Raw genomic sequence first — 53347 nt, forward strand, 5'->3', positions numbered from 1 at the left:
GAACGCCGAGGGCGTGATCGCGCTGGCGATCGTGTTCGGCATCGAAGGGGCAGGGCGGATCGTCGCACGCACCAACCACAAGGAGTTCGAGACCCTCGTCAAGACGGTGCGCAAGCGCAAACCGGACTTCGAGGCCGGCTGGGCGAAGCTGCTGGAGAACATCCCGGCGCCGCACCACGCGGTCATCGCCGAGCGCATCGCCATCTACCGCAACAGCGACATCCTGCGCGACATCGCCGGCGCCGCGCCGATGAAGCAGCTGTTCGTCGAGCTGGAAAACTTTGCCGGTTCGGAGCTGGACGCGGAATACCCGTAATTGTGAACGTGGGCTCCCCGAGCCCACGCCTGTATGGACAGCCCGTAGCCCATTTACGGCTAAGATAGCCGCATGTCCCACATCCCCATCGCCGCCGGCAGCCCCGAATTCAGGCGCATCAACCGCGCCATGGTCTTCGGCGGTTTCTCCACCTTCGCCCTCCTGTACTGCGTGCAGCCGCTGATGCCGCTGCTGGCCCACGACTTCCAGCTGACCCCCGCGCAAAGCAGCCTGGCTTTGTCCGTCGCCACCGGCACGCTGGCGGTCTCGCTGCTGGCCTCGAGCGTGCTGTCCGAGCGCTACGGCAGGAAGCCGCTGATGGCCGGCTCGATGTTCTGCGGTGGCGTCCTGACCCTGCTGGCGGCTTTCGCCCAGGGTTACGGCCAGCTGCTCCTGCTGCGCGCGCTGCTCGGCCTGCTGCTGGGCGGGATGCCGGCGCTGGCCATGGCCTACCTGAGCGAAGAAATCGCCGGGCCCTCGCTGGGCCACTCGATGGGCCTGTACATCGGCGGCAGCGCCTTCGGCGGCATGACCGGGCGGGTGCTGGCCTCCGTGATCAGCGACTTCTACGACTGGCGCATCGCGGTCGGCGCGATGGGCGCAATGGGCCTGTACGCGGCCTGGGAATTCAACCGCAGCCTGCCTGCCTCGCGCAACTTCCGCGGCGGGCAGGGCGGCTGGCGCGCGCTGTTCACCGGCACCGCAAAACACGTGAGGGATGCCGGGTTGCCCTGGCTGTTCTCGCTGTCCTTCCTGTTGATGGGCGTGTTCGTCAGCATGTACAACTACATCGGCTACCGCCTGCTGGCCCCATCCTTCGGCCTGCGCCAGAGCGCGGTGGGGGCGCTGTCCATCCTCTACCTACTGGGCATCTTCAGCTCGGTCTGGGCCGGCAAGCTGGCCGACCGCCTGGGCCGGCGCAACGTGCTGTGGATGGTGATGCTGGTGATGCTGGGCGGGCTGCTGCTGACCCTGTCCGACATGGTGTTGCTGATCGTCGCCGGCATGGGCCTGTTCACCTTCGGCTTCTTCGCCTCGCACTCGGTGTGCAGCAGCTGGGTCGGCCGGCGTGCGCGGCCGCCCCAGGCGCTGGCGTCGGCCCTGTACCTGTTCTTCTACTACCTGGGTTCCAGCGTGGTGGGCTGGGTGTCGGGCATCGTCTGGGCCTGGGCGGGCTGGGCGGGGGTGGTCAGCATGCTGGGGGCGGTGCTGCTGGCGGCGATGGCGGTGGCGCTGCGCTTGCGTGGGCTGGCGCCGCTGGAGCCGGCCAAGGCTGGGTGAGTATCCCATGACCATGCCGCCTGGCTTTTCAGGCCAGACCGTATTTTCTGAAAATCTTTTCCTGGGTGCCGTCGGCGACCAGCTCCGCCATCGCCGCGCGATAGCGCCGCGCTTCGGCCTCGCCGATATCGAGTGAGCCCGCCAGCCAGGCGCTGGTCGAGCGCACCGGTGGGCCGAGACGGAAGTTCTTTTCTTCGCCGCGCATGCGAAGCGAGCTGTGGATGATGGCGCGCTCGCCGAAGACGGCGTCGGCCATGCCGGCCAGCAGGAAGCGGTGGATTTCATCGACGGACGAACCTTCCACCAGGTGCCGGAAGCCCAGTTCGGCCAGGATGGCGGACTGCGCGGCGCCGCGCAGCAAGGCGATGCGCTTTCCCCTCATTTCCTGCGGGTGCTGCACATCGAAGCCGCCGCCCTGCGGCGCCATGAAAATATAATTTTCTTCATACAGCGGCGCCAGCCAGCGAAACTGCGCTTCCCGCTCCGCCAGCCGGGTCAGGGGGAAAATGGCGGTGTGCTGCATCGTCGTCGCCAGATACAGGGCGCGCCGCCAGGGCATGAAGGCGACGTCCGGCGCCAGATCGAGGCGGTGGCAGAGCGTATCGACGAGTTCGCGCAAGGCGCCTGCGCGCTTGCCGCCGGGCGCCATGACCAGGGGCGGCAGGTGCGTCGTCACGATATGCAGAGGCAGCAGCCTGCTCTCGCGTGCACCGATGCTGCCCCCGCTCATGGCGCCCAGCGCCAGTACCAACATGTCCCGTCGATCGATCAAGCCTGCTCCCGTCCTTTTGTGCGAGAGCTATCGTAGCGCATGTCGCGGCTCGGTCAAAGCGCTGCCGTGCTCGCTGTCGCCAGGACCATCTCCTGCCATGCCTTGACGCTCGGCCGCTCCTGCATCCGCCTGTGCCAGGCGTGCAGCGAAGCGTATTGTGCCGGCACCTCCAGCTTGACGATGGCGGCGAAAATGAACGCGCCAATGACTGTGATGTCGGCCATCGAAAACGCCGTGCCCGCAATATACGGCTGTGTTTTCAGCAGTCCATCGAAATAAGCCATCGCCCGCACGGCCCGGTCGCGCTGGCGCAAACCCCAATCCGCATTCTGGTACAGCTCGACCTTCGGCCCGAGCCCGGGCGTGGCATGGTGAAAATACACGCTGATCGCGTCCAGCAATTCCAGCTCGGCGCGCCGGCTCATCATGTGTATGACGCCTTTTTCAAGCGGCGTCGTGCCGGTGAGTGTCGGCGGGCCGTACATGTTGTCTAGGTACTCGGTGATCGCCGTGCACTCGGCGATCAAGGTTCCGTCCGCAAGTTCGAGCACGGGCAAAGTACCGGAGTAGTTTTTCGCAAGGAAAGCCGGCTCCTTGTGCTCGCCTGTCCAGAGATTGACCGACTCGAAGCGGACTTGCGATTGCAGGTTTTTCTCGGCGATTGCGATCCGCACGCGCGCCGGATACGGCCCGTCGAACCAATCGTAGATCGTCAGGGGCAGGGCAGAATCGTGGCTCATGATGAGGCTCCTTTCGCCTTAGTTGGCCGCACCGGCAAGCTCTTGCACCAGGGTGCCGGCAGCGGCGGCCGACGAAGCCGGATTCTGTCCGGTAATCAGGAGGCCATCGACGACCACATAGGAAGCCCAGTCGTCGCCACGCTTGAAGATGGCGCCCTTCGCTTTGAGCTCGTCCTCCACCAGGAAGGGCACGATGTCGGTCAGTTCGACGGCGGCTTCTTCGGTATTCGTAAAGCCGGTAAGCTGCTTGCCCTTGACCAGCGGCGAGCCATCGCTGGCCTTCACATGGCGCAGCACACCGGGGGCGTGGCACACCAGCGCCACAGGTTTGTTCGCTGCAATGAAGGATTCGATCAAAGCGATCGAGTTGGCATCTTCAGCCAGGTCCCACAGCGGACCGTGGCCACCCGGATAGAACACCGCATCGAAGTCCTCCTGGGTCACGCTGTCGAGACGCAGGGTATTGGCGAGCTGGGCATTCGCAGCGGCGTCGGCTTCGAAGCGCCGCGTCAGTTCGGTCTGGAAAGCCGGCTCATTGCTCTTCGGGTCGAGCGGCGGCTGGCCGCCGGACGGCGAAGCCAGTACGACGGTCGCACCCGCGTCCTTGAAGGCGTAATACGGTGCTGCCAGCTCTTCAAGCCAGAACCCGGTCTTGCGGCCAGTCGTGCCGAGGGTGTCGTGGGAGGTAAGAACGATCAGAATATTCATGGTGCGACTCCTTCGTGTGATTAGTAGACCAGTCGTCTACAAGTAAAGTCAAAAAAAACGCTCCACTTGAAGCGTTTGGAAAGTCCCGCTCAGCGGGACAGGTGCAGCAGTTCCTTCGTTGTACGCATCGCCGCATTGAAGGGCAATGCATCGCGTGTGATCTTTGCCATGACGCTGGCGCCCAGCCAGAGCTGGTACAAGCTTTCTGCAACGGAACCTGGCTGATCGTCCACGCTTAGAGAGCCTTCGGCCGTCCCGCGTTCAATCGCATTTGCCAGGCGAGCCACGATGCCGGCAGTACCTTGCTTGAGCGCCAGGCGCATGGGCTCCGACAGATCCGCCACTTCCGCCCCAAGTTTGACCACCAGACATTTTCCATGGCAATCGGAGGGCAACTGGTTCATGCGCCACCTGTCGAAGTAGCGAACCAGGCCTTCGGCCATCGTCATGTCCGTGTGCTGCAAAGTGGCGTCAAGCTCGGCCAGGTAGTCCGTGAAGTATTTCTCGAGCAGGGCGACGCCAAACGCGTCCTTGGACGCGAAGTAGTAATAGAAAGACCCCTTCGGCACACCGGCTGCCGTCAGGATTTCGTTAAGGCCCACCGCCGAGAATCCCTTGCCCGACATGATGCGTTGTCCCACCGCGAGAATATTGTCGCGGACATCGGAGGACTCGGTTGTCATCGTTTTTTGCATGATTCGATCATAAACACAATTAGACCGGTCGTCTACAAGTTTTTGCAAACGAACTTCGAGATCTGAATGGCAGCATCGAATTCGTTAGATATTCGTTTAAAAACAGGGTTTTGCAGCAGTCTGATGCTCAAATTCGTCATATTCTCGATGCTCATCCGTGCCGTCCGTGCGCCGCGAGGCTGTCAACGGGGCTACCATGCAGCTCCTGTCTTCAATCACTGCAAGGAGCACGTCATGTTGCAAGCAAACGAAATCCAGCAGCGCTTTACCCACATTCAGCAAACCATCAAGGAAGCCGAGCAAGCCTGCCGGTCGGGCGACGCCCCGGATGACCTGAAGGATTGCATCGAAAAAATGGCCCGTGAATCCCAGCAGGTCCAGCAAGTAATGCAGTCGAATGACCAGCAGCGCATGGTCCAGGCCGTCGACAACCTGGAATCGATGGGCGACGAAGCCAAGCGGATCAGCCGCTCGTCGGCCCAGATGTCACCGCAGCTGGAGTCGGCAGTGAGCAAGGTGCACGCCGAGCTGTCCAACCTGAAGCACCAGCTTCACTGATTAAAGAACTTTCTTCTCCTTAAGAGCGGCAATCTCCTCGCCGCTCTTGCCCAGGATCTCGGCCAGCACCTCTTCGGTATGCTGGCCGAGCAGCGGCGGCGCCTTGTCACTGGTGGCAGGCGTCGCCGACATCCGCATCGGGCTGCGCACCAGTTTCACTTCACCGGCGGTCGGATGGGGCAGGGCGATCTCGATGCCGCGCGCCTTCACCTGCTCGTTGGCGAACACCTCGTCCAGGTTGTTGATCGGGCCGCAGGGCACGCCCACCGCCTCCAGCATCGCGATCCACTCGTCGCGTCCACGCTCGCTCACCATCCCGGCCAGCAGCGGCACCAGCACATCGCGGTTCTTGACGCGCTGCGGATTGGTCGCGAAACGCTCGTCGCGCGCCAGCTCGGGCCGGCCGCCGGCTTCCACGAACTTCTGGTACTGGCCGTCGTTGCCGGCGGCGACGATGATGTGGCCGTCCGCGCAGGCGAAGGTCTGATAGGGCACGATGTTGGCGTGGGCATTGCCCCAGCGCTTGGGGCGCTTGCCGCTGTTCAGGTAGTTGCTGCCGACATTCGCCAGCATCGCCACCTGGGTGTCGAGCAGGGACATGTCGATGTACTGGCCTTCGCCGCTGCGGTCGCGGTGGGTCAGCGCGGCCAGCACGGCGATGGTCGCGTACATGCCGGTCATCAGGTCGGTCAGGGCCACGCCGGCCTTTTGCGGACCGCCGCCCGGCAGCTCGTCGCGCTCACCGGTCACGGACATCAGGCCGCCCATGCCCTGGATCAGGAAGTCGTAGCCGGCGCGGTGCGCATACGGGCCGTCCTGGCCGAAGCCGGTGATCGAGCAGTAGACGATGTCCGGCTTGACCGCTTTCAGCGATTCGTAGTCCAGGCCATAGCGCTTCAGCTGGCCGACCTTGAAGTTCTCCAGCACGACGTCGCAATGCTTTGCCAGTTCGCGCAGCAGGGCCTGGCCGTCAGGGCTGGCGATATCGACCGTCACCGAGCGCTTGCCGCGGTTCGCCGACAGATAGTAGGCCGCTTCGCCGGTGGGCTTGCCTTCGGCATCCGGCGCGTAGGGCGGGCCCCAGGCGCGGGTATCGTCGCCGCTGTCCGGGCGCTCGATCTTGATCACGTCGGCGCCGAGGTCGGCCAGGTTCTGCGAGCACCAGGGGCCGGCCAGCACGCGCGAAAGATCCAGCACGCGGATGTGGCTCAATGCGCCCGGCAGGGCGTTCGTCTCAGCTGCCATCTTGTCCTCAATCGGTGTTTGTCGTCGGCGCAGATTATACGTGCGGCTCGCCGCGTTTCGAGCTGTGCGAACCCGGCGCTTCGAGCGCCTGCGCGAACAGGTCGCGCTCGCGGTCGACGATGCCGTCGACCACGCGCTCGTCCAGGCCCATGGCTTCCAGCACGAAGGCCGAAAGCTGCAGGCTGGCTTCGAGCGTCTCCGGCACCACCACGCTGGCGCCGGCCAGCTTCAGCGCGCGCGCATGCGCCTCGTCGCGCGAGCGTGCGAACAGGCGGACTTCGGGGAATTCGCGCCGGATGCCGCGCACCGCGTGCAGCGCCGCAGCCGGGTGGTCCATGGTCAGGACGATCGCCGGCGCCTCCTCGGCGTGGACCTGGCGCAGCAGTTCGGTGCGCGAGGCATTCCCGAAGTAGACCGGCGCGCCGATCGCGTGCATTTTCGACGCCAGCTTGGCGTCGTTTTCGAAGGCGATATACGGTATGCCCTGGGCGTCGAGGAGCTTGGCCAGCTGCTGGCCGACGCGCCCGAAACCGGCAATGATCACGCGTCCGCGTGACGACTCCAGGCCGGCGCCCATTTTCTGCGCCTCGTGTTCGCGCACATGGTTGTCGGCACGCTCGCCGATACCGCGGCCGATGCGCGCCAGCAGCGGCGTCAGGAACAGCGACAGCCCCACCGCCAGCATCACGCGCCCGCCCAGGTTCGGCTCGAGCAGCTTCGAGCTGATGGCATAGCCGATCACGATGAAGGCGAATTCGCCGCCCTGGCCCAGCAGCAGGGCGCCCTCGACGGCGCGGCCCCAGGCCAGGCCGCCGATGCGCATGACGGGCGCGATCACGGCCGCCTTGATCAGCACCAGCAGGGCCACCGCGCAGGCCAGCCACAGCGGCGCCTGGAGGATCTGCAGCGCGTCCATGCCCATCCCGACCGTCATGAAGAACAGGCCCATGAGCAGGCCCTTGAAGGGCTCGACCATCAGCTCGACCTCGTGCTTGAACTCGGTCTCGGCCAGCAGCAGGCCGGCAATCAATGCGCCCAGCGCCATCGACAGCCCGGCCATGGCGGACAGGCCGGCAATGCCGAAGGTGCTCAACAGGATCAGCGCCATGAACACGTCCGGCTGGCGGTGCCGGGCGAAGGCGCGGAACAGCGGGTGGACCACGCGCCCACCGATCAGGTAGATGAGGGCGATGGCCAGTGCCGCCTTGGCCATGGCCAGCAGGGCGATCACCGCCACGTTGTCCTTGCCGCCGCCGCCGCCGAGCGCGCCGATCAGGATCAGGATCGGCACCACCGCCAGGTCCTGCAGCATCAGCAGCGCGAACGCGGCCTGGCCCAGCGGGGTGCCGGTGGTATGGCGTTCGCTCAGCAGCTGCATCACCACGGCAGTGGAGGAGAGCGACAGCACCAGGCCCAGCACCAGCGAGGCTTCCATGGACTGCCCCAGCAGCATCCAGACGGCGCCGCCGAGCAGCAAGGCGCACAGCAGCACCTGCGCGCTGCCGGCCCCGAACACCCAGCGCCGCATGGCCCACAGGCGCGCCGCCGACAGTTCCAGGCCGATCATGAACATCAGGAAGAGCACGCCGAGCTCGGCCAGCATGCCTACGTTCTCGTTGTTCGGGAAGGTGAACCAGGCCAGCCAGGGCTGGTCCTGGGCCAGGCGGCCCAGGCCGAAGGGCCCGAACAGGGCGCCTACAGCCAGAAAGCCAAGCACCTGGTTGATGCGCAGGCGCTGCAGGGTCGGGATCAGGATGCCGGCGAGGCTGAGGAACAGCAGGATTTCCCGCAGAAAGGGGAAGGCGTGTTGCTCTTGCACGGATTACGGCCTTTCAACTAAGACAATGCGCGCCATTGTATATCGCTGGCTAATGGCCGAGATGCAACATGCGGCGTGCAATAGTGCTAACATGGTGAGTTTGCTCATTTTCAGCAGTTTTTGACTGCGTTGCCTTCTTGATAAAAGAAAATTTGATGAAGACACGCACTTATCTTCTCCTGATGCTGGTGGCGATCATTGTCCCGGTCGCCTGCCTGTCCATGCTCGGCCTGTCGATGCTGCTGCGCTTCGAGCGCGAAGCACGCCTGCACAGCATCGCGGAAGTGGCGCATTCGACCTCGCTGTTGATCGACAGCGAAATCGCCATCGCCGAATCGTCCATCAACAATATCGCGAATTCGCAGGACATCGCGACCGATAATTTCGGGCGCCTGCACCGGCTGCTGTCGGCCACCAGGAAATCGCCGCTAAGCTGGACCCTGATTGCCGATTACGAGGGCAACGGGCTGATGAACACCTTCGTGCCCTATGGGACGCCGCTCGCCAGGAAATCCGGAAAATGGGCGGCAGAGATCTACGACAGCCAGAAAACCAAAGTGGGCGGCTACTTCATCGGCGCGAGTTCGAAACGCGGCGTGGTGTCGGTGAACGTGCCGCTGCCTTTGTCGGCCGGGAAGAAATACGTGGTCACCCAGATCTTCGACCCGCAATATTTCAACAAGGTCTTCCAGCGCAGCGCCATCCCGGCAGGCTGGATCGTCGGGGTGTCCGACGCCAATGGCATCACGATTGCGCGCAACTGGAATGCGGAGCGTTTCGTCGGCACGCAGGTGCGCCCGGAACTGCGCGAGGCCTTGCGGCACCAGCAGAGCGGCCTGTTGCGGCACTCGACGCGCGAAGGCATCGAGGTCTACGACGTCTTCGTGCGTTCCGCGCTAACCGGCTGGACGGTGGCGATCGGCGTGCCGGTCGAGGAGATCGAATCGGCATCGCGCTTGACCGCTTGGTCCGCGGCCATGGCGCTGCTGGTGGTGCTCGGCGGCGCGGTCGGCATCGCAGTGTTCTTCGGGCGCCGGATCGACAAGTCGCTCGAGAATGCGACCCTCGCCGCCCATGCGCTTGCGCGGGGCGAGGTGACGCCGGTCACGCGTTCGCAGCTGAAGGAAGCGGACGTGCTGCTGGGCGAGCTGCACCGCACCAGCGTCGCCTTGTCCCGTGAGAGCGCCGCGCGCGAGGCGCTGGAGCACGAGCGCGAACGGCTGCTGGACAGCGAGCGCGCCGCCCGCAGGCAGGCGGAAGCGCAAAGCGAGGCGAAGGACAACTTCCTCTCCATGCTCAGCCACGAGCTGCGCAATCCGCTGGCCGCGATCAGCGGCGCGGTCGCCGTGATCCGCCTGCCGCACATGGCGCCAGCCAGGCGCGACAAGGCGTGGGAAATCGCGCTGCGCCAGTTGCGCCACCTGACGCGGATGGTCGAAGACCTGCTCGACGTGCGGCGGGTGATGTCCGGCAAGGTGACGCTGAACAAGGAGCAGCTCGACATCGGCACGCTGCTGCAATTCTGCTGCGATTCGCGCAGCATGGCCGAGGCCAAGCGCCACCGTTGGGAGGTACAGACCGTGCAGGCCTGGGTGCTGGGCGACCGCACCCGCCTGGAACAGGTGATCGACAACCTGCTGGTGAATGCGATCAAGTACACGCCGGAGGGCGGCGCCATTACCGTGCGTAACACGATCGAGGATGGCATGGCGGTGATCGAAGTGCATGACACCGGCGTCGGCATCGACGCCGAGGTCTTGCCGACGATTTTCGATTCCCTGGTCCAGGGCCCGACCACCATCGACCGTTCCCAGGGCGGCCTCGGGCTGGGCCTGTCCATTGCGAAGGGGCTGGTCGAGATGCATGGCGGCAGCCTCGCCGCCCGCAGCGAAGGCCTGGGCAAGGGCAGCAGCTTCAGCCTGCGCCTGCCCCTGGCGCGCGACGGCGACGCCCGCTAGCCGAGCGGCCTCAGGAACTCCGCGCCTGGAAAGCCTCCGGCGCCGCTTCTTCCATCTGGCGCTGCTCGCCGGCCACGGGCTGGCGGGTTTCCATCGCGCGGATCAGCTCCTCCATCTCCGGATCTTCCTGGTTGCGCAGCTCGAGGTAGCGGGCCAGGGCGTTGTCCAGCGCCGGCAGCAGGATGCCGCGCTCGGACGTCATCGCCGTATAGCCGGGACGCGCGGCGACGAAGCCGCAGTGCGAGGCCGGCTTCGCTTCCAGGCGGCTGGCGTCGATGCCGGCTGCTTCTGCCGCCTTCAAGGCCAGCTCGGCCCAGCTGACGCCGCCGGCATTCGACAGGTGCCAGATGCCGGCCTCGCCGTCGATGGCCAGGTCCAGGCAGGCGTGCACCAGGTCCGGCACATAGGTCGGCGAGACCACCATGTCGCTGGCGGCGGTGAAGGGCTCGCCGCGCTCGAAGGCCTGCAGGGCGAGGGTGACGAAGTTGTGCTTGTCCCAGGGACCGAAGAAGGCCGAGGTGCGCACCACCAGCGCGCCGGGATGCTTGTCCAGCACGCGCTGCTCGGCTTCCACCTTGCTGCGCCCGTACACGTTCAGCGGCGACACGGCGCTGCTCTCGACGTAAGGCGTATCGCGCGCGCCGTCGAACACCAGGTCGCTGGAGAAGGTGGTGAGATGAATACCGTGGCGGGCGCAGGCGGCGGCGAGGATGGCCGGGCCGATCGCGTTTTCGCGCATGCAGCGCTCGACCTCGTTCTCGGCATCGTCCACGCGCACGTAGCCGGCGGTGTTGATCACTGCCCACGGCTGGTGATGGGCCAGCGCGCTCTCGACCGAGTCGGCGTCGGTGATGTCCATGTCCTGGCGCGACAGCAGCCGGTAGGCCAGGTTGCGCTTGCGGCACAGGCGCGCGAAGGCGCGGCCCAGGGTGCCGCTGGCGCCGGTGATCAGGATCGGCCGGCTGCCGGTGCCGACCAGCGTATGGCCGTCGGCGGTAATCGAGGTGAGGGCGGCCGGGGTCGCCACCGGCGGGCACAGGAAGCGGCCCGGACGGCGCCACCAGCCCTGGCCGCGCAGCACCGGGTGCGACAGCGGGGCACCTAGCGACAGCTCGCGCATCATGCGCGCCAGCGCGGTCGGGCGCGGTTCGGGCGAGCGCACGTCGAAGGGGCCGGGTTCGTAGTAGCCGCGGTTCTGCGTGACGAGGCTGTTCCAGTCGAAGGAGCCGAGCAGCGACCACACGGTCACGGCGCGCAGGTCGACGCCGTTGTTGCGCGATTCCTTGGCCGCTTCCCAGATCTCCAGCAGCCAGCGCAGCTGGTCTTCGCGATTGGCGTCGATGTGGGCTTCGGTGATGGCCAGCGGGATGCGGTAGCGGTCCCAGACTTCGGACAGCAGCGGCGCGATGCCGGCGGTGGGCGTGGCCAGCGCGCGCGAGGCTTCGATGTCGGCGCAGGGGATGCCGTCGGCCGTGCCGCGGTGATGCGGCGGGTAGCGGTCCGGGCGATGGTCGAGCCAGCGCTCGCTGGTCACGTAGTAGTTCACGCCGATGAGGTCGGGCGGGCAGGGGTTGTCGCGGAACCACAGGAATTCTTCTTCGGCGATGCCGGTCTTGGTCAGATAGCCCCACAGCGGATGCTCGGGACCAATCATGCCGCACAGCAGGTCCCAGGCCAGCCAGCGGCGTTCATTGTAGAACTCGGCCACGTGGGCCAGTTCCGGCGTGCTGTAGGTCTTGCCGAGGTCGTCCGTCTGCACCAGCTTGGCGTTCGGGTTGACGGCGCGGATCGCGCGCATGGACAGCACCACCGCGCGGCACTGGATCAGCAGGGCTTCGATGAAGGTGCGGTCGTCGCGCCCGTGCGGGTACCAGACGCCGTACAGGCCGGCGAAACGGGCGGTGGTGCAGGGTTCGTTGACCGGGGTGTAGTATTCCAGCCAGGGGTAGCGCGCAGCCACCGCGCCGGCGTATTCCGCCAGCTGTTCGGCGAAGGCCGGGTCGACCAGGCTCGTATGGCGCGGGCCGCTGCCGTGGTGCACCAGGCCGGCGATCGGCGTGACGCCGGCTTCGCGCAGGGCGTTCAGGCGCTCGTCCGGCCAGGACCAGTCGGCTTTGTCGACGCCATCCGGCGCGGTGCGCTCCCAGATGATGGGATAGCGGATCGCGCGGATGCCGAGCGAGGCGAAACGCTCGATGTCGGCCGGGCGGGTGGCGTGGCCGTTGCGGTCGAGCTGGTGGAAGTAGTCGTCGCGGACGCGGTTGACGGTGCATTCGAGACCGCCCCAGAGCTGGAGCGGATGTTGATCGTGGCTGTTCGTGCTCTTCGTAGAATTCATATTTCACCAATCTAGTTAATTTTATTGCAACAAAAAATTCATGGCGGTCCCTGCCAGTCCATATGTCTGGGATCGTCGGCGCGCATTGACGGTTGACAGCGATGCGGCAACCTGCAACCATGCCATCCATGAATTTTTCGAATACACATTCCGTTCTCGTTTCCTGGTGGCGCCGCTGATAGCGCGCGGCCAGAGAGTTGAATGTGAATCACTAAACGCCGCCTCGATTCAAGGTGGCGTTTTTGTTGGCGCGGCAGGATCGGGGCAAGGATAAAAAGGATCCCCGATGAGTCTGCAAACCCCTGTCACTACCGCTTCGGCCAACAACGCCGTCATCCTGACTGGCGACCGTCCTACCGGACCGCTGCACCTCGGCCACTTCGTCGGCAGCCTGCGCAATCGCGTCACTTACCAGGATCAATATCGCCAGTTCATCATGCTCGCGGACGCACAGGCGCTCACGGACAACATGGATGACATAGGTAAGGTACACCGGAACGTGATCGAGGTGGCGCTCGATTACCTTGCCGTAGGGATCGATCCGGTCAAGTCGACCATCCTGATCCAGTCGCAGATCCCGGAACTGGCCGAGCTGACCTTCTATTACCTGAACCTGGTGACCGTCGCGCGCCTCGAGCGCAACCCGACCGTGAAAGCGGAAATCGTCCAGCGCGGCTTCGAGCGCGACATCCCGGCCGGCTTCCTGACCTACCCGGCGAGCCAGGCCGCCGACATCACCGCCTTCAAGGCCGGCATCGTGCCGGTGGGTGAAGACCAGATCCCGATGATCGAGCAGGCTAACGAGATCGTCCGCAAGTTCAACCGCACCTACGGCAACGGCAAGGACATTCTGGTCGAGTGCAAGGCGATCGTGCCCGAAGTGGGCCGCCTGCCGGGCATCGACGGCCGCGCCAAGATGAGCAAGTCGCTGGGCAACACCATCAACCTGGGCGCCAGCGCCGACGAGATCCGCGCCGCCGTCAAGCAGGTCTACACCGACCCGCTGCACCTGAAGGTGTCCGACCCCGGCCACTTGGAAGGCAACGTCGCCTTCCTCTACCTGGACGCCTTCGACACCGACAAGGAAGGCCTGGCCGAAATGAAGGCCCACTACGTGCGCGGCGGCCTGGGCGACTCCATCGTCAAGAAGCGCCTGGAAGGCATCCTGCAGGAGATGCTGGCGCCGATCCGCGCGCGCCGCGAAGAGCTGGCCAAGGACAAGGGCCAGGTCATGCAGATCCTGAAGGAAGGCACGTTCAAGGCGCGCGAAGTGGCGGCGCAGACCATGGATGAGGTGCGCAAGGCGCTGGGGCTCAGTTACTTCTAAGCTGGCTCCTTCCACGGGTAGCACCATTCGCTACCCCGGGTAGCGCGCGGCGGCAGCTGCGGATCCGGGGCTGGCCTTCGTTCTCCTTCAATGGCAATCTGCGACGGTTGCCACTTGACGGAGAACTACCATGAACAAAGGCCTGCGCCTGACCGAAACCTGGATGCATCGCGCGCTGTGGCTGGTCGCCTTCCTGTTTGCCGGCTTCCTGATCGGCCTGGGCGGCAAGGTGATCGAGAACATGGACGGGCTCGACCCTGTCCCCACCGCCCAGGCCCTGATCGACCCCGACGCCGCCGCGCAATACAAGGCCGAGATCAAGCGCGCGGCCCAGGCGAAGGACGAAGCCGAGCGCGCCCTCGAACAGGCTCAGCAAAAGCATCAGGCCGCGCAGGCCAACACGCGCAGCGCCCGCGCCACCTTCGAGAACTGGATCGCGACCCGCCACGCTACCGTGCGGCCGGAGCAGGATGCCGAGCTGATAGCACGCACCCGCGCGCTCGACCGCCTGGCGCAGGACGAACGCACGGCGCTGGCCGCGGTGGAGGCGCAGCAGCAGGCCCGGCTCGATGCGGAGCAGGCTGCGGAAAAGGCGCGCCAGGAGCATATGGCGCTACTGGTGCCGGCCCAGGATCAGGCCCAACGCGCCGCGCGGCGCGCCGAACTGCAGGTCTTCCTGTACCGCCTGGCGCTGACCCTGCCGCTGCTGCTGGTGGCCGGCTGGCTGTTCAAGCACAAGCGCAACGATACCTACTGGCCCTTCGCCTGGGGCTTCATCTTCTTTGCGCTGTTCGCCTTCTTCGTCGAGCTGGTTCCCTACCTGCCCAGCTACGGCGGCTATGTGCGCTATCTGGTCGGCATCCTGCTGACGGTGGTCTGCGGACGCTATGCGATCCGCTGGCTGCAGGCCTACCTGGCGCGGCAGAAGGCAATCGAGGCGCTGCCCGAGCCGCAGCGCAAGACCGGGATGCGCTACGACCTTGTGATGGGACGCATCGCCAAGAACCTGTGCCCGTCCTGCGAGCGGCCCACCGACTACAAGGACGAGACCCTGGCGCATTGCCCGCACTGCGGCTTCCAGCTGTTCGACCGCTGCCCGGTGTGCACGGTGCGCAAGAACGCGCTGATGCGCTTCTGCTTTTCCTGCGGCACGCCGGCCAACGTCAGCCTGGCGGATTGACCGGGTCAGTTGAATTCGCGCCCGTCGATCGGAATGTCGAGGGTGAAGGTGGTGCCGGCCTGCTCCGAGCTGTCGAGCACCACGGTGCCGCCGTGCCGCTTGGCGACTTCCTGCACGAAGGGCAGACCGATGCCCCAGCCGGTCTTGTCCGACTGTTCGCCGCGGTTCAGGTATTCGAAGATGTCCTTGCGCCGCTCGTCCGGGATCGGATTGCCGCAGTTGTGCACCGAGATGATCACGCGGCCGTGGGTCTGGGCCACGTTCACGCTGACCAGCTTGCCGTCGCCGTACTTGGCCGCGTTCAGGGTCAGGTTTTCAAGGGCGCGCCGCATGGCGCTCTCGTTCCACCAGCCGACCACGGATTCGCCGCTGACCTCGCAATCGGCCGAGGTCGTGTCCTTGACGTGTTCGGCGACCTTCCGCGCCAGCGCCAGCGCATCCATGGCCGCCAGGTCCAGCGGCGCGCTGTGTGCGGTCGTCTGGCTGAGGGCGTCGAGCTGTTCCTGGAACATGCGCTCGAGGCGCAGGCCGTTGTCGAGAATTTTCTGGGCGATCTTTTCCGCCTTGCCCGGGTTGGTCGCCAGCAGCAGTTCCGCTCCCGAAATGATGACCGACAGCGGGCTGCGCATGTCGTGCGTGAGCGAGGCCGCGACCCGTTCGCGGAAGGCCCGCTGCAGGGCAGTGAATTCTTCGACGGCATCGCGGATCGCCTGGTCGAAGGAAGAGCCGATGACGCGCAGTTCCTCGCCGGTGAAGCGGATGCCGTTGGCCTGCGCGACTTCCAGCAGGACGTCGCGCAGCAACTGGTATTCGTAGACGATTTCGACCGCCTCGTATTCGGTGGTGCGGGCGCGTTCGCTGCCATGGCCGGTCGCGGCGCTCGAATCGCTGGCGGCGTTTTCGCGATCGAAGCCGGGACTCAGCGCTTCCGCGATGTTCCCGTAAAACAGAGGCAAGGTATCCAGCAGCACCGGATGGCTGACCTCGTCCGCACCCTGGATCAGGCTGCGCACACGCTTTTCCCATTCGGCAAAAACGTCATCGCGGATGGCCAGCAGCTTCCTGGATTGTTCGGATAGATTCCTGGTGCTGGACTGTTGATTTGTCGAAAGCATCATGGGTGCGGAAGGGCCGGTTCGCATCGGGCGAGCCGGCCATGGGTGGTAGATCAGTCTTGCAGGTCGGCCGGCACCTTGCCGCCGTTCTGCGCCAGCTTGGTCATGACTTGCTTGTGCAGCCAGATGTTCATGCTGGCCGAGTCGTTGGTATCGCCGGTGTAGTGCAGCTCGGCGGCCAGGTCCTTGCGCGCCTGCAGGCTGCTGTCCAGGTTCAGCAGTTTCAGCAGGTCGACGATCGAGGTGCGCCAGTTCAGCTGCTGGCCCGAGGATTTCTGCATATTGGTCAGGATCTCCTCGACGTCCACCTGCTGGTTCAGGGTGGCGGCCGGCGCGGCGCCGGCCGTGCCGCTCGTGCCTGCTGCGGGCGCCGGGGCCGGTGCGGCTTGCGGTGCCGCGGGTGCAGGGGCTGGCGTGCCGCCGGTCTGTGCCTGCGTGTTGGCCGGATGGTGGCCAGGGAAGATTTTGTGGAAGATGTCGCCGAGGATACCCATATCGTTCTCCTTTTTACGTTAATGACGTTGCATGCCTTGCGCCATGTGGCCCAGTGCGATTGCCAGTGCGGCGCCGCCCAGGGCTTTCACCAGGGTCGGATGGTCCGAGTAGAAATTGCCCATCTGGTCGACGATGCCCGGATTCTGCTGTTCCGCATGGGCGGCGATGTCCTGCACCTGATCCGGCGAGAGCTGGGACGCCTGTTCCGGCGTCACGCGGTTCTGGCCGCCGCCGAGGAGATTGCCGAGCGCACCGCCGGCCACGCCGGACAGCAGTTGCGGGCCGAGGCTGGCGATCAGCTGGTTCAGCATGCCGGCGCGCTGGTTGGGGTCGCTGTGGCCGAACAGCTGGCCGACCATCTGCGGGAAGGGCGGCGTCTGGTCGGATCGCAGCGCCTGGGTGACGCCGCGCGCCAGTTCCTCGCGCGGGGCTTGCTGCGCCACGCGGTCGAAGTCGTCGCTGGCCTGTGCCTGGTTGGCGTTGGCGCCGCCGCCCAGGTAGTTCTGCAGCAGGTTGCCTAGATCAAAACCCATGATTTTCTCCGGTATTGGGACAGTCGAAGGGGGAGGGTAGGCGCTTCGGTGGAATCGCTCCGTACGTTCATTAACGGACAGTGCGGATACGCGCTTGCCCGATGGACACGCCGTTCGGCAGCGCGTAAGCTGCCGCCATGACGCCCTTCCTGCCCATCTTCCTGTTTGCGCTCGTCTACGCCGGCGCCACCATCGCCTGGCATCTGACTCCGCTGGTCGGCGCCGCCTACCTGGCGATGAGCCTGGTCTGCTTCTGCGGCTATGCGCTGGATAAATCGGCGGCGCGCAAGGGCGAGCGGCGCACGCCGGAGAGCACGCTGCTGATGCTGGGCCTGCTGGGCGGCTGGCCGGGCGCCGTTCTGGCCCAGCAATGGCTCCGCCACAAGACGGTCAAGCAGCCCTTCCGCCAGATGTTCTGGTTCACGGTGGCCGTGAACATGGCATGCTTTGTCTGGCTGTCGACACGCGCATAGGAGAGGGAAAATGTGGCGCTATCCGAAAGTCCTGGCCCATCGCGGCGGCGGCACCCTGGCGCCGGAAAACACCATGGCCGGCCTGCTGCGCGGCATGCGCGCGGGCTTTCGCGCCATCGAATACGACGTGATGCTGGCGCGCGACGGCGTGCCGGTCGTGATGCACGATCCCTTCCTGGGCCGCACCGTGGCCGGTTCCGGCCACGTTGTCGACTACGATGCGCTGGAGCTGGCCGGCATGGACGCCGGCGGCTGGTTCGGCCGCGAGTACGAGGGCGAGACCGTGCCGCTGTTCGTCGAGTTCGCGCAGTTCTGCAAGGCGCATGGCGTGTGGATGAACATCGAGCTCAAGCCGGCGCCGGGCCATGAGATCGAGACCGGCGGGGCGGTGGCGCGGATCGCCGCCGCCATGTTCGCCGACGAGCTGGGGGAGGGATCTGCCCCGGGCCGACCGGAGCGGGCGCCGCTGCTGTCCTCGTTCAGCCAGCAGGCACTGGAGGCGGCGCGCGACGTGGCGCCGCAGCTGCCGCGCGCCTTTTTGATGAGCGAACTGCCGCCCGACTGGGAGCGCCGCGCGCGCGAGGTGGACGCCGTCGCCATCCACGTCAACCACCGCCACCTGACGCCGCAGCAGGCGCAGGAGGTCAAGGCGGCCGGGTTCGGCCTGTTCTGCTACACCGTCAACGAGCCGGCGCGCGCCCGCGAACTGCTGGACTGGGGTGTGGACGCCTTTTGCACCGACCGCATCGACTTGATAAGCCCGGATTTCGCCACCCGCGTTAAATAAATGCCATCTTGCCCTTCAGAATTGTAAGGACTTGTCGTTAAGGACTGATTACTGCCCAATCGGCTCCCACGACGACCATGACCCTGTCGATCAATAACAATTCCTTGTCGCTGCAGGCGCAGCGCCAGCTTGCCGAGCATACGGCCGCGGCCACGAAGGCAATCGCGAAGATGACGTCCGGCGCCCGCATTGACAGCGCCAGCGACGACCCCGCCGGGCAGGCAATTTCGGCGCGCATGTCTTCGCAGCTGCGCGGCATGAGCCAGGTCATGCGCAACATCAACGACGGCACCTCGATGCTGCAGGTGGCCGACAGCGCCATGGCGAATATCGGCGACGGCCTGCAGCGCCTGCGCGAGCTGGCCGTGCAGTCCGGCGACGGCGGCATGTCCGACACCGACCGCGGCGCCCTGCAGCAGGAGGCGACCCAGATCCTGGCCCAGATTTCCGACGTCGGCAAGTCGACCCAGTTCAACGGCATGACCCTGTTCTCGCAGGACACCAGCAGCATCGGCGGCGACAGCAAGGTGCGCAAGGTGATCGACGGCCTGAAGACCGGCTGGCTGGGCAATGCCGAGGAAATGATCAAGAAATACTACGGCATCGAGGGCGATGGCGCCGCGCTGAAGCTGAACCTCAATACCACCGACGGCCAGTGGAACGTGCTGGCCTCGGTGTCGGGCAGCACGGAATCCAACGGCAAGGTCAAGAACCTCAGCCTGAACCTCGACATGGCGGACTTCGGTATCGGCGACACGGCTGACGGCGGCGTCTCCTCCGGCTATTTCAACGACCGCGTCATCGCCCACGAAATGGTGCACGCCGTCATGGACCGCTCGATGAACATGGCCTCGTTGCCGACCTGGTTCGTGGAAGGCACGGCGGAGCTGATCCAGGGCGCGGATCAGCGCGTGGCGAGTGCGATCGCCGGCGGCAGCGTGGCCGCCGTGGTCAGCGGCGCTGCCGCGTCCAGTCCCAGTTACGAAGGCGCCTACGTGGCCTCGCGCTACCTGCACGACAAGCTGAAGGAGGCGGGCGTCGACGGCGGCATGAAAGGCCTGATGACCTATCTGCACGAGAATCAGAGCGCGAACCTGGATACGGCGCTGAACGCCGTCACCAACGGCACGATCGCCAGCGCCAGCGCCTTCATGACCGATTTCCAGGCCAACGGCGCGACCTTCATCAACACCAAGATGAACCTGACCAACGCGGACACCGGCGCCATCGGCGGCCTGGACGCCGATGGCGGCCCGTCGCGCAACCCCACGGACGTGGTGTCCGACGTCGGCTATACCTCGGCCGACAAGCCGCTGCAGAGCTTCAAGTTCGACTTCGACGGCCTGGACAAGGGCGCCGGCGCCGGCGTCAACCGCTTGCAGATCCAGGTCGGCGCCGGCACGACCAAGGACGACCTGATCAACCTCGAATTCTCGGCCATGAATTCGCAGGCCCTCGGGCTGGCGGACCTGGACATGAAGAAAACCGCGGTGGCGCTGCTGCACATCGACCAGGCGATCGACTTCGTCGACAAGCAGCGGGTCGTGGTGGGCGCGGCCAGCAACCGGCTCGACATGGCGGCCCAGAACAACCAGACCTCGTCGGTGAACCTGGCGGCTTCGCAAAGCCGCATCCAGGACGTCGACTATGCCGACACCACCGTCAAGCTGACGCGCTCGCAGATCCTGCAGCAGGCGGCGTCGGCGATGCTGACGCAGGCGAACGGGCAGCCGAACGCTGTCCTGGCGCTTCTCCGGTAAGGTAAAGCGTGGGCACGGGGTGCCCACCCTACGGCAAAAGGTAGGGTGGGCACCCCGTGCCCACGCGCTGTTGCAATTAGTGCAATAGCTCCAAACACCACCCGCAATTCCTTCCAACAGCTACGCTATAATCATTTTTTTATATAGCATGCTGCCCTCACACGCCCCTACGACATGAAATCCACCGAAATACGCGAAAAGTTCCTCAAATTCTTCGAGTCCAAAGGTCATACCATTGTCCGCTCGAGCCCGCTCGTGCCGGGCAACGACCCGACGATGTTGTTGACCAACAGCGGCATGGTGCAGTTCAAGGACGTGTTCCTGGGCCTGGATACGCGGCCGTACAAGCGCGCCACCACCGTGCAGCGCTGCGTGCGCGCCGGCGGCAAGCACAACGACCTGGAAAACGTCGGCTACACCGCGCGTCACCACACCTTCTTCGAAATGCTGGGTAACTTCAGCTTCGGCGACTACTTCAAGCGCGACGCCATCAACTTCGCCTGGGAGCTGCTGACCAAGGTCTACAACCTGCCGGCCGAAAAGCTGACCATCACCGTCTACTTCGAAGACGACGAAGCCTACGATATCTGGGCCAACGAGATCGGCGTGCCGAAAGAGCGCATCATCCGCATCGGCGACAACAAGGGCGCGCGTTACGCCTCCGACAACTTCTGGCAGATGGCCGACACCGGTCCCTGCGGCCCCTGCACCGAGATCTTCTACGACCACGGCGCCGACATCTGGGGCGGTCCTCCGGGCTCGCCGGAAGAAGACGGCGACCGCTTCATCGAGATCTGGAACCTGGTGTTCATGCAGTTCAACCGCGATGAATCCGGCGTCCTGACCCCGCTGCCGAAGCCCTCGATCGACACCGGCATGGGCCTCGAGCGCCTGGCCGCGGTGCTGCAGCACGTCCACTCGAACTACGAGATCGACCTGTTCCAGGCCCTGATCAAGGCAGCCGCCCGCGAAACCGGCACGACCGACCTCGAGTCGAAGTCGCTGCGCGTGATCGCCGACCACATCCGCGCATCGAGCTTCCTGATCGTCGACGGCATCATCCCGAGCAGCGAAGGCCACGGCTACGTCCTGCGCCGCATCATCCGCCGCGCGCTGCGCCACGGCCACAAGCTGGGCCAGACCAAGCCCTTCTTCTACAAGCTGGTCGAAGACCTCGACATCGAGATGGGCGACGCCTATCCGGAACTGCGCGAAGCGAAAGCGCGCGTGATGCAGGTGCTGAAGGCCGAGGAAGAGCGTTTCGGCGAGACCCTGGAAAACGGCATGAAGATCCTGGAAGCCCAGCTGGCCAAGGATCCGCAAAAACTCGACGGCGCCACCGCCTTCACCCTGTACGACACCTACGGCTTCCCGCTGGACCTGACCGCCGACATCTGCCGCGAGCGCAACGTCACGCTGGACGAGGCAGGCTTCGCCGCCGCCATGGAACAGCAGAAGAAGACCGCGCGTGCCGCCGGCAAGTTCAAGATGGCCGCCAACGTCGAGTACTCGGGCGAGAAGAACAAGTTCGTCGGCTATGACTCGCTGGTCCACAACACCCACGTGCTGGCGCTGTACGCCGACGGCGTGTCGGTGCAGGAGCTGAAGGCCGGCCAGGACGGCATCGTGGTGCTGGACACCACCCCGTTCTACGCCGAATCCGGCGGCCAGGTGGGCGACAAGGGCCTGATCAAGGCGAGCAACGGCGTGTTCGAAGTCGAGGACACCCTGAAGATCCAGGCCGACGTGTTCGGCCACCACGGCGTGCTGCAATCGGGCTCGCTGAAAGTGGGCGACACGGTCGACGCGCAAGTGGACGAAGCCAAGCGCGCGCGCACCATCCGCAACCACTCGGCCACCCACCTGATGCACAAGGCGCTGCGCGAAGTGCTCGGCTCCCACGTCCAGCAGAAAGGCTCGCTGGTCGATCCGGACAAGACCCGCTTCGACTTCGCCCACAACGCACCGCTGAGCGCTGAGGAAATCGCGCGCGTCGAGCAGATCGTCAACGCCGAGATCCTGCAGAACCACCCGACCCAGGCCCAGCACATGTCGATGGACGACGCCATCAAGCACGGCGCGATGGCCCTGTTCGGCGAGAAGTACGGCGACACCGTGCGCGTGCTGGACATCGGTTCCTCGAAAGAGCTGTGCGGCGGCGTGCACGTCACCCGCACCGGCGACATCGGTCTCTTCAAGATCGTCTCGGAAGGCGGCGTCGCAGCCGGCATCCGCCGCGTCGAAGCGGTGACGGGCGAGGGCGCGCTGGCATGGGTGCAGGCGACCAACCGCAAGCTGCAGGAAGCCGCTAGCGCCCTGAAGACCGGCCCGGACGAACTGCCGTCGCGCATAGTCCAGGTGCAGGACCAGGTCAAGGCGCTGGAGAAGGAAGTCAACGCGCTGAAGTCGAAGCTGGCCGCGGGCCAGGGCGACGAGCTGGCCGGCCAGGCCGTCGACGTCAACGGCGTCAAGGTGCTGGCCGCGACCATGGAAGGCGCCGACGTCAACGCGCTGCGCGAGACCATGGACAAGCTGAAGGACAAGCTGAAGACCGCCGCCATCGTGCTGGCTTCGGTGGCCGACGGCAAGGTCAGCCTGATCGCCGGCGTCACCAAGGACGCCACCGGCAAGGTCAAGGCCGGCGAGCTGGTCAACTTTGTCGCCCAGCAGGTGGGCGGCAAGGGCGGCGGCCGCCCGGACATGGCCCAGGCCGGCGGCACCGACGCTGCTGCGCTGCCGCAGGCGCTGGCTGGCGTGCCGGGCTGGGTGGGCGAGCGCGTTTAAGCCGTAAGTTAGCCTGAAGACCGTCGTCCCCGCGCAGGCGGGGACCCATGCTGAGCCACTTCGACCGGCTTTGTATGGGTCCCCGCTTCCGCGGGGACGACGCGTTTATGGTTGGAACTTTTAGGCGAAGCCAGGGGAATACAGGAGAGAGCGCGCCACTCCTCATCCATCACCTTTCCCTGGGAGACCCACCATGAAACGCCTGTCCCTGCTGGGCGCGGCGCTGCTCGCCTGCGCCCCTGCCTCGTCCGCCGACTTCAGCGGCAACTGGTCACTCGACCGCAGCCGCAGCAGCAACCTGCCGCCGTATTACAGCCAGGTCAGCTCGCACCGCCTCAGCAACGCGCAGGCGGGCGATCGGCTCACCGTCGACGTCGCCATCGAAGGCGCAAGGCCGGAACCGCTGCGGAACCGTTTCGTCTACCGCTTTGACGGCACGCCGACCACGGCCCTGACCGAGGTGCGCACGCCCGAAGGCCCGCAGCAGGCGCCGACCACCATGAAGGCCCGCATGATCGATGGGGACCGGCTGCACATCGACATCGTGCGCGAATTCGGCCTGGCCGGCGGCACGGTGCACGGCCGCAGCAGCGAGGACTGGAGCCTGAGCCCGGACGGCAAGACCCTCACCGTGCGCCTGGAGCGGCCCAACATAGTGTCCAGTCTGGTCTTCGTGAGGATGTAAGGGCTCGGTACGCCCGCGAACAGACGGCAGCGGCCGGCGGCGGCACGATGGCCGCCAATCCCGACATCGCCGCCCAGGAGACGCATGAGCAGCCTGCCCCCGCATTGCGACCGTGCCCTCGCCGAAGGCAAGTCCGACGCCAAGTCCGACGGCGCGCCCGCTGCCCATCCGAACCTGGTGCTGGCCACATCCATCCTGTCGAGCAGCCTGGCCTTCATCGACGGCTCGGTGGTCAATGTCGGCCTCTCGGCGATCGGCAAGGACCTGGCCGGGACCGGCGCAGACCTGTCCTGGGTCGTCAGCGGCTACCTGCTGCCGCTCAGTTCCCTGCTGCTGCTGGGCGGCGCGATGGGCGACCGCTATGGCCGCAGGCGCATCCTGATGACGGGCATCACGATCTTCGGCCTGGCTTCCCTGCTGTGCGCATTCGCCTTCAATCTGTGGATATTGGTTGGAGGCCGTGCCCTGCAGGGCGTCGGCGCGGCCCTGTTGCTGCCGAACAGCCTGGCGATCCTGGGCGCCACCTTCGAAGACAAGGCGCGCGGACGGGCAATCGGCATCTGGGCCGCGGCCGGCGCGGCGGCGGGTGCGGTCGGCCCGCTGCTGGGCGGCTGGCTGATCGACTCGGTCGGCTGGCGCGCGATCTTCTACATCAACCTGCCGATCGCAGCGCTGGCGATCTTCATGGCCTGGCGCTTCGTCCACGTGAAGACCAGCGACAAGCCAGTCGCGCTCGATCCGCTGGGCGCGCTGCTGGCTAGCCTCGGTCTCGGCTGCGTAACCTGGGGCCTGGCCGACGCCTCCGCCGAAAAGCAGCTGACGCCGGCGGCCGGCATTGCGCTGGCAGCCGGCGTACTGATCCTGCTGGTGTTCCTGTGGATCGAGCACCGCGCGGGCGAACGCGCGATGCTGCCGCTGAAGCTGTTCGGGTCGAGCAGCTTTTCGGGCCTGAACCTGATGACCTTCCTGCTGTACGGGGCGCTGGGCGCGCTGATGCTGCTGGTGCCCTACGTGATGATCCAGACGCTGCATTACTCGGCCAAGGAGGCCGGCGCCGCTCTGCTGCCGTTTCCGATCGTACTGGCGCTCGGCTCGCCGCTGATGGGAAAGTTCGCCGGCAGCCACGGTTCGCGCCTGCCGCTGGCGATCGGCGCTGTCATCGTCGCCTGCGGCTTCCTGCTCGGCACGCGCATCGGCTCGGGTTCCTATGTGGCGACGGTATTGCCGGCCATGGTGGTGATCTCGCTGGGCATGGCCTGCGTGGCGGCGCCGCTGACGACGGCCGTGCTGTCCTCGGTGGACCCCAGCCATACCGGCATCGCCTCCGGCTTCAACAGCGCGGTGGCGCGCGGCGGCGGCCTGATCGCCACCGCCTTGCTCGGCGTGGTCCTGAGCGTGCAGGGCCGCGCGCTGCTGGCGCCTTTCCACAGGGCGATGGTGGTGTGCGCCGTCACGGCGGCGCTCGCGGCCGTGTGCGCTTTCATATGGGTCAAAGGCGAGAACCGGCAGCCGCCAACCTGATCGGCGAAATGTAAAGCGCCTGTTTTCCGGATGTTCCATGAACTATAATAGTTGTTGTTAAAGTGCAACGACACTATGCGTCTTTTGGTGCGGTGCGTCATAATCCCGCAATTGGAGTACTATGCGGGAATCTGCCCAACTTACGCAGGCATATCGATGAGCGAAACCATACTCGACACCGGCACTATCGAGGTCCAGAAAGACCTCGATGCGCGAGGCTTGAACTGCCCGCTGCCTATCCTGAAGGCCAAGAAAGCCCTCGCCGAACTGAGCAGCGGCGAAGTGCTGCGCATCGTTGCGACCGACACCGGTTCCGTGCGCGATTTCCAGGCCTTCGCCAAGCAGACCGGCAACGCGCTGCTGGCGCACACCCACATCAACGGCGAGTTCACCTTCTGGCTGCGCCGCAAGTAAGAACGCACACCTGACAACGGGGCAGGGAGCAGCAGCCCCGCGTTTTCTCTCACTGATTAATCAAGGTTTCAGCAGAATTAGTGGATTCCTTCTAAGCAAAAAACGCACGATCGTGCTTTAATTCTGTGTCTAAGCAGTTTTGCTCTTATAATTCGGATCATTTTTCGCTTTAGTCCTCATTCCATTTTCCAAAGGCCCACTATGAAAGTCCTGGTACCCGTCAAACGCGTGGTCGACTACAACGTCAAGGTCCGCGTCAAGTCCGACGGCAGCGGCGTCGATATCGCCAACGTCAAAATGTCGATGAACCCGTTCGACGAGATCGCACTGGAAGAGGCGACCCGCCTGAAGGAAGCCGGCAAGGTCACCGAGATCGTGGCCGTGACCTGCGGCGTGACCCAGGCCCAGGAAACCCTGCGTACCGGTATGGCGATCGGTGCCGACCGCGGCATCCTGGTCGAGACCGGCGCCGAGATCGAGCCGCTGGGCGTGGCCAAGGTGCTGAAGGCGCTGGCCGACAAGGAGCAGCCGCAGCTGATCATCCTGGGCAAGCAGGCGATCGACGACGACTCGAACCAGACCGGCCAGATGCTGGCTGCGCTGCTGGGCTGGCCGCAGGCGACCTTCGCCTCCAAGGTCGTGCTGGAAGACGGTAAAGTAACCGTGACCCGCGAAGTGGACGGCGGCTTGGAAACCGTGGCCCTGACCCTGCCGGCCATCGTCACCACCGACCTGCGCCTGAACGAGCCGCGCTACGTGACGCTGCCGAACATCATGAAGGCCAAGAAGAAGCCGCTCGAGACCATCAAGCCGGAAGACCTGGGCGTCGACGTGACCCCGCGCCTGAAGACCCTGAAAGTGTCGGAGCCGGCCAAGCGCTCGGCCGGCATCAAGGTCCCGGACGTGGCGACCCTCGTGGCCAAGCTGCGCACCGAAGCCAAAGTCATCTAATTTAGGATAAGAAAATCATGGTCGCACTCGTTATTGCAGAACACGACAACGCCTCGCTGAAGGGCGCCACCCTGAACACCGTGACCGCGGCCGCCCAGTGCGGCGGCGATGTCCACGTGCTGGTCGCCGGCTCGGGCTGCGGCGCCGTCGCCGAGCAGGCTGCGAAGATCGCAGGCGTCTCGAAAGTGCTGGTCGCCGACGCGCCGCACTTCGCCGACGGCCTGGCCGAGAACGTCGCCGAGCAGATCCTGGCGGTCGCAGGCGCCTACTCGCACATCCTGGCCCCGGCTACCGCTTACGGCAAAAACATCCTGCCGCGCGTCGCCGCCAAGCTGGACGTGGCCCAGATCTCGGAAATCACCAAGGTCGACGCCCCGGACACCTTCGAGCGTCCGATCTACGCCGGTAACGCCATCGCCATCGTGCAGTCGGGCGACAAGGTCAAGGTCATCACCGTGCGCAGCACCGGCTTCGATGCCGCCGCAGCCGAAGGCGGTTCCGCTGCCGTCGAATCCGTGTCGGCGGTTGCCGATTCGGGCAAGTCGAGCTTCGTCGGCCGCGAGCTGGCCAAGTCGGACCGTCCGGAACTGACCGGCGCCAAGATCGTCGTCTCCGGCGGCCGCGGCATGGGCTCGGGCGACAACTTCAAGCTGCTGGAACCGCTGGCCGACAAGCTGGGCGCCGCCATGGGCGCATCGCGCGCAGCCGTCGACGCCGGCTACGTGCCGAACGACTGGCAGGTCGGCCAGACCGGCAAGATCGTCGCCCCGCAGCTGTACATCGCGGTCGGTATCTCGGGCGCCATCCAGCACCTGGCCGGCATGAAGGACTCGAAGACCATCGTCGCCATCAACAAGGATCCGGAAGCGCCGATCTTCTCGGTGGCCGACTACGGCATCGTCGGCGACCTGTTCGAGGTCGTGCCGGCGCTGGTCAAAGAACTGGGCTAAACCTTAAGCCGTCATCCCGCGGAGGCGGGAATCCATACTGAACCGAGAGGTCGCATGGGTTCCCGCCTTTTTTGCGACCGGCGTTTGACGTATACGTAAACGAAAGAACTAGGAGACCACGGTGAGCTACAACGCCCCCCTGAAAGACATGCTGTTCGTCGTGAACGAACTGGCCAACCTGGCCGAGATCAACCAGCTCCCCGGCTGCGAAGACGCGACCCCGGACACCGTCGAAGCGGTGCTGGAAGAGAGCGCGAAATTCTGCGGCGGCGTGGTCGCCCCGCTGAACCACTCCGGCGACAAGGAGCCGAGCTTCTGGCACGACGGCCAGGTCACCACCTCGAAAGGCTTCAAGGAAGCCTTCCGCGGCTTTGCCGAAGCCGGCTGGCAGGGTGTGCAGCACCCGGCCGAATTCGGCGGCCAGGGCCTGCCCAAGCTCGTCGCCACGCCCTGCGTGGAGATGCTGCACGGCGCCAACCTGGCGTTCGCGCTGGTCGCGCTGCTGACCGACGGCGCCATCGAGGCCCTGCTGACTGCCGGCACCGAAGAGCAGAAGGCGCGCTTCATCGAGCCGCTCATCTCGGGCAAGTGGACCGGCACCATGAACCTGACCGAGCCGCAGGCCGGTTCCGACCTGGCCGCCGTGCGCACCCGCGCCGTGCCGCAGGGCGACGGCACCTACAAGATCTTCGGCACCAAGATCTTTATCACCTACGGCGAGCACGACATGGCCGAGAACATCATCCACCTGGTCCTGGCGCGCACGCCGGACGCGCCTCCGGGCGTGAAGGGGATCTCGCTGTTCATCGTGCCGAAGTTCATGGTCAATGCGGACGGTTCGCTGGGCGAGCGCAACGACGCCCACTGCGTCTCGATCGAGCACAAGCTGGGTATCAAGGCCAGCCCGACCGCGGTCCTGCAGTTCGGCGACAACGGCGGCGCCATCGGCACCCTGGTGGGCGAAGAGAACCGCGGCCTCGAGTACATGTTCATCATGATGAACGCGGCCCGCTTTGGCGTCGGCATGCAGGGCGTCGGCCTGGCCGAACACGCCTACCAGCAGGCGGTCGCCTTCGCGAAGGACCGCGTGCAGTCGCGCGCCGTCGAAGGTTCGAGCGGCCCGGTCGCCATCATCAACCACCCGGACGTGCGCCGCATGCTGATGTCGATGCGCTCGCAGACCGAAGCGGCCCGCGCGCTGGCCTACGTCGGCGCAGCCTACAGCGACCTGGCCCACAGCCACCCGGACGAAGCCACCCGCAAGGCCAATCTGGCGGTCTACGAATACCTGGTCCCGGTGATCAAGGGCTGGTCGACCGAGATGTCCGAGAACGTCGCGCGCGACGGCGTGCAGGTGCACGGCGGCATGGGCTTCATCGAAGAGACCGGCGCGGCCCAGCACTACCGCGATGCCAAGATCCTGACCATCTACGAAGGCACGACCGCGATCCAGGCCAATGACCTGGTGGGCCGCAAGACGGTGCGTGATGGCGGCGCGGTGGCGAAGTCCATCATCGCCCAGGTCCGCGCCACCGAAGCCCAACTGGCCGAGAAGCAGGGCGCCGACTTCGCCGCGATCCGTGAGCAGCTGGCGGCCGGCAGTACTGCACTGGAGCAGGTGGTCGACTTCGTTGTTGCCAACACCAAATCGGATCCGCGCGCCGTGTTCGCTGGCAGCGTGCTCTACCTGAAGCTGGCCGGCATCGTGCTGGGCGGCTGGCAGATGGCGCGCGCGGCCCTGGTCGCGCAGCAGAAGCTGGATGCGGGCGAGGGCGATGCCGCCTTCTACCGCGCCAAGATCGGGACGGCCCGCTTCTTCGCCGACCACGTGCTGTCCGGCGCCACCGGCCTGCGCCACGCGATCGTCGACGGCAGCGCCGGCGTGCTGGCGCTCGAGATCGAGCAGTTCTGATTCGCGTACAACGTCATCCTGAAAGCGGCCTGCGGGCCGCTTTTTTCTTGTCCTCTCGAATAATTTCCCTTATGCCATGTGCATAGAGATTTAGCTTGGCACAAAGCGGACTCATCTAGACGGAACTAACTTGTACTCAAGCCGCGCATGAGCCGCACGGCCCTCCAACCAATCTGAGTCGGCTCGATGAGGAGAAACATCATGGGTACCGAGGCATATGAGGATGACCGCGATCACGACCACTGCCACGATCACGACCACGATCATGACCACGATGGCGGCAAGTGCCATGAGCACGACAAGTGCTGGAAGGTCAAAAAGGAGCGCGACGATTACAAAAAGGAGCGGGACGAGTACCGGAAGGAGCGCGACGAGTACAAGAAGGAGCGCGACGAGTGGAAGGCCGCGGCCGGGAAGTACAAGAAGGAGCGCGACGAGTACAAGGGCTTCCTGAAGGCGGCCCTGGAGCGCCTGGGCGTGGCGGTGCGCAAGCTGGACCACCTGCTCGACGATATCGTCGATGCCAGCAAGAAGATCTGCAAGGACGATCACGAGAAGGACCACGACAAGGGTCATTACTGATCGCGGTGCCGCGGTCCCTGCGGGCCGCCAGGCGGGCGCCGCTCCACCCGGCGCTACGCCTGCCCAGGCAGCGCGGATCGGCAAATTGTTGTGCTCCGCAGACCGCCTGGCGCGTATCACTCCACACTTGAGCTTTCTTAAACTTCCGGCTGACCCGGCCCGCATAGAATCAGCTCATCCGCATTCACCTGAGGAGCGAGCATGACTTTCATGAAGCCGAGACGCGTGCTGCAGATGACGATGACCCTGGCGGCCCTGTCCGCGCTTGCCGCCTGCGGCGGCGGTAACGATTCGTCCTATACGCCCACCCCCGATCCGCAGACGCCGACCGCACCGACACCGCCTTCTCCCCCGGCGCAGCCGACGCCGCCGACCGGACCGACCACGCCCACCAATCCGCCGCCGACCGACCCGGCGCCGCCGGACGAGATCACCGTCAAGCTGGCGGACAGCTTCTCGGACTTCGGTCTTACCATCAGCAACAGCGTCCAGAACTGGCCCGCCTGGGTTGGCACCGGCCAACCGGTCGACGGCGTCAACTGCCTCAAGAACGAGGACTACCACATCCACACGCTGCTCTCGATCTACCGCAACGCAACCCGGCTGGCGATGCCTGACGCGGTCGGCCGCAGCGGCTGCGCCTACGAGCTGCACACGCACGACGCCTCGGGCATCGTCCACATCGAAACCGACGTGCCGAAGAAATTCATGCTGAGCCAGTACTTCTCGCTATGGCGCCAGCCTTTCACCAGCACGAACGTGGCCGGGCTGAGCGGGCCTTTCCGCTACTACCTGATCGAGAACGGCAAGCTGACGCGCTATACCGGCGACCCCAAGGCGCTGGAGCTCACGGCCTACCGCGAAATCGTGATCCTGACCGGGCCGAATCCGCCGACCGTGCTGCCGAAGTATCGCTGGACACCGGGGCTGTAAGCCACGGTGAGGCTGTAAGCACTGGCGAGGCTGTAATTCAACCGTAGGCGCCGCCCGTATAAAGCAGGTCGAACAGGCGCGACAGCATCGCAATGACGCTGGTCGCGCCGACCAGCATGGTCAGCACCAGCAGCACCGCCAGGATCCAGTGCGAGTGCGACTTGCGCCCGGACGCCGGGTTGAACTTCGCATCCCATTTCTCGTCGGGCGTCAGGCCGATGACCAGCGCCTCGATGAAGCCGACGATGGAGGAAATGAAAATGGGCAGCAGCGTCCAGAAGGGATTCGGCGCGTGTCCGAGGCCGTAGATCATGCCGGCCACCGGCAGGCTGCAGACGTGCAGCAGGCCGAGCCGATCGACGCTGCCCCTGAGGTAGAAGCGGTGGACGCCGAGGCCGCCGAGGACGAAGGCGAGGGCGGTGGCGAGAGTCTTGTTCTTGTGGTTCGACATCGACGACCAGGCTTGGCCTGTTGTTGTGAAAAGGAAAGACGAAAGTATGTGCCAAAACGGCCGGCAAGACAGCATTTTTCGTGGTTTTCGACGGCATTCCTAAGGTGAGGAACGGCCGCCACTGTGGCGTTGTTAGGAAAAATAGGCGATAATGCTGGATTCGGCCGGTCTGCGCGCCGGGTTTTTGGTTTTTTGACAAATGCTTGCTGAGGCACGGCGCGGCGCGCTATAATCGTCGGCTTTCTCCGTCCAGCACAATTTTTTGGAAATATTATGGTCGTTATTCGTTTAGCTCGTGGTGGTGCCAAGAAGCGCCCGTTCTACAACATCGTTGCAACCGATTCGCGCAACCGTCGCGATGGCCGTTTCATCGAGCGCATCGGCTTCTACAACCCGATGGCATCGGGCAAGGAAGTTGGCCTGAACATCACCGCTGACCGTCTGGCCTACTGGCAAGGCGTTGGCGCACAACTGTCGCCGACCGTTGCTCGCCTGGTCGCCGGTCAGAAAGTCGCTGCTTAATACAAGCTACAAGCGAAAGTTTTACTGGTTTGACCGATTCAGCAGCAATTCCTGACGACCTGGTACAGGTCGGACACATCACCGGCGCCTACGGGCTCCGGGGCGGCATCCGTATCTCGCCTTACTCGGCAGATGCCGATGCGCTGCTGAACGTGAAAACCTGGTGGCTCGACAAGCCGGCGCTGCGTCCCGTCAAGGTGCGCAGCGCGAAGTACCATAGTGGCGATGTCACTGCCACCCTGGTCGATGTCACCGATCGCGATGTCGCCGAGGCGCTCAAGGGCGCAACGGTGCAGGTGTCGCGGGCGGAATTTCCGGCACTGCCGGAAGATGAATACTACTGGTCCGACCTGATCGGACTGGATGCCGTGAACCTGCAGGGCGAAGCCCTCGGCAAGGTCGCCGACATGATGAGCAACGGTCCGCAATCGATCCTGCGCATCGTGCCCGTTCCCGCTGCCGACGCACCCGATGCGAAGCTCGAGGAGCGCCTGGTGCCGTTCGTGGACCAGTTCGTCAAGACCGTCGACCTCAAGGCAAAACTGATTACCCTGGACTGGGGCCTGGACTTTTAACGCGATGCAGTTCGACGTCGTGAGCCTGTTTCCAGAAATGTTCGCCGCACTGACGCAGTCGGGCGTGACGCGCCGCGCGCACGAGCAGGGCCTGTGGAAGCTGTCGATCTGGAATCCGCGCGATTTCACCCAGGACCGCCACCGCACCGTGGACGATCGCCCGTATGGCGGCGGCCCCGGCATGGTGATGCTGGCGAAGCCGCTCGAAGCGACGATTGCCGCCGCCAGGCAGCGTCAGATCGACATGGGTTTGCCGGCGCCGCGCGTGGTGTTCATGTCGCCGCAAGGCAAGCCGCTGACGCATGAACGCGTGATGGCGCTGAAGGACGAGCCCGGCCTGGTGCTGCTGTGCGGCCGCTACGAAGCGGTCGACCAGCGTCTGCTGGACCGCTGTGTCGACGAGGAGATTTCCCTCGGCGACTTCGTGCTGTCCGGCGGCGAACTGCCGGCGATGGCGCTGATGGATGCCGTGGTGAGGAACCTGCCCGGTGCGCTGGGCGACGAAGCCTCGGCGGTCGAAGACAGCTTCGTCAACGGCCTGCTGGATTCGCCGCATTACACGCGTCCGGAAGTCTACGAAGGCGTGGCTGTGCCGCCCGTGCTGATGGGCGGCAACCACGCAGAGATCATGAAGTGGCGCCGAAAGCAGCAGCTGGAAGCGACCGCGAAGAAACGGCCCGATCTGCTGGACAAGGCGCGCAGCGCCGGTCAGCTGACCAGGGCCGATGAGAAGTTTCTGGCAGAGCTGGACAAAACTGCCGATTAAGGATTTGCGCCATGTTGGCGTGAAGACGGGCGTAACACCCCGTATGTTTTAATCCCATCCTCTACTGGGCAATAGTACAGCGCCAGCAAGATGGTCATTGGAGTCATAAAAATGGATCTGATCCAGCAACTCGAGCAAGAAGAGATTGCGCGCCTCGGCCGCAACATCCCTGATTTCGCACCGGGCGACACCGTTGTCGTCAGCGTCAACGTCGTCGAAGGCAACCGCAAGCGCGCCCAGGCATACGAAGGCGTGGTCATCTCGCGTCGTAATCGCGGCCTGAACTCGAACTTCATCGTTCGTAAGATCTCGTCGGGCGAAGGCGTTGAGCGTACCTTCCAGCTGTACTCGCCGCTGATCGCTTCGATCGAAGTGAAGCGTCGTGGTGATGTGCGCCGTGCGAAGCTGTACTACCTGCGTGAGCGTTCGGGCAAATCGGCACGTATCAAAGAGAAACTGCCGACCCGCAAGACCGCCGCTGCCGCTCAGTAATTGCGCCAGTAGCATGGAAAAGGCATCCGAACGGATGCCTTTTTCTTTTTCCGGAGCCTCCTTTGGCAAAACTGCATCTCGATCCCCAGCGTCTCCCCATCGACGCGATTGCCGGCGAAGCCGCGCTGCCGCCCGAGCGCCTGCAGGCGGCCTGGCTGCGCGAGCGCCTGGCGCGTCCCCGCGCCTGGGAACCCGAGCTGCCGGAAGACCTGCGCGAGCGCTTTCCCAAGCTGCGCCGCGCCGCCGTGCTGGTGCCCATTGTCGAGCGCCCCGAGGGCCTGACCGTGCTGCTGACCCAGCGCACCGCCCACCTGAACAATCATGCCGGCCAGATCAGCTTTCCCGGCGGCAGCGCCGAAGAGCTGGATTCCTCGTCGATCGAGACCGCCCTGCGCGAAACCGAGGAAGAAATCGGCCTGGCGCGCCGCCACGTCGAGATCATCGGCGTGCTGCCCGATCATCTGACCGCCTCCGCCTACCTGGTGACGCCGGTGGTCGGGCTGGTCACGCCGCCGTTCGAGCTCATCGCCGAATCGAACGAGGTCGCCGAGATCTTCGAAGTCCCGCTGGCCTTCCTGATGAACGGCATGAACCACCAGCGCATGTCCTTCGAGCTGCCGGAAGGGGCAGGGCGGCGCAGCTTCTACGCCATGCCCTACGAGCGTTTCTTCATCTGGGGCGCGACGGCGGGCATGCTGCGCAACCTCTTCCATCTGCTGCGCGCCTGAAAATTCCACGGTCCTGTATTTGATTGATTCGGCCTACTGCGCTATCGTAGCGGGCAATGAAGTAAAGCAACAATAAGTTGGCATCAATAAGGGACCGTAATGACTTTCTTTTCCATCCTGTGCGCGCTGCTCATCGAGCAGCTGAAACCCCTGCGCGCGGATAACCAGATCTACGCCGAGATCAAGCGCTACGCCATGCGCATCGAAGCCTGGTTCAACGCCGGCCAGGTGAGCCATGGCCGTCTCGGCTGGTTCCTGATGATGGGCAGCCTGATGATCCCGACGGCCGCCATCTACTGGGTGCTGATGTACTACGGCTGGGTGTTCGCGGCCTTTGCCTGGAACATCCTGATCGTCTACCTGACCTTGGGCTTCCGCCACTACAGCCATTACTTCACCTCGATCCAGTTCGCCCTGAACGCCGGCGACGAAGCCACCGCGCGCACCTTGCTGGCCGAGTGGACCAAGGTCGACACGGTCGGCATGGATGGCACCGAGATCGCCCGCCTGGCCGTCGAGAAATCCCTCATCACCACGCACCGCAACGTGTTCGGCGTGTTCTTCTGGTTCCTGATGCCGCTGGGGCCGGCCTGCGCCGTGATGTACCGCGTATCCGAATACCTGGCGCGCGCCTGGAACGAGCCCGATCACATGCGCAACGAAGCCTTCGGCCAGTTCGCCGCACGCGCCTTCTACTGGATCGACTGGATCCCGGTGCGCCTGACGGCCATCGCCTTCGCGGTGGTCGGCAATTTCGAGGACGCGATCTACGCCTGGCGCAACTTTGCCGGCCGCTGGGCCGACGAGGCAAAGGGCATCATCCTGGCAGCCGGCGGCGGCGCCATGGGCGTGCGTCTCGGTTCGCCGATCGAAACCGCGCCGCGCATCGTGACGATGGATGCCGCCACCGTCGACCTTTCCGACAGCGAAGCGGATGTGTTGCCGGGCGAGGAGCCGAACGTGCGCGCACTCCAGAGCACCGTCGGCCTGGTCTGGCGCGCGCTGTTATTATGGATGCTGCTCCTGCTCCTGCTTTCCGGCGCGGTATTGCTTGGTTGAACTTTCCCCCGGAGACGGACGAGCCCCGAGAGCGCCCGACAATCGTTCAGGGCAAGGCGCACGGTCGAAGACAGTACGCTAGTACGGCGAGACCGTGCAACGCCGCCATGGACGATTGTCGTGCGCTCTGTAAAGCTTCGTCCCAGGTCTTCTATAAGATATAATACCGGGGTTGTTCTCATCCACGCTCCATGTTTCAGTAAGCAGCACTATGGCCGAGTTACCGCAAACCGCGAAAGAACGCGCCGACGAGTTCATCATTCTCGGCGTGACAAGCAAGGGCAGGCAATTCCGTCCGAGTGACTGGGCCGAGCGTCTGTGCGGGGTCATGTCGTGCTTCCGGCCGCCCGGCAGCGGTGGCCGCAATGCCCACATCCAGTTTTCGCCCTACGTGCACCCGACCGTGGTGAACGGCGTCAAGGCAGTCGTGGTCAACAATGCGCTCAAGAGCGTCGAACCGCTGGCTTACCACTTCGTGGTGAATTTCGCCAAGGACAACGACCTGCAGGTCGTCGATGCCTGCTACGTGCCGCCGCCCGGCGAGCAGAAGCCTACCGTCTGATTTCCCCATAGCGGCTTTGATTCACCTCAAAGCCGTTTTGCTTTCCAGCGTTAGCGTGATTGCCTGACGATGGGGAGGCGACCATGGAAGTCGGCAAGCTCAGCACCACAGACACCATCTGCTGCTCGCGCGACGAAAGCGTGCAGGGCGCAGCCCTCCTCATGCGCAAGCACCATGTCGGCGACCTCGTCGTGGTCGAGGAGCCGGACGGCGAGCGCATTCCCGTCGGCATCGTCACCGACCGCGACATCGTCGTGTCCGTCATTGCCCTGGGCCTCGATCCGCTCGGCCTGCAAGTGGGCGACATCATGACCGACGACCTGCTCACGGCAGGCGAGCACGACGACGTCTACGCTACCATCGAGCGCATGCGCCTGCGCGGCATCCGGCGCGTTCCGGTCGTGTCCGACAGCGGGGCGCTGGCCGGCATCGTCAGCGCCGACGACCTGCTGACCTTCCTGGCCGAAGAGATGGAAGAACTGTCGCGCATCAGTCCCTACCAGCAGCAGCGCGAAAAGCGGGCCCGGCAGTAGTGTGCGGCACCGCCGCCTCGGCTCCTGAAAATTGCAACTAACCGACAATGGAGGCTGGACCAGGGAAAACCCGGTAAGCCAGGCCTAAGCCCGGCTCTGTTACCATGCTGTGCGGCCACGCATTGTCTGCGTGGCAACCAATCACATCGAGGTGACATGAGCACGAGCTTCCTGCAGCGCGGCGCAGCCGCAACCATGATCGTCACCGGCCTGGCCATGACCAGCGCCGGCCCGGCCTGGGCCCAGCGGGCGCCGAGCTCGCTCCCGGCAGGGGTAGTGCAGGGGCCGTCGGCCGAGGGCATCACCGAATACCGCCTGCCGAACGGCCTCAAGGTGCTGCTGTTCCCGGATTCCTCGCGCCCGACGGTGACCGTCAACGTCACTTACCTGGTCGGCTCGCGCCACGAGAACTACGGCGAGACCGGCATGGCCCACCTGCTCGAACACCTGATGTTCAAGGGCGCGCCGAAGCACCGCGACATCCCGGCCCAGTTTTCAAGCCGCGGCATGCAGTTCAACGGCACCACCTCGCTGGACCGTACGAACTATTACGAGGTGTTCCAGGCATCGCCGGAAAACCTGCAGTGGGCGCTGGAGATGGAAGCCGACCGCATGACCCATTCCTTCATTGCCAAGAAGGACCTCGATTCCGAGATGACGGTCGTACGCAACGAATACGAGAGCGGCGAGAATTCGCCGGGCTCGGTGCTGATGAAGCGCATGCAGAGCGTCGCCTACGACTGGCACGCCTACGGCCGCTCGACCATCGGCAACAAGAGCGACATCGAAAACGTCCGCATCAAGAACCTGCAGGATTTCTATCACACCTATTACCAGCCGGATAACGCCGTGCTGCTGGTGGCCGGCAAGTTCGATCCGAACCAGACCCTGCGCTCGATCAGCAAGCTGTTCGGCGCGATCCCGAAGCCCAAGCGCACGCTGCCCGAGTTCTGGACCGTCGAGCCGACCCAGGACGGCGAGCGCAGCTTCACGGTGCGGCGCCAAGGCGACGTCCAGATCGTCGCGGTGGCCTACAAAGTGCCGTCCGGCCTGCACGACGACAGCGATATCCTGAGCTTCTCCTCGAGCATCCTCGGCGACGTGCCGACCGGCCGCCTGCACAAGCTGCTGGTCGACAGCGGCAAGGCCAGCCAGGTGTTCTCCTTCGCCCAGACCGGCTATGCGCCCGGCCTGCAATTCTTCGGCGCCGTGGTCAAGAAGGGCGAGCCGCTGGAGCCGGTGCGCGCCGCGCTGACGGAGGCGGTGGAGAGCTTCGCCCAGCATCCGCCAAGCGCAGACGAAATGGAGCGCACCAAGCGCAGCTACCTGAACAGCATCGAGCGCAGCCTGAACGATCCGCAGCAGGTGGGCGTGGCCTTGTCGGAGACCATCGCGCTGGGCGACTGGCGCCTGTTCTTCGTCGGCCGCGACAAGGTCGAGAAGATCACGGCGGAGCAGGTGGCGCAAGCGTCCAGCCGCTACTTCAAGCGCGACAACCGCGTCACCGGCAGCTTCCTGCCCGACGACGATCCGCAGCGCGCCGTGGTGCCGCCGGCGCCCAGCGTGGAGAGTCTGCTAAAGGACTTCAAGCCGCAAGCCTCGAACCTGAGCGCGGAGGATTTCGAGCCCAGCCAGGCCAACATCATGAAGCGCACCACCCTGACCACGGCGGGCGGCGTCAAGCTGGCCCTGCTGCCGAAGAAGAACCGCGGCCAGACCGTCACGGTGGACCTGCGCCAGCACTTCGGTGACGAGCAGAACCTGTTCGGCAAGGGCGCGGTGCCGGGCCTGACCGCCGCGATGCTGATGCGCGGCACCACGCAATACGACCGCGTGCAGCTGGCCGACGCCTTCGAGAAGCTGAAGGTGGCCGGCGGCCTGACCCACTTCCAGACCACGCGCGAGAACCTGGCCGCGGCGCTGAAGCTGGCCGCCCACGTGCTGAAGGAGCCAAGCTTCCCGGCGGCCGAATTCGAGCAGCTGCGCCAGCAGTCGCTGGTGGCCCTGGAAGCCAGCCGCGCCGAACCGCAGAACCTGGCCTCGCGCGCGCTAGCCGAGCACTTCGACATCTATCCGAAGGGCGACATTCGCCACGAAACCACGCTGGACGAAGACATCGCCGACATCAAGGGTGCGAGCCTGGACCAGGTCAAGGCCTTCCACCGCGACTTCTACGGCTCCAATCCGGCCGAGCTTGCCATCGTCGGCGACTTCGACCCCAAGGAGATCGTGCTCTTGGTCGACCAGCTGTTCGGCCAGTGGAAGGCGCCCATGCACGTCGCGCCGGTGCTGCGCAAGAACGGCGACATCAAGCCTATACACCAGACCTTGAACACGCCCGATAAGGAGAACGGGTTCTACACCGCGCGTATGAATCTCGACTTGAACGTCGACGATCCCGACTATCCGGCGCTGATGCTGGCGGATTACATCTTCGGCGGTGGCGGCGGCTTGAAGTCGCGCCTGCTGGACCGCATCCGCCAGAAAGAGGGCCTGTCCTATGGCGGCGGCACCCAGCTGTCGGCGGGCGAATGGGACCGCGCCGGCATGTTCGGGATCAGCGCCATCGCCGCGCCGCAGAACCTGGCCAAGGTCGACGTCGCGGTGCGCGAGGAGCTGGCGCGTGCGCTCAAGGATGGTTTTACTGCTGCGGAACTCGCCGCTGCCAAATCCGGTCTCATGCAACAGAGGGTACAGAACCGCGCCGACGACGGCACGCTGGCGGCCGGCTGGACCTCCTACCTGTACCGCGACAAGACCTACGAATGGTCGGCCGATTTCGAGAAGCGCATGATGGCGGTCACGCTGCCGCAGCTGAACGCGGCCTTCCGCAAGGCCGTCGACCCGGCCAAGCTGTCGGTCGTGATGGCGGGCGACCAGGCCAAGGCCAAGCCGGCCCGCTGAAAAACGCATGAATGCAACACTCAGCCGTTCAGTATTTCAAGAAAACGGCTGAGAAACTTGGTCAATGCCCGGTGCTGGCGCTATGATGTTGCTTGCTGGAAGTGTTTCTAGCAGGCAGCAAACATTGCGTCGAGTTATTGCAAAGGAAGCATCATGAAGGGCATGACCAAACAACCGCCGAGCGGGATTTCATATGCCGGCAAGGTTGTGCTGGTGACGGGCGCCGCGAGCGGCATCGGGCGCGCGATGGCGCTGGCATTCGGACGCGCGGGCGCCTGCGTCGTCGTGGCCGACAATTCCGTCGACGGCGGCCACATGACGGCTGCGCTGATCGTCGAAGCGGGCGGCAAGGCGCTGTTCGTTAAAACAAATGTAACTGTCGTCGCCGAGGTCGAAGCCCTGGTGGACAAGGCGGTCTCGCATTACGGCCGCATCGACGTCGCCGTCAACGGCGCCGGCACCGAGGAAGAATCGCTGCCGCTGGCCGAGGGCGAGGACGATCAGTTCGACCGCATCATGAACGTCAACGTCAAGGGCGTCTGGCTGTGCATGAAGAGCCAGCTGCGCCAGATGCTCAAGCAGGAAGGCGGCGGCACGATCTGCAACGTGGCCGATGCCGGTGGCCTGGTGGCGGCGCCGAACCGCGCCATTTACGCGGCTTCCAAGCATGCCGTGGTCGGCCTGACCAAGACCGCGGCGGTGGAATACGCGAAATCGGGCATCCGCGTGAACAGCCTGTGCCCGGGCGCCGTGAAGACCCCGATGTTGGCCCGCATGCTGGAACGCGAGCCGGGCCGCGACAAGAAGCTGAAGGCTGCGCATCCGATGGGGCGCATCGCCGAGCCGGCGGAAGTGGCGAGCGCGGCGCTGTGGCTGTGCTCTGAGCAGGCGTCTTTCGTTACCGGGCACCAGCTGGCGATCGATGGCGGTCTCACGGCGATGTAATCGTTGGCCGTAGGGTGGGCACCCGGTGCCCACGCAGATTACGTGGCGCTCAACTCCGCGACGAAATCATACATGTCGCCGCGGAAGTAAGACCGGCAAAACTCCACCGCCTGCCCATCCGGCAGGAAGCCCAGCCGCTCCACGCACAGCCCGGCATCGCCTTCCTTCGACTGCAGCAGCCTGGCCTGCTCGGCATTGAGCAGCAGCGCCGACAGCCGCTGCAGTGCGCGCACCGGGCGCTTGCCGGCCGCTTCCAGGGCTTCGTACATCGAGGTGTCGACGGCATCCAGCGAGGGCAGGGCGGAGGCGACGATGGTCGCGTATTCCAGGCACATCGGCATGTCGTCGGCGTAGCGGATGCGGTTGAAGCGGTACACCGCGGCGCCCGGCGACAGGTTCAGGCGCATCGCTTCTTCCGGCGTCACCAATCCCTCCGAACGCTTGAGCCAGACGCTGCGCGGCGTGCGTCCGCGCGAGCGCATGTCCTCCGAGAAGGAGGTCAGCTTGGCGAAGTTCTTTTCGATGCGCGTGTTGATGAAGTTGCCCGAGCCCGGGCGGCGCACCAGCAGGCCTTCTTCCACCAGTCCGTCGATCGCCTTTCTCACCGTGATCCGCGAGATGTCCAGCTCGGACGCCAGCTGGCGCTCGGCCGGCAGGGCTTCGGCCGGGCCGTAGACGCCGCGGTCGATCGCTTCGCGCAGGGCGCGCTGCAGCTGCTGGTACAGCGGCAGGTTGCTGGTGGCGGAGAGGTGGTGCATCAACTGCGACAGAGAGGACATGCGGCGGAGTAATCTATGTGAATCCGTTGATAATACCAAAAACGGACCGCCTCAGACCCCGCTATTTGGGCCGCGGATTCCCCAGTCCCCGGTTGGCTTGCACCAGCTTGCCCGAGCGGATGTCGCGCACGGCGGCGCCCACCGAGCGCGCGACGTTGCGCACCTCTTCCTGGAACGCCGTGTCCTTGTCCAGGGTCTCGTGGCTGTCGGCATAGGGTTCGTAATAGCCGACGTAACGGTCGAGCTGGGAGGTCGGGCTGGCCGAGATCAATCCCATCCAGTCCAGCCAGTCGGACAGGGACCGGCGGTGCCCCTCGATGCCGGCGACGTCGCCGTGCACCACCAGGCCATAGGCGCGGCCGGCCAGGTGCTTCGGATAATCCCAGTCCTTTTCGAGCGCCTTGGCTTCCTCGGCTTCCTTGCCGTGGGTCGAGCTGGGGTCGGGGTTGCCGCCGTCGGCGCAGACCAGGCGGTCGATCATCAGCTTCAGCACGGACGGCGACTGGTACCAGTAGACCGGCGTGAGGATGATGACGCCGTGCGCCGCCACCCACTTCTCGTAAATCTCGTTCATCCAGTCGTTGTTCTGGTGCAGCGAGTGATTCGGGTAGCAGCTGCACGGCCAGTGACACAGCGGCATGGCGGTCGAGACGCAGGCTTTGCAGGGGTGGATGTGGCGGTCGAAGTCGGAAATGATGCGTGACAGGTCGAGCACGTCGGTGTCGAAGCCTTCGGCCAGCAGGATCTCCTCGCACATCTTGGTCAGGCGCCAGGTCTTGGAAATCTCGCTGGGGCAGCTGCCGTCGTTGCGTGCGGCGCCATTGATCAGCAGGATGCGGCTGAGCGTGTTGCGGTCCTTCTGCTTCGCCTCGGCGGCCAGCAGGCGGTCGTGCGCTTCCTTCCACTCGGCCGAGAGATCGTAGTCGGGGTCGGCAAAGCCCGGCCCCGCCTTGACCGTCACCGGCGCCTTGTGTGAGCCGACATAGGCTTGCCAGGCGATTTCCTCGACGGCCGCCAATTCGTGGCCGACGTTTTCGTAGAGCGGATCGAAGAAGTTGCGCGAGAAGCGCAGGCGGAATTCGTCGCGGTTGAGCTTGGCGGGCGCCTGGCCCTTGCGTACGGTGGTCATGACCGGCCTTAGTGATGATGTTCCGTTCCGATTATGGAGCGGCAGCATCGTGGGGCCGGTACGCCAGCTAACACAGGAATGAAAAAGGCGGTGCGGCCGCAGGGACCGCACCGCCTTTCAGCGATTCACGCCGGCGAAGCGCTTACTTCGCGTTGCTGCCGCCCGGGTTCGGGTGGTTTGCCAGAACGATGCCGTATTTGGCGATGTCGGACAGGCCGCCGCCCGCTTTCACGGACTGGAAGGCGGCAATCGCCTTGTCCTTCTGGCCGGCGCGCAGGTAGGCCATGCCCAGGCGTACCTTGGCTTCGTCAGGCACCTTCAGGCCGCCCTTGGCGATACCCTGCTCGATGAAGGGGATGCCCTTGTCGAACTGGTCCATCGTCACGTAAGCCCAGCCCAGGTTGACCAGGCCGGCGCCGGTCTTGGCCTTGGCGGCGCCAGCTTCGCCCGAGGCGATGTTCTTGGCGTCGTTGGCGGCTTCCTTGGTGGCGCGGTCGCGCAGCTGGCGGTGCTGGGCGGCCGCGCCGCCGGTGCCCAGAACGCCCGCGGCAAAGCCGGCGTCCATGACCTTCTTGGCTTCGGTCGGGAAGCCGTCCTTCAGGGCCAGTTCGGCCAGCTCGGTGTACATCTCCGGGGTCAGCACTTTGACGGCGGCGAATTCGAGACGCAGGACGTCGGGGTAGTTCGTTTCCTGGAAGCCCGGCTTGCGCACGACGCCGCGGTAGATCGCGTCCATCCAGACATCGTCGTTCGGATAGTAGGTCATCATCTGCTCGATGCCGAACAGATAGGCGGCATCGTCCTTGACCTTGTTGGCGGCCGAGGCGTACAGGCGCAGGTCTTCCGACGACGGGGTCTTGCCGGCCTTTTCAGCGGCTTCCAGTTGCGGACGCAGCAGCTTCATTGCGTTCGGGAAGTCGTTGCTCAGGTAATAGGCGCGGACCAGCGGTGCGTTCGCCGCGTCCGAGCTCGGGTTTTCAGCCTGGAAGCGCTTGAACCACTCGATTGCTTTCGGATAGTTCTTGGCGTTGTAGTACATGCCGGCCAGGGCCTGGGTGAACTGCGGCTTGTCGGTTGCCGGCAGCTTGCCCGAGGCCAGGATGGCTTCCAGCGCGGCGATCGAGGCCTGGTCGTTGTTGGTGGCGGATGCGTGCGACAGCTTGATACGGTTCAGCACATATTCTTCATATGGCGTCTTGTTCGGGAAAGCTTCGGCCTGGGTGATGCGGTTCTGGACTTCGGTGTAATTCTTCGCGTCCATCAGCGGCTTGATTTGTGCCGAGTCGAGCAGCTTGAACAAATCGGGGCGAACCGTGTCCGGCTTCGGTTGAGCCGCGGCATCGGCCGGGGCAGCCTTGTCTTGCGCGGAGGCGCTGTGCATGAGAGCCGGTGCAGCGTTCAGGCCGATAGCGGCCAGCATCAGGGCAAGGCGGGCAAAGCGGAATTGGGACATGAATAATCCTTCTCTTTGATTAACTCAGACAAAGCGTGCATTCTCCCACAAACTGCAGTGTGGGGCCGGACAATTGTGCCGCAGCCGGGGCTGCGGCAAACGCGTCGTTACAATGCGTTACCGCAGTGCGTAGCGGAAATTAAAAGCCGGGAACGGGGCACTTGCCCTCGGCTTCGATCTGTCCGCTCAGCCAGGCATTCACCGCTTCCAATGCCGGCGGCGCAAAGCCATAGGTCATCAGTGCCGGGGCGCCGAAGTCCAGCGCCTGGTAGGGATTCCACAGGGCGATGTGGAGGTCGGGCTTCCAGGTGTCGCGGGCGTGCGGGCCGTAGCGGCGGCGCGAAGTCGAGGCCAGCATGGTGAAGCGGCCGTCCTGCGGCAGCGCGTTCCAGTCGAAGGCTTCGGGGTCGGCAAAGGTCACCAGTTCAATGTCGTAGAGTTTGCCCAGTGAGGCCGCGATGTTCGCCGCCGGCACGCCGGCTTCCGAGACGCCGTCGCTGACCACGTCCTGGCGCGCCACCAGCCTTACCTTGCTGCCGGGCGCGGGACGCTGCGGATTACCGCGCGCGGTGAGAGCGCGGCGCCAAGCGCGCGCCATCAGGGCGCGGTCCTCGGCTTCGGCTTCGGGGGAATAAGGCACGCTGCCGGCCGGATGCGCCTGCGCCAGCTTGTCGAGGCGGTCCAGGCGCCGCTGCACCGATGCCAGCGGCAGGGTGCCGTCTTCGATCGCCGCGGCAATCGCGCCCAGCGTCGCTTCCTGGGTCTCGCGGCTGCCGATCGCCATCACCATGTCGGCGCCGGCGACCAGCGCGTTGACGGCCGCCTCGCCGGCGCCGTAGCGCTTCGCGATGGCGTGCATGTCCATGCCGTCGGTGATGATCACGCCCTGGTAGCCCATCTTATCGCGCAGCAGGTCGGTCAGGATGGCGCGCGACATCGTCGCCGGGTTGTGCGGATCGAGGGCAGGGTAGACGATGTGGGCGGTCATCACGGCAGGCGCGTGCGGGGCGGCGGCGCGGAAGGGCGCGAACTCGAAGCGCTCCAGCTCCGCCAGGTCCTTGTCCACTTGCGGCAGGTCGCGGTGCGAGTCGACGTGGGTGTCGCCGTGGCCGGGGAAGTGCTTGACGCAGCAGGCCACGCCTTCGGCATCGCTGCCGTCCATCCAGGCCATCGCCAGCTCGGCGGCGCGCTGCGGATCGGCGCCGAAGGAGCGCTCGGCGATCACGGGATTGCGCGGGTTGTTGTTCAGGTCCAGCACCGGCGCGAAGTTCCAGTTGAAGCCCATGGACTTCACGGCGCGCGCCACGGCGCCGCCGACTTGCTTCGCCAGCTGCGTGTCGTCGGCGGCGCCCAGCGCCATCGCCGACGGCGGCGGCGGCACCCACAGCGAGCGCACCACGGCGCCGCCTTCCTGGTCGAGCGCGATCAGGGCGTTCTCGCCCATGGCTTCGCGCAGGCCCGTGTTGAAGCGGGTCAGCTGGACTGCGTCCGTCATGTTCTGGCGGAACAGGCAGGCGCCGCGGATCTCGTTCGCGCGGATGAAGGCGGCGGTGTCCGCATCCAGCTCGGTGCCGAACAGCCGGATCATGATCAGCTGGCCGGCGAGTTTCCTGTAATCGTTCATGTCTTAATTCGTCTTGGTGACTTTGCTCAGGTGGCGCGGCTGGTCAGGGTTCATGCCGCGCGCCTTCGAGAGGTGCGCCGCCATCACGTAGAAGGCCTGGATCGCGACGATCGGATCGAGGTCCGGCGTGGACGCCACCGGCAGGTCGAGATCGCGGCCCGGCACATCCTGCGGCGCCGCCAGCAGCACGCGCGCGCCGCGGCCGCGCATCTCTTCGGCCAGCGCCACCAGGCCGGCCTGGGCCGGGCCGCGGGTTGCGAAGATCAGCAGCGGATAGCCTTCCTCGATCAGGGCCATCGGGCCGTGCTTGATCTCGGCGCCGGAGAATGCTTCCGCCTGCAGGGCCGAGGTCTCCTTGAATTTCAGCGCCGATTCCAGCGCCACCGGGAAGCTGATGCCGCGCCCAACCACCATGATGTTGCGGCTTGGGGCCAGGACTTCGACTGCCTTCGACCAATCGGTTTCCGTGGCGCGCTGCAGCGCGTCGGGCAGGGCGCGCAGGCCGTCTTTCAGTTCGTTGTCGCCCTGCCATTCGGCCACCAGGCGTGCGCCTGCGGTCAGGCTGGTGATGAAGCTCTTGGTGGCGGCCACCGACTTCTCTTTACCCGCGTGCAGCGGCATCGCCCATTCCGCGGCTTGCGCCAGTGGGGAGTCGATGTCGTTGACCAGCGCGACGGTGGTGGCGCCGCCGTCGCGGAAGTAGCGGATCGGCTCGACCACGTCCGGGCTCTGGCCGGACTGCGAGATCGACACCGCCAGCGTGCCCTGGGTCTGCAGCGGCGATTTGTACAAGGTCACCAGCGACATCGGCAGCGATGTCACCAGGCGGCCCAGGCGCGCCATGGTCAGATAGGCGAAGTAGCTGGAGGCGTGGTCCGAGCTGCCGCGCGCCACCGTCACCACGTTGTTGAAGCTGGCCGCACGCAGTTGGCGGCCGAGGTCCGCGTAGCGCTCGACGTCGTTCGACAGTTGCAGGGCGACGCAATGGGCGGCGGACCTGGCTTCTTCCAGCATCAGCGAGGTGGGTTCAGAGCTCACACAATTCTCCTTCGATATAGACGGCTTTAATGCATAGGTTGCGGTCGAGGACGACCAGGTCGGCAAAGCAGCCTGGCGCCAGGCGCCCGCGGCGGCTTTCGCCCAGATAATCGGCGGCATTCGTGGACACGCGGCGCGAGGCGTCTTCGATGCTCAGGCCGATCGAGACGAGGTTGCGCAGCGCCTGGTCCATGGTCAGCGTGCTGCCGGCAAGGGTGCCGTCGGCCAGGCGCACGCCGCCCATGCACTTATGTACTACCTGACGCCCCAGCATGTACTCGCCGTCCGGCATGCCGGCGGCGGCGGTCGAATCGGTCACGCAGTAGAGCTTCGGGATGCTGCGCAGCGCGGCCCGGATCGCACCCGGATGCACGTGCAGCAGGTCGGGGATGATCTCGGCGTACTGTGCATGCGCCAGCGCGGCGCCGGCCATGCCGGGCTCGCGGTGGTGCAGGCCGGGCATGGCATTGAACAGGTGGGTGAAGCTGGTGGCGCCGTGTTCGAGGGCCTTGACGCCGTCTTCGTAGGAGCCGGTGGTATGGCCGATCTGCACGCGGATGCCGGCATCGGCCATCTGCCGCAGCAGGCCCAGGTGGCCGTCGATCTCGGGCGCCACGGTAATCGACCGCATCGGCGCCTGGGCATTGAAGCGCTTCACCTCATCCATCGAGGCTTCGCGCGGGAAGGGCGGCTGGGCGCCCAGCTTGCCTGGGTTGATGTAGGGGCCCTCAAGGTGCACGCCAAGGATGCGGGCTTCGTTCCTGCCGCGTTCCTTGCAGGCGCCGCCGATGGCGTCCAGCGCGCGCTCGATGTCTTCGACAGGCGCGGTCATGGTGGTGGCCAGCAGGCTAGTGGTGCCGTGCCTGGCGTGCAGGCGCGCGATCACGTGCGGGGCGTCGCCGCCTTCCATCATGTCGCGGCCGGCGCCGCCGTGCACGTGCAGGTCGATGAAGCCGGGCAGGATGTAGTCGTCGCCGTTGTCCGCGGGCTCGCAGGCCTGGCCGTCGATCGCGGCGATGGTGTTCGGTTCGCCGCCGGCCAGGCGGACTTCGCCGCGGATCCAGCCGTTGGGAGTGAGGATATTGCCTTTCATTGGCGGTCCTTGATGTGGAGGTCGATCATGCGCAGTGCGCCGGCCGCGGAATCGCCCTGCGGCGGCGTGGTGCGCGCCAGCAGGCCGGAGGGCAGGAAGTCGCGCAGGGCGGCGCCCAGGCCGCCGCACAGGGCCAGCGGCAGCTTGCCGTCCGGGTCGAGGGCATTGGCGATGCAGGCGACTTCGCTGCCGGCGTCGAGCAGGATGGCGCGCGCCACCGGATCGTCGGCGTGGCGCAGCACCAGCGGGGCCAGACTGGCGTAGGCGGTCTGGGTGGCCTTGCCGAGCCAGACCTGGATTGCATCGCGCTTATTGCTGCCGATCGCGCCGCATGCCTCGATGATGCTGTCGGCGAAAGCGCTGCGCTCGCGGCGGCCGTCCAGCACCTGCTCGATGTGGCCGATGGCGCGCAGGCCGATCCAGCCGCCGCTGGCTTCATCGCCGGCCGGGAAGCCCCAGCCGCCGACTTCATGGCGGCTGCCGTCTTCGCGCAGCACTTCGCCGACGCTGCCGGTGCCGATGGCAACGATGGCGCCGGCCGCGCCGCCGTGCGCGCCCATCAGGGTGGTGAAAGCGTCGGTCTCGAGGCGGATCGCTGCGTAGCCGGGATTGGCGGCCACGAATTCGGCTGCCCACTGCTTGTTGTGCACGCCCGCCAGGCCGAGGCCGATGGCGATGCGTGCGGGCGATGGCTGTTCGGTGCCGGCTGCCGCGAAGGCCGCGGCGACGGCATGCTGGACGGCGTCCCAGGCGCGGGCGATGCCCAGGCCGAGGCCGGAGGGGCCGCTCGTGCCCTGGGCGAGTTCAGTGCCGTCGCGGTGCGCCAGGCGCACGCGTGTGCCGGTGCCGCCGCCGTCGACGCCGATGAGAAAGTCGATCATGGTTGTCCGTTGTGCCGGGAAAGTCAGGGCACTATAGGAGGGGCTGATAAGCTTGTCAACAGGTATTTAATTGGTATTGCAAAATGGCTCGTGGAAACAGACCGGTTGAAAGCTAATTTGAGAATAAGTGACTGTTCTATAAGGAGCTTTCTGGTATGGTAACTGGTATTGTTTTTCCGGGTGCTTGAGAGCCGGAATGCCGATCCGCCGGAGGCCATCCTCGTATGACGATGGCCCCGGCAGCAACACGCGCGAGGTGGGAACCCCCTTCGCGACAGGCGGTAAAGGCGTTCAGGGGCGCGTCGCTGGCCGCTCAGCTGCCGAGCTGAAGCTTGACAGCTTCGGCGTCGTGGATCGCCGCCATATGGGCAAACCGTCCATCGCGTACCTCGTACACCGCATACTCGACGACCTCAAAGGACGCACCGCTGGGTTCGACACCGACAAATTTTCCCGTCGGGGTCCCGGTGTTGATCAACTGTGCCCCGATGCGCTTGCCATCGATGATGAGCTTGGTCAGTTCCCAATGCAGGTCCGGTACCGCGCCTGCCTCCTCGCGTTGCACGGCCAGAATATCTTCCCGTGTTGCCGGCTTGCCGTTCAAGGTTACCGTGTCATGGATGAACTCGCCCATGACGTCGAAATCCCTGGCGTTGAGCGCCGCGATGTAGCGGTCGTAAAATGCGCGCAAATCCGTTGTAGACATATTTACCTCTCAATCGAAACTGGATAGAAGACGCGGCGCCAGTGCAGCCAGGCTGATCCAGCCCGGTCACTTCCGGCAACCCGACGAAGAACCGGGACAGCCGGCGCTCATGCCGCCCTTGGCGCCGGCTTCGAAAGTGCCGCCTCGAGCAGGCGCTCACTCAGATCCCATAGCTGCCTGGCCTTCCCGGCGTCGAGGGCATAAGAACGTGCGCCGTCGGCAAACGGGACCGGGCTGTCATTGACCGGCGCAACCGCACAGTCTTCCAGATAGCGTCCCCCGATGGCATCCTTGTCGGCCACCACTGCAGCCCAGACCGAGGTTGCCGCGGCTTGCGCTTTCTCTTTGAGCTCGCCTGGCGGCAAACCTGCATCGGCGCGCGCTTTGCCGACGGTTTCGAAGAGCGCTTGCAGTTGTTCTTGCGGGAAGTTGCGCACGAGGTCAGTCAAGCTGTTGCCTGGCATGACGGATGCTGCGCGGACGCCGCGATGGCGGAAGCGGCGATCGAACTCGACCGCGAAAAGAGCGTTGGCGGTCTTCGAGCGTCCGTAGGCGACGAAGGGTTCGTAGGGCTGCTTGTCGAAGTTGGGGTCGTCCAGGTCGACGTCCGCGACCCGGTGCGCCTGAGAAGACAGCACGACCAGGCGGCTGTTCTCCACGAGCAGCGGCTCGATCCAGGTCACCAGGGCGAAATGACCCATGTGATTGGTACCGAACTGCGTTTCGAAGCCATCCACGGTAAGACCGAATGGCGTTCCCATGATGCCGGCATTGGCGATAACGGCGTCGAAGGGGCGACCGTCGGATAGCAGGGTGTTCGCGGCTGCCCGCACGCTCTGCAGAGAGGCCAAGTCGAGTTCGACCAAGGCCAGGCTGCCGCCGGCGCGTTGGGCCAGCTCCAGCAGCGGTGCCATGGCGGCCCGGGCCTGAACTTTGTTCCGGACCGCGGCCACCACGTGGGCCCCGTGGCCCAGCAGCGCCGCTGCGGTTTCGAACCCGATGCCGGACGCGGCGCCGGTGACCAGGTAGTTCTTGCCCTTGAGATCAATGCCGGCGAGGACCTCGTCGGCGGTCGATTTTGCTCCGAATTGCTTGTTCATGTTCGTTCTCCTTGTTCAGCTTGCGATAGGGATTCAAATGCCAAGACCGCCGGCCATGTTGATGGTCTCGCCGGTGATATAGCCGGCATGCGGTCCGGCCAGAAAGCACACCATCTCGGAAACTTCTTCCAGGGTGGCGAAGCGGCGGATCGGATGCATGTCCAGGAAGCTTTCCATGTCAGGCAGTTCGCCTGCGACTTCCTTGTTCATGTCGGTGGGCATCGCGCCCGGCTGCAACACGTTGACGGTGATGTTGCGCGGCCCCAGGTCACGTGCAATGCCCCTGGCGTAACCGGCCAGAGCGGTCTTGGTGCCGGCGTAGTCGGCAACCCCTTGGAAAGGCACGTAAGCGCCGAGCAGGGAGCCGATGAAGATGATGCGCCCGCCGTCGCTCATGCGCGCGGCCGCGGCACGGGTGTTGGCGATCGAACCCATGACGTTGACTTGCCACTGGCGGTCGTATTTCTCTTCGTCCAGTGCCGGATCGTCGACCCGTTGTCCCTGGATGGCAATGCCGGCATTGTTCACCAAGATGTCGAGCCTGCCGAATTCCGCGAACACGGCGTCGATCAAGGGACGGCCGGACCCTGGCTGGGCCTGATCGCTCTTGATGGCGATGGCCCGCACGCCCTTGGCCTTGATTCTTTCGACAACCTCGGCCGCCTTGTCGGGGGAAGCGGCGTAGCTGATCGCCACGTCGGCGCCGTGCGCGGCGAACGCTTCAGCGGTGGCGGCGCCAAGACCGCGCGAACCGCCGGTGATGAGAACGACCTTGCCAGATAATGATTTCGACACAAGAAACTCCTTTGGTAATGCACTGGATGCGTCGGGCCAGATCTTGGCTTATTTCATAACGACCAGTAGCGTAACGAACGTTATGATAAATGTTCGAGGGTGTCAAGTACCGAGTTCTGCGAATGCAATGACGCCCAAAGGCACAGTGGGTACGGCGGGACCAGGTTGGACACGTTCCCGTCAACTGGATTAATATCGATCATTATGAAAAATTTTCAGCGAGATCACTGATGGGACGTCACCGTGAATTCGACGTGGACCAGGCGCTCGATGCGGCCTTGTGCGTCTTCTGGCGCAAGGGGTACGAGGGCGCTTCATACACCGATTTGACGCAGGCGACGGGTGTCGAACGCCCTGCCTTATATTCCGCATTCGGTAATAAAGAGGCCTTGTTTCGCCTTGCGCTCGCGCGTTACTACGAGCGCTTTCTCGACTTCTTTCCCAAGGCACTGGAGCAGCCAACATCCCGGCAGGTCGTCGAATCGATGTTGCGGGGAGCAGCTGAACTGCATACGCGTTTCGAGGATCGCCGCGGCTGCTTGGGTATTCATGGCGCCCTGGTCGGGTCGGATGATGTCGAACCCATCCAGCACGCCTTGGTCGAGGCGCGTGCGGACGGTGAAGCGTCGCTTCGCGCTCGCCTGGAACGCGCCAAGGAAGTGGGCGACTTGCCCGCGACAGCCGATTGCGCGAGGCTGGCGGGATTCGTGATGACCGTACTGCATGGTATGGCGGTGCAAGCCAAGGCGGGTTTCGACCGCGCCAGGCTCGATGGCATCGTGGACCAGGCGCTGATGGCTTGGCCGACCTGAGGGCGTGCTACGCACCGATCGGCCCTGTTGACAAGGACGTCATGACTCGTTAATCTGCATTTTTCATAACGATCGGTATGAATTCGCTTGCTTGTGTCGGAACCTGGCCAGCGCGATACCAAGCCAACATGACAACTGAAACTATCGGCATTATTGGAGCGGGCGAAGTCGGAAGCCATCTCGCACGCGCAGCCATTGCGAACGGCTACCGGGTGGTCATTGCCAACTCGCGCGGGCCTGAAACCCTCAAGGAACTCGTCGACGAGCTCGGACCGGCGGCGCGCGCCGCTACTGCCGAAGAAGCAGCGAGGGCAGGCGATGTGGTGGTTATCGCGGTTCCCCTTCAATTGGTGAACAACATGCCCTCAGATGCTCTGGCAGGCAAGATCGTGCTCGATACGAACAACTACATGGCATGGCGCGATGGCCACTATGCGGTCATTGATTCGGGTCAGAAGACCGAGCATGAACTGCGCCAGGAGCAACTGCCCGCGTCCAAAGTAGTCAAGGCATTTACACATATCCAGGCGCCACGCATCCTCACCTGGGGCAGGCCTGCCGGATCGCCTGAGCGGCTGGCCCTGGCGAGTTCCAGCAATTATCCGGAAGCGGTTGCGTGGGTAACGCGCCTGTACGACCAGTTCGGTTTCGACTGCGTCGATCACAGTCCCCTGAGCGAATCGTGGCGTAACCGTCCTGGCCAGCCGGCCTGGAAGCAGGAGCGCCAGACCCGCGATGAGCTCATTGCAAACCTGGCCCGGGCGCGCCCGATCGAGACAGCCTGAAGCGACCAATGTTTCAGCAGGGCGGGGCTGCTGTCGCCGAACAATGCTTCGCGGTGGGCAATATCAAGCTCGGCCATGTTTTTCCAGTTTTTCGACCGGATCATAGCGTATAGGCCGCGCTGCTACGGCGCGGCTTACAGCTCTGACTTGCATTGCCGCCCGAAGACCACGCTAGCTTTGTACACAAGAACCTGATTGCCCCGTACCATCATGGGACAAAGTGAAGGTAGAAGAGGCCTTGATTGACGTAGATGCGCTTCCGCGACATGCGGGCCTTGAGGATTAATCCCCTACCGGCTACGTCTGCTTCGGGTCTATTCCGTTGAAAAACTCCCCTTGATGCCAGCTCTGTCAACGCCTACCGTTATCTAGGTAAAGCGCGAAGACGGAGGCCGTGATGATGGGACATCAGGCAACGAAGCGGGAGCTGTTCGTCATGATCAGTCTAGACGAATACGTTCCCGAAGACCATCTGCTGAGAGCGGTAGATCGGTATCTCGACTTAAGCGAATTTCGGCTGTGCCTAGCCGACTCTTATAGTCATACTGGGCGACCGTCAATCGATCCAGAACTGCTGGCACGGATGCTGATCATTGGCTACTGTTACGGGATTCGATCGGAGCGTCGGTTATGCGAAGAAGTTGGCATGAACCTGGCGTACCGTTGGTTCTGCAGACTAGGACTAAGGGATAAGGTTCCGGATCACTCGAGCTTTTCGAAGAATCGACATGGGCGTTTTCGCGATCACGACGCTTTTCGCCAGCTGTTCGATTCCGTTCTTCG

53 protein-coding genes (1 of these 53 running past the window's edge) are annotated in these 53347 nt (G+C 64.8%); 32 read left to right on the forward strand and 21 right to left on the reverse strand.

Annotation, left to right across the window (positions count from 1 at the left end; translation table 11 throughout):
- Positions 1-316: the 3' end of a hypothetical protein gene (locus AC07PE_RS15540; protein ID WP_498765950.1), read on the forward strand. The gene continues 569 nt to the left of window position 1, outside the view; the window shows 316 of its 885 coding nt (coding positions 570-885); the start codon falls outside the window, past its left edge; the stop codon is at positions 314-316.
- A 72-nt stretch (positions 317-388) separates the two neighbouring features.
- Positions 389-1597, forward strand: coding sequence for an MFS transporter (locus tag AC07PE_RS15545; protein ID WP_498765952.1), 1209 nt, complete (start codon positions 389-391; stop codon positions 1595-1597).
- A gap of 28 nt (positions 1598-1625) precedes the next feature.
- Here AC07PE_RS15545 and AC07PE_RS15550 read toward each other — a convergent pair whose 3' ends face one another.
- The 4 genes from AC07PE_RS15550 to AC07PE_RS15565 form a co-directional block, all read right to left on the reverse strand.
- Positions 1626-2369, reverse strand: a complete 744-nt coding sequence (locus AC07PE_RS15550; protein ID WP_498765954.1) for a substrate-binding periplasmic protein — start codon at positions 2367-2369, stop codon at positions 1626-1628.
- A 53-nt stretch (positions 2370-2422) separates the two neighbouring features.
- On the reverse strand, positions 2423-3109 hold the full coding sequence (locus tag AC07PE_RS15555) for a glutathione S-transferase (RefSeq protein WP_498765956.1): 687 nt from the start codon (positions 3107-3109) through the stop codon (positions 2423-2425).
- A gap of 18 nt (positions 3110-3127) precedes the next feature.
- Positions 3128-3817 carry a type 1 glutamine amidotransferase domain-containing protein gene (locus AC07PE_RS15560; protein ID WP_498765958.1) on the reverse strand — a complete coding sequence of 230 codons (690 nt, stop codon included), beginning with the start codon at positions 3815-3817 and terminating at the stop codon, positions 3128-3130.
- 89 nt (positions 3818-3906) lie between these two features.
- Positions 3907-4512, reverse strand: coding sequence for a TetR/AcrR family transcriptional regulator (locus AC07PE_RS15565; protein WP_498765960.1), 606 nt, complete (start codon positions 4510-4512; stop codon positions 3907-3909).
- 234 nt (positions 4513-4746) lie between these two features.
- Between AC07PE_RS15565 and AC07PE_RS15570 the strand changes: the two genes are divergently transcribed.
- Positions 4747-5070, forward strand: a complete 324-nt coding sequence (locus tag AC07PE_RS15570; RefSeq protein WP_498765962.1) for a hypothetical protein — start codon at positions 4747-4749, stop codon at positions 5068-5070.
- Here AC07PE_RS15570 and AC07PE_RS15575 read toward each other — a convergent pair whose 3' ends face one another.
- The gene (locus AC07PE_RS15575) at positions 5071-6315 is read right to left on the reverse strand and encodes a CaiB/BaiF CoA transferase family protein (RefSeq protein ID WP_498765964.1); all 1245 of its coding nucleotides are present in this window, start codon (positions 6313-6315) and stop codon (positions 5071-5073) included.
- Positions 6316-6349: 34 nt separating this feature from the next.
- Positions 6350-8134 carry a cation:proton antiporter domain-containing protein gene (locus AC07PE_RS15580; RefSeq protein WP_498765966.1) on the reverse strand — a complete coding sequence of 595 codons (1785 nt, stop codon included), beginning with the start codon at positions 8132-8134 and terminating at the stop codon, positions 6350-6352.
- Between the two features lie 155 nt (positions 8135-8289).
- Here AC07PE_RS15580 and AC07PE_RS15585 point away from each other — a divergent pair, with 155 nt between their 5' ends.
- Positions 8290-10092 carry an ATP-binding protein gene (locus AC07PE_RS15585; protein WP_498765968.1) on the forward strand — a complete coding sequence of 601 codons (1803 nt, stop codon included), beginning with the start codon at positions 8290-8292 and terminating at the stop codon, positions 10090-10092.
- A gap of 10 nt (positions 10093-10102) precedes the next feature.
- Here the strand turns inward: AC07PE_RS15585 and AC07PE_RS15590 are convergent, their stop codons facing one another.
- A complete protein-coding gene (locus tag AC07PE_RS15590) occupies positions 10103-12430 on the reverse strand; it encodes a family 1 glycosylhydrolase (RefSeq protein WP_498765970.1) in 2328 nt (775 codons plus the stop codon).
- A gap of 40 nt (positions 12431-12470) precedes the next feature.
- Between AC07PE_RS15590 and AC07PE_RS15595 the strand changes: the two genes are divergently transcribed.
- The 3 genes from AC07PE_RS15595 to AC07PE_RS15605 all read left to right on the forward strand — a co-directional run bounded on the left by AC07PE_RS15595 (position 12471) and on the right by AC07PE_RS15605 (position 14937).
- Positions 12471-12704 carry a hypothetical protein gene (locus tag AC07PE_RS15595; protein ID WP_498765972.1) on the forward strand — a complete coding sequence of 78 codons (234 nt, stop codon included), beginning with the start codon at positions 12471-12473 and terminating at the stop codon, positions 12702-12704.
- 12 nt (positions 12705-12716) lie between these two features.
- The gene (gene trpS, locus AC07PE_RS15600; protein WP_498765974.1) at positions 12717-13757 is read left to right on the forward strand and encodes a tryptophan--tRNA ligase; all 1041 of its coding nucleotides are present in this window, start codon (positions 12717-12719) and stop codon (positions 13755-13757) included.
- A 130-nt stretch (positions 13758-13887) separates the two neighbouring features.
- On the forward strand, positions 13888-14937 hold the full coding sequence (locus AC07PE_RS15605; protein WP_498765976.1) for a serine endopeptidase: 1050 nt from the start codon (positions 13888-13890) through the stop codon (positions 14935-14937).
- Between the two features lie 5 nt (positions 14938-14942).
- Here AC07PE_RS15605 and AC07PE_RS15610 read toward each other — a convergent pair whose 3' ends face one another.
- From AC07PE_RS15610 to AC07PE_RS15620, 3 genes are all read right to left on the reverse strand, one after another.
- Positions 14943-15950, reverse strand: coding sequence for a sensor histidine kinase (locus tag AC07PE_RS15610; RefSeq protein ID WP_498765978.1), 1008 nt, complete (start codon positions 15948-15950; stop codon positions 14943-14945).
- A gap of 155 nt (positions 15951-16105) precedes the next feature.
- Entirely contained in the window at positions 16106-16546 is a 441-nt protein-coding gene (locus tag AC07PE_RS15615; protein WP_498765980.1) for a DUF3597 domain-containing protein, read from the reverse strand.
- Positions 16547-16564: 18 nt separating this feature from the next.
- Positions 16565-17080 (reverse strand): hypothetical protein, encoded by a 516-nt coding sequence (locus tag AC07PE_RS15620; RefSeq protein WP_498765982.1) that lies wholly within the window; start codon positions 17078-17080, stop codon positions 16565-16567.
- Positions 17081-17217: 137 nt separating this feature from the next.
- Between AC07PE_RS15620 and AC07PE_RS15625 the strand changes: the two genes are divergently transcribed.
- The 12 genes from AC07PE_RS15625 to AC07PE_RS15680 all read left to right on the forward strand — a co-directional run bounded on the left by AC07PE_RS15625 (position 17218) and on the right by AC07PE_RS15680 (position 30832).
- Positions 17218-17553, forward strand: a complete 336-nt coding sequence (locus tag AC07PE_RS15625) for a DUF1294 domain-containing protein (RefSeq protein ID WP_498765984.1) — start codon at positions 17218-17220, stop codon at positions 17551-17553.
- 10 nt (positions 17554-17563) lie between these two features.
- On the forward strand, positions 17564-18340 hold the full coding sequence (gene ugpQ, locus AC07PE_RS15630; RefSeq protein ID WP_498765986.1) for a glycerophosphodiester phosphodiesterase: 777 nt from the start codon (positions 17564-17566) through the stop codon (positions 18338-18340).
- Between the two features lie 77 nt (positions 18341-18417).
- A complete protein-coding gene (locus tag AC07PE_RS15635) occupies positions 18418-20100 on the forward strand; it encodes a flagellinolysin (RefSeq protein WP_498765988.1) in 1683 nt (560 codons plus the stop codon).
- A 174-nt stretch (positions 20101-20274) separates the two neighbouring features.
- The gene (gene alaS, locus AC07PE_RS15640) at positions 20275-22884 is read left to right on the forward strand and encodes an alanine--tRNA ligase (protein ID WP_498765990.1); all 2610 of its coding nucleotides are present in this window, start codon (positions 20275-20277) and stop codon (positions 22882-22884) included.
- Positions 22885-23077: 193 nt separating this feature from the next.
- Positions 23078-23569: a hypothetical protein gene (locus tag AC07PE_RS15645; protein WP_498765992.1), complete on the forward strand. Its 492-nt coding sequence runs from the start codon at positions 23078-23080 to the stop codon at positions 23567-23569.
- Positions 23570-23653: 84 nt separating this feature from the next.
- Positions 23654-25090, forward strand: a complete 1437-nt coding sequence (locus AC07PE_RS15650; RefSeq protein ID WP_498765994.1) for an MFS transporter — start codon at positions 23654-23656, stop codon at positions 25088-25090.
- Positions 25091-25276: 186 nt separating this feature from the next.
- A complete protein-coding gene (locus tag AC07PE_RS15655; RefSeq protein ID WP_498766078.1) occupies positions 25277-25504 on the forward strand; it encodes a sulfurtransferase TusA family protein in 228 nt (75 codons plus the stop codon).
- Between the two features lie 201 nt (positions 25505-25705).
- Entirely contained in the window at positions 25706-26455 is a 750-nt protein-coding gene (locus tag AC07PE_RS15660) for an electron transfer flavoprotein subunit beta/FixA family protein (protein ID WP_230027482.1), read from the forward strand.
- Positions 26456-26472: 17 nt separating this feature from the next.
- A complete protein-coding gene (locus AC07PE_RS15665; protein WP_498765997.1) occupies positions 26473-27405 on the forward strand; it encodes an electron transfer flavoprotein subunit alpha/FixB family protein in 933 nt (310 codons plus the stop codon).
- 121 nt (positions 27406-27526) lie between these two features.
- A complete protein-coding gene (locus tag AC07PE_RS15670; protein WP_498765999.1) occupies positions 27527-29317 on the forward strand; it encodes an acyl-CoA dehydrogenase in 1791 nt (596 codons plus the stop codon).
- A gap of 201 nt (positions 29318-29518) precedes the next feature.
- Complete coding sequence (locus AC07PE_RS15675; RefSeq protein ID WP_498766001.1) at positions 29519-29899, forward strand: hypothetical protein; 381 nt, start codon at positions 29519-29521, stop codon at positions 29897-29899.
- Positions 29900-30100: 201 nt separating this feature from the next.
- Positions 30101-30832, forward strand: a complete 732-nt coding sequence (locus AC07PE_RS15680) for a hypothetical protein (protein WP_498766003.1) — start codon at positions 30101-30103, stop codon at positions 30830-30832.
- Between the two features lie 37 nt (positions 30833-30869).
- Here the strand turns inward: AC07PE_RS15680 and AC07PE_RS15685 are convergent, their stop codons facing one another.
- Positions 30870-31283, reverse strand: a complete 414-nt coding sequence (locus tag AC07PE_RS15685) for a TM2 domain-containing protein (protein WP_498766005.1) — start codon at positions 31281-31283, stop codon at positions 30870-30872.
- Positions 31284-31556: 273 nt separating this feature from the next.
- Between AC07PE_RS15685 and rpsP the strand changes: the two genes are divergently transcribed.
- From rpsP to AC07PE_RS15735, 10 genes are all read left to right on the forward strand, one after another.
- Positions 31557-31805 (forward strand): 30S ribosomal protein S16, encoded by a 249-nt coding sequence (rpsP, locus tag AC07PE_RS15690; RefSeq protein WP_258844542.1) that lies wholly within the window; start codon positions 31557-31559, stop codon positions 31803-31805.
- Positions 31806-31834: 29 nt separating this feature from the next.
- A complete protein-coding gene (gene rimM, locus AC07PE_RS15695) occupies positions 31835-32380 on the forward strand; it encodes a ribosome maturation factor RimM (RefSeq protein WP_498766007.1) in 546 nt (181 codons plus the stop codon).
- A gap of 4 nt (positions 32381-32384) precedes the next feature.
- Complete coding sequence (trmD, locus tag AC07PE_RS15700; RefSeq protein ID WP_498766009.1) at positions 32385-33146, forward strand: tRNA (guanosine(37)-N1)-methyltransferase TrmD; 762 nt, start codon at positions 32385-32387, stop codon at positions 33144-33146.
- 111 nt (positions 33147-33257) lie between these two features.
- Positions 33258-33638, forward strand: coding sequence for a 50S ribosomal protein L19 (gene rplS / locus AC07PE_RS15705; protein ID WP_258844539.1), 381 nt, complete (start codon positions 33258-33260; stop codon positions 33636-33638).
- Positions 33639-33700: 62 nt separating this feature from the next.
- The gene (locus tag AC07PE_RS15710) at positions 33701-34366 is read left to right on the forward strand and encodes a CoA pyrophosphatase (protein WP_498766011.1); all 666 of its coding nucleotides are present in this window, start codon (positions 33701-33703) and stop codon (positions 34364-34366) included.
- Between the two features lie 99 nt (positions 34367-34465).
- Positions 34466-35425 carry a CobD/CbiB family protein gene (locus tag AC07PE_RS15715; protein ID WP_498766013.1) on the forward strand — a complete coding sequence of 320 codons (960 nt, stop codon included), beginning with the start codon at positions 34466-34468 and terminating at the stop codon, positions 35423-35425.
- Positions 35426-35636: 211 nt separating this feature from the next.
- Positions 35637-35987, forward strand: a complete 351-nt coding sequence (locus tag AC07PE_RS15720) for a DUF3579 domain-containing protein (protein WP_498766015.1) — start codon at positions 35637-35639, stop codon at positions 35985-35987.
- A gap of 83 nt (positions 35988-36070) precedes the next feature.
- A complete protein-coding gene (locus AC07PE_RS15725) occupies positions 36071-36520 on the forward strand; it encodes a CBS domain-containing protein (protein WP_498766017.1) in 450 nt (149 codons plus the stop codon).
- A gap of 156 nt (positions 36521-36676) precedes the next feature.
- A complete protein-coding gene (locus tag AC07PE_RS15730; protein WP_498766019.1) occupies positions 36677-39424 on the forward strand; it encodes a M16 family metallopeptidase in 2748 nt (915 codons plus the stop codon).
- A gap of 153 nt (positions 39425-39577) precedes the next feature.
- A complete protein-coding gene (locus AC07PE_RS15735; protein WP_498766021.1) occupies positions 39578-40369 on the forward strand; it encodes an SDR family oxidoreductase in 792 nt (263 codons plus the stop codon).
- A gap of 38 nt (positions 40370-40407) precedes the next feature.
- Here AC07PE_RS15735 and AC07PE_RS15740 read toward each other — a convergent pair whose 3' ends face one another.
- The 10 genes from AC07PE_RS15740 to AC07PE_RS15785 form a co-directional block, all read right to left on the reverse strand.
- Positions 40408-41148 (reverse strand): GntR family transcriptional regulator, encoded by a 741-nt coding sequence (locus AC07PE_RS15740; RefSeq protein WP_498766023.1) that lies wholly within the window; start codon positions 41146-41148, stop codon positions 40408-40410.
- A gap of 61 nt (positions 41149-41209) precedes the next feature.
- On the reverse strand, positions 41210-42277 hold the full coding sequence (locus tag AC07PE_RS15745) for a flavodoxin family protein (protein WP_498766025.1): 1068 nt from the start codon (positions 42275-42277) through the stop codon (positions 41210-41212).
- 142 nt (positions 42278-42419) lie between these two features.
- On the reverse strand, positions 42420-43730 hold the full coding sequence (locus AC07PE_RS15750; protein ID WP_498766027.1) for a tetratricopeptide repeat protein: 1311 nt from the start codon (positions 43728-43730) through the stop codon (positions 42420-42422).
- 139 nt (positions 43731-43869) lie between these two features.
- Positions 43870-45354, reverse strand: a complete 1485-nt coding sequence (gene nagZ, locus AC07PE_RS15755) for a beta-N-acetylhexosaminidase (RefSeq protein WP_498766029.1) — start codon at positions 45352-45354, stop codon at positions 43870-43872.
- A 3-nt stretch (positions 45355-45357) separates the two neighbouring features.
- Positions 45358-46368, reverse strand: a complete 1011-nt coding sequence (locus tag AC07PE_RS15760) for an SIS domain-containing protein (protein ID WP_498766080.1) — start codon at positions 46366-46368, stop codon at positions 45358-45360.
- Positions 46369-46381: 13 nt separating this feature from the next.
- Entirely contained in the window at positions 46382-47485 is a 1104-nt protein-coding gene (gene nagA / locus AC07PE_RS15765; protein ID WP_498766031.1) for an N-acetylglucosamine-6-phosphate deacetylase, read from the reverse strand.
- Positions 47482-48366: a glucosamine kinase nucleotide-binding domain-containing protein gene (locus AC07PE_RS15770; protein WP_498766033.1), complete on the reverse strand. Its 885-nt coding sequence runs from the start codon at positions 48364-48366 to the stop codon at positions 47482-47484. The genes nagA and AC07PE_RS15770 overlap by 4 nt, the downstream gene beginning before the upstream one ends.
- Before the next feature lie 313 nt (positions 48367-48679).
- Positions 48680-49072: an ester cyclase gene (locus AC07PE_RS15775; protein WP_498766034.1), complete on the reverse strand. Its 393-nt coding sequence runs from the start codon at positions 49070-49072 to the stop codon at positions 48680-48682.
- 107 nt (positions 49073-49179) lie between these two features.
- Positions 49180-50172, reverse strand: a complete 993-nt coding sequence (locus AC07PE_RS15780; protein ID WP_498766035.1) for an SDR family NAD(P)-dependent oxidoreductase — start codon at positions 50170-50172, stop codon at positions 49180-49182.
- A gap of 33 nt (positions 50173-50205) precedes the next feature.
- Positions 50206-50967 carry an SDR family NAD(P)-dependent oxidoreductase gene (locus AC07PE_RS15785; protein ID WP_498766037.1) on the reverse strand — a complete coding sequence of 254 codons (762 nt, stop codon included), beginning with the start codon at positions 50965-50967 and terminating at the stop codon, positions 50206-50208.
- A 230-nt stretch (positions 50968-51197) separates the two neighbouring features.
- Here AC07PE_RS15785 and AC07PE_RS15790 point away from each other — a divergent pair, with 230 nt between their 5' ends.
- The 3 genes from AC07PE_RS15790 to AC07PE_RS15800 form a co-directional block, all read left to right on the forward strand.
- Positions 51198-51779, forward strand: a complete 582-nt coding sequence (locus AC07PE_RS15790; RefSeq protein ID WP_498766039.1) for a TetR/AcrR family transcriptional regulator — start codon at positions 51198-51200, stop codon at positions 51777-51779.
- Between the two features lie 77 nt (positions 51780-51856).
- Positions 51857-52564 carry an NADPH-dependent F420 reductase gene (locus AC07PE_RS15795; RefSeq protein ID WP_498766041.1) on the forward strand — a complete coding sequence of 236 codons (708 nt, stop codon included), beginning with the start codon at positions 51857-51859 and terminating at the stop codon, positions 52562-52564.
- A 397-nt stretch (positions 52565-52961) separates the two neighbouring features.
- Positions 52962-53347 (forward strand): transposase (locus tag AC07PE_RS15800; protein WP_498766043.1); only part of this gene is annotated, 386 nt, incomplete at its 3' end.

It is taken from the genome of Telluria sp. GW821-FHT07G12, assembly GCF_059418525.1.

Bases quoted from the DNA above. Each gene is read 5' to 3' on its own strand.
- AC07PE_RS15545 (WP_498765952.1), top strand. From the start codon at position 389: ATGTCCCACATCCCCATCGCCGCCGGCAGCCCCGAATTCAGGCGCATC.
- AC07PE_RS15555 (WP_498765956.1), bottom strand. From the start codon at position 3,109: ATGAGCCACGATTCTGCCCTGCCCCTGACGATCTACGATTGGTTCGAC.
- AC07PE_RS15560 (WP_498765958.1), bottom strand. From the start codon at position 3,817: ATGAATATTCTGATCGTTCTTACCTCCCACGACACCCTCGGCACGACT.
- AC07PE_RS15565 (WP_498765960.1), bottom strand. From the start codon at position 4,512: ATGCAAAAAACGATGACAACCGAGTCCTCCGATGTCCGCGACAATATT.
- AC07PE_RS15570 (WP_498765962.1), top strand. From the start codon at position 4,747: ATGTTGCAAGCAAACGAAATCCAGCAGCGCTTTACCCACATTCAGCAA.
- AC07PE_RS15575 (WP_498765964.1), bottom strand. From the start codon at position 6,315: ATGGCAGCTGAGACGAACGCCCTGCCGGGCGCATTGAGCCACATCCGC.
- AC07PE_RS15585 (WP_498765968.1), top strand. From the start codon at position 8,290: ATGAAGACACGCACTTATCTTCTCCTGATGCTGGTGGCGATCATTGTC.
- AC07PE_RS15590 (WP_498765970.1), bottom strand. From the start codon at position 12,430: ATGAATTCTACGAAGAGCACGAACAGCCACGATCAACATCCGCTCCAG.
- AC07PE_RS15595 (WP_498765972.1), top strand. From the start codon at position 12,471: ATGGCGGTCCCTGCCAGTCCATATGTCTGGGATCGTCGGCGCGCATTG.
- trpS (WP_498765974.1), top strand. From the start codon at position 12,717: ATGAGTCTGCAAACCCCTGTCACTACCGCTTCGGCCAACAACGCCGTC.
- AC07PE_RS15605 (WP_498765976.1), top strand. From the start codon at position 13,888: ATGAACAAAGGCCTGCGCCTGACCGAAACCTGGATGCATCGCGCGCTG.
- AC07PE_RS15615 (WP_498765980.1), bottom strand. From the start codon at position 16,546: ATGGGTATCCTCGGCGACATCTTCCACAAAATCTTCCCTGGCCACCAT.
- AC07PE_RS15620 (WP_498765982.1), bottom strand. From the start codon at position 17,080: ATGGGTTTTGATCTAGGCAACCTGCTGCAGAACTACCTGGGCGGCGGC.
- AC07PE_RS15625 (WP_498765984.1), top strand. From the start codon at position 17,218: ATGACGCCCTTCCTGCCCATCTTCCTGTTTGCGCTCGTCTACGCCGGC.
- ugpQ (WP_498765986.1), top strand. From the start codon at position 17,564: ATGTGGCGCTATCCGAAAGTCCTGGCCCATCGCGGCGGCGGCACCCTG.
- AC07PE_RS15635 (WP_498765988.1), top strand. From the start codon at position 18,418: ATGACCCTGTCGATCAATAACAATTCCTTGTCGCTGCAGGCGCAGCGC.
- alaS (WP_498765990.1), top strand. From the start codon at position 20,275: ATGAAATCCACCGAAATACGCGAAAAGTTCCTCAAATTCTTCGAGTCC.
- AC07PE_RS15645 (WP_498765992.1), top strand. From the start codon at position 23,078: ATGAAACGCCTGTCCCTGCTGGGCGCGGCGCTGCTCGCCTGCGCCCCT.
- AC07PE_RS15650 (WP_498765994.1), top strand. From the start codon at position 23,654: ATGAGCAGCCTGCCCCCGCATTGCGACCGTGCCCTCGCCGAAGGCAAG.
- AC07PE_RS15660 (WP_230027482.1), top strand. From the start codon at position 25,706: ATGAAAGTCCTGGTACCCGTCAAACGCGTGGTCGACTACAACGTCAAG.
- AC07PE_RS15665 (WP_498765997.1), top strand. From the start codon at position 26,473: ATGGTCGCACTCGTTATTGCAGAACACGACAACGCCTCGCTGAAGGGC.
- AC07PE_RS15675 (WP_498766001.1), top strand. From the start codon at position 29,519: ATGGGTACCGAGGCATATGAGGATGACCGCGATCACGACCACTGCCAC.
- AC07PE_RS15680 (WP_498766003.1), top strand. From the start codon at position 30,101: ATGACTTTCATGAAGCCGAGACGCGTGCTGCAGATGACGATGACCCTG.
- AC07PE_RS15685 (WP_498766005.1), bottom strand. From the start codon at position 31,283: ATGTCGAACCACAAGAACAAGACTCTCGCCACCGCCCTCGCCTTCGTC.
- rpsP (WP_258844542.1), top strand. From the start codon at position 31,557: ATGGTCGTTATTCGTTTAGCTCGTGGTGGTGCCAAGAAGCGCCCGTTC.
- trmD (WP_498766009.1), top strand. From the start codon at position 32,385: ATGCAGTTCGACGTCGTGAGCCTGTTTCCAGAAATGTTCGCCGCACTG.
- rplS (WP_258844539.1), top strand. From the start codon at position 33,258: ATGGATCTGATCCAGCAACTCGAGCAAGAAGAGATTGCGCGCCTCGGC.
- AC07PE_RS15715 (WP_498766013.1), top strand. From the start codon at position 34,466: ATGACTTTCTTTTCCATCCTGTGCGCGCTGCTCATCGAGCAGCTGAAA.
- AC07PE_RS15720 (WP_498766015.1), top strand. From the start codon at position 35,637: ATGGCCGAGTTACCGCAAACCGCGAAAGAACGCGCCGACGAGTTCATC.
- AC07PE_RS15725 (WP_498766017.1), top strand. From the start codon at position 36,071: ATGGAAGTCGGCAAGCTCAGCACCACAGACACCATCTGCTGCTCGCGC.
- AC07PE_RS15730 (WP_498766019.1), top strand. From the start codon at position 36,677: ATGAGCACGAGCTTCCTGCAGCGCGGCGCAGCCGCAACCATGATCGTC.
- AC07PE_RS15735 (WP_498766021.1), top strand. From the start codon at position 39,578: ATGAAGGGCATGACCAAACAACCGCCGAGCGGGATTTCATATGCCGGC.
- AC07PE_RS15740 (WP_498766023.1), bottom strand. From the start codon at position 41,148: ATGTCCTCTCTGTCGCAGTTGATGCACCACCTCTCCGCCACCAGCAAC.
- AC07PE_RS15745 (WP_498766025.1), bottom strand. From the start codon at position 42,277: ATGACCACCGTACGCAAGGGCCAGGCGCCCGCCAAGCTCAACCGCGAC.
- AC07PE_RS15750 (WP_498766027.1), bottom strand. From the start codon at position 43,730: ATGTCCCAATTCCGCTTTGCCCGCCTTGCCCTGATGCTGGCCGCTATC.
- nagZ (WP_498766029.1), bottom strand. From the start codon at position 45,354: ATGAACGATTACAGGAAACTCGCCGGCCAGCTGATCATGATCCGGCTG.
- AC07PE_RS15760 (WP_498766080.1), bottom strand. From the start codon at position 46,368: ATGCTGGAAGAAGCCAGGTCCGCCGCCCATTGCGTCGCCCTGCAACTG.
- nagA (WP_498766031.1), bottom strand. From the start codon at position 47,485: ATGAAAGGCAATATCCTCACTCCCAACGGCTGGATCCGCGGCGAAGTC.
- AC07PE_RS15770 (WP_498766033.1), bottom strand. From the start codon at position 48,366: ATGATCGACTTTCTCATCGGCGTCGACGGCGGCGGCACCGGCACACGC.
- AC07PE_RS15775 (WP_498766034.1), bottom strand. From the start codon at position 49,072: ATGTCTACAACGGATTTGCGCGCATTTTACGACCGCTACATCGCGGCG.
- AC07PE_RS15780 (WP_498766035.1), bottom strand. From the start codon at position 50,172: ATGAACAAGCAATTCGGAGCAAAATCGACCGCCGACGAGGTCCTCGCC.
- AC07PE_RS15790 (WP_498766039.1), top strand. From the start codon at position 51,198: ATGGGACGTCACCGTGAATTCGACGTGGACCAGGCGCTCGATGCGGCC.
- AC07PE_RS15795 (WP_498766041.1), top strand. From the start codon at position 51,857: ATGAATTCGCTTGCTTGTGTCGGAACCTGGCCAGCGCGATACCAAGCC.